Origin of the sequence: Brevibacillus halotolerans (genome assembly GCF_026891775.1) — a bacterium.
Classification (GTDB): domain Bacteria; phylum Bacillota; class Bacilli; order Brevibacillales; family Brevibacillaceae; genus Brevibacillus_B; species Brevibacillus_B halotolerans.
In genome coordinates, this window is the sequence record NZ_JAPTNK010000022.1 from 1 (window position 1) to 57,671 (window position 57,671).

56 protein-coding genes (1 of these 56 running past the window's edge) are annotated in these 57,671 nt (G+C 40.9%); 39 read left to right on the forward strand and 17 right to left on the reverse strand.

Features of this window, described 5'->3' with window-relative positions; genetic code table 11:
• Positions 1-437 precede the first annotated feature (437 nt).
• Both O0550_RS20920 and gyrA read right to left on the reverse strand, forming a co-directional pair.
• Positions 438-1,544, reverse strand: coding sequence for an HD-GYP domain-containing protein (locus O0550_RS20920; protein ID WP_096886271.1), 1,107 nt, complete (start codon positions 1,542-1,544; stop codon positions 438-440).
• A 164-nt stretch (positions 1,545-1,708) separates the two neighbouring features.
• On the reverse strand, positions 1,709-4,240 hold the full coding sequence (gene gyrA / locus O0550_RS20925; RefSeq protein WP_258427184.1) for a DNA gyrase subunit A: 2,532 nt from the start codon (positions 4,238-4,240) through the stop codon (positions 1,709-1,711).
• Between the two features lie 221 nt (positions 4,241-4,461).
• Here gyrA and O0550_RS20930 point away from each other — a divergent pair, with 221 nt between their 5' ends.
• Positions 4,462-5,187 carry an N-acetylmuramoyl-L-alanine amidase family protein gene (locus O0550_RS20930; protein ID WP_003333962.1) on the forward strand — a complete coding sequence of 242 codons (726 nt, stop codon included), beginning with the start codon at positions 4,462-4,464 and terminating at the stop codon, positions 5,185-5,187.
• 112 nt (positions 5,188-5,299) lie between these two features.
• On the opposite strand, the gene O0550_RS20935 is transcribed toward O0550_RS20930, so the two are convergent.
• Complete coding sequence (locus O0550_RS20935) at positions 5,300-6,250, reverse strand: L-lactate dehydrogenase (RefSeq protein ID WP_003333963.1); 951 nt, start codon at positions 6,248-6,250, stop codon at positions 5,300-5,302.
• Between the two features lie 218 nt (positions 6,251-6,468).
• Here O0550_RS20935 and bioA point away from each other — a divergent pair, with 218 nt between their 5' ends.
• From bioA to bioC, 6 genes are read left to right on the forward strand one after another with little or no spacing between them, the layout of a single operon-like run.
• Entirely contained in the window at positions 6,469-7,830 is a 1,362-nt protein-coding gene (gene bioA / locus O0550_RS20940) for an adenosylmethionine--8-amino-7-oxononanoate transaminase (protein ID WP_258427185.1), read from the forward strand.
• A complete protein-coding gene (gene bioD, locus O0550_RS20945) occupies positions 7,827-8,537 on the forward strand; it encodes a dethiobiotin synthase (RefSeq protein ID WP_258427186.1) in 711 nt (236 codons plus the stop codon). The genes bioA and bioD overlap by 4 nt, the downstream gene beginning before the upstream one ends.
• A gap of 50 nt (positions 8,538-8,587) precedes the next feature.
• Complete coding sequence (gene bioB, locus O0550_RS20950; RefSeq protein WP_022585999.1) at positions 8,588-9,613, forward strand: biotin synthase BioB; 1,026 nt, start codon at positions 8,588-8,590, stop codon at positions 9,611-9,613.
• A complete protein-coding gene (bioF, locus tag O0550_RS20955) occupies positions 9,606-10,796 on the forward strand; it encodes an 8-amino-7-oxononanoate synthase (protein WP_258427203.1) in 1,191 nt (396 codons plus the stop codon). Before bioB ends, bioF begins: the two co-directional genes overlap by 8 nt.
• Positions 10,793-11,524, forward strand: a complete 732-nt coding sequence (locus O0550_RS20960) for an alpha/beta fold hydrolase (protein ID WP_258427187.1) — start codon at positions 10,793-10,795, stop codon at positions 11,522-11,524. Before bioF ends, O0550_RS20960 begins: the two co-directional genes overlap by 4 nt.
• On the forward strand, positions 11,514-12,335 hold the full coding sequence (gene bioC, locus O0550_RS20965; RefSeq protein WP_258427188.1) for a malonyl-ACP O-methyltransferase BioC: 822 nt from the start codon (positions 11,514-11,516) through the stop codon (positions 12,333-12,335). Before O0550_RS20960 ends, bioC begins: the two co-directional genes overlap by 11 nt.
• A 96-nt stretch (positions 12,336-12,431) precedes the next feature.
• Here bioC and O0550_RS20970 read toward each other — a convergent pair whose 3' ends face one another.
• From O0550_RS20970 to fabF, 5 genes are all read right to left on the reverse strand, one after another.
• Positions 12,432-14,348: an ABC transporter permease gene (locus O0550_RS20970; RefSeq protein WP_068792306.1), complete on the reverse strand. Its 1,917-nt coding sequence runs from the start codon at positions 14,346-14,348 to the stop codon at positions 12,432-12,434.
• On the reverse strand, positions 14,335-15,102 hold the full coding sequence (locus tag O0550_RS20975) for an ABC transporter ATP-binding protein (RefSeq protein WP_003333972.1): 768 nt from the start codon (positions 15,100-15,102) through the stop codon (positions 14,335-14,337). The genes O0550_RS20970 and O0550_RS20975 overlap by 14 nt, the downstream gene beginning before the upstream one ends.
• Before the next feature lie 23 nt (positions 15,103-15,125).
• Positions 15,126-15,650 (reverse strand): transglycosylase SLT domain-containing protein, encoded by a 525-nt coding sequence (locus tag O0550_RS20980; protein ID WP_258427189.1) that lies wholly within the window; start codon positions 15,648-15,650, stop codon positions 15,126-15,128.
• Between the two features lie 350 nt (positions 15,651-16,000).
• Entirely contained in the window at positions 16,001-16,990 is a 990-nt protein-coding gene (gene trpS, locus O0550_RS20985) for a tryptophan--tRNA ligase (protein ID WP_258427190.1), read from the reverse strand.
• Positions 16,991-17,167: 177 nt separating this feature from the next.
• Positions 17,168-18,415 carry a beta-ketoacyl-ACP synthase II gene (gene fabF, locus O0550_RS20990; RefSeq protein ID WP_096886293.1) on the reverse strand — a complete coding sequence of 416 codons (1,248 nt, stop codon included), beginning with the start codon at positions 18,413-18,415 and terminating at the stop codon, positions 17,168-17,170.
• 147 nt (positions 18,416-18,562) lie between these two features.
• On the opposite strand from fabF, the gene O0550_RS20995 reads away from it, so the two are divergent.
• Positions 18,563-19,405 (forward strand): helix-turn-helix transcriptional regulator, encoded by an 843-nt coding sequence (locus O0550_RS20995; protein WP_003333976.1) that lies wholly within the window; start codon positions 18,563-18,565, stop codon positions 19,403-19,405.
• Between the two features lie 207 nt (positions 19,406-19,612).
• On the opposite strand, the gene gyrB is transcribed toward O0550_RS20995, so the two are convergent.
• The 6 genes from gyrB to dnaA all read right to left on the reverse strand — a co-directional run bounded on the left by gyrB (position 19,613) and on the right by dnaA (position 25,957).
• Positions 19,613-21,535: a DNA topoisomerase (ATP-hydrolyzing) subunit B gene (gyrB, locus tag O0550_RS21000; RefSeq protein ID WP_022586007.1), complete on the reverse strand. Its 1,923-nt coding sequence runs from the start codon at positions 21,533-21,535 to the stop codon at positions 19,613-19,615.
• Positions 21,535-21,828 carry an extracellular matrix regulator RemB gene (remB, locus tag O0550_RS21005; protein ID WP_004432976.1) on the reverse strand — a complete coding sequence of 98 codons (294 nt, stop codon included), beginning with the start codon at positions 21,826-21,828 and terminating at the stop codon, positions 21,535-21,537. Before remB ends, gyrB begins: the two co-directional genes overlap by 1 nt.
• 10 nt (positions 21,829-21,838) lie before the next feature.
• Entirely contained in the window at positions 21,839-22,957 is a 1,119-nt protein-coding gene (gene recF, locus O0550_RS21010) for a DNA replication/repair protein RecF (RefSeq protein WP_003333980.1), read from the reverse strand.
• Between the two features lie 14 nt (positions 22,958-22,971).
• The gene (gene yaaA / locus O0550_RS21015) at positions 22,972-23,190 is read right to left on the reverse strand and encodes a S4 domain-containing protein YaaA (RefSeq protein ID WP_003333982.1); all 219 of its coding nucleotides are present in this window, start codon (positions 23,188-23,190) and stop codon (positions 22,972-22,974) included.
• Between the two features lie 29 nt (positions 23,191-23,219).
• On the reverse strand, positions 23,220-24,359 hold the full coding sequence (dnaN, locus tag O0550_RS21020; protein ID WP_003333983.1) for a DNA polymerase III subunit beta: 1,140 nt from the start codon (positions 24,357-24,359) through the stop codon (positions 23,220-23,222).
• Positions 24,360-24,595: 236 nt separating this feature from the next.
• Positions 24,596-25,957, reverse strand: coding sequence for a chromosomal replication initiator protein DnaA (dnaA, locus tag O0550_RS21025; RefSeq protein WP_003333984.1), 1,362 nt, complete (start codon positions 25,955-25,957; stop codon positions 24,596-24,598).
• Between the two features lie 586 nt (positions 25,958-26,543).
• Here dnaA and rpmH point away from each other — a divergent pair.
• The 12 genes from rpmH to O0550_RS21085 all read left to right on the forward strand — a co-directional run bounded on the left by rpmH (position 26,544) and on the right by O0550_RS21085 (position 37,513).
• Positions 26,544-26,678 carry a 50S ribosomal protein L34 gene (gene rpmH / locus O0550_RS21030; RefSeq protein ID WP_003333985.1) on the forward strand — a complete coding sequence of 45 codons (135 nt, stop codon included), beginning with the start codon at positions 26,544-26,546 and terminating at the stop codon, positions 26,676-26,678.
• A 184-nt stretch (positions 26,679-26,862) separates the two neighbouring features.
• Positions 26,863-27,231: a ribonuclease P protein component gene (gene rnpA, locus O0550_RS21035; protein ID WP_003333986.1), complete on the forward strand. Its 369-nt coding sequence runs from the start codon at positions 26,863-26,865 to the stop codon at positions 27,229-27,231.
• Between the two features lie 6 nt (positions 27,232-27,237).
• Complete coding sequence (yidD, locus tag O0550_RS21040; RefSeq protein ID WP_004432969.1) at positions 27,238-27,459, forward strand: membrane protein insertion efficiency factor YidD; 222 nt, start codon at positions 27,238-27,240, stop codon at positions 27,457-27,459.
• Between the two features lie 34 nt (positions 27,460-27,493).
• The gene (gene yidC / locus O0550_RS21045; protein WP_258427191.1) at positions 27,494-28,261 is read left to right on the forward strand and encodes a membrane protein insertase YidC; all 768 of its coding nucleotides are present in this window, start codon (positions 27,494-27,496) and stop codon (positions 28,259-28,261) included.
• Entirely contained in the window at positions 28,258-28,899 is a 642-nt protein-coding gene (gene jag, locus O0550_RS21050; protein ID WP_003333988.1) for an RNA-binding cell elongation regulator Jag/EloR, read from the forward strand. Before yidC ends, jag begins: the two co-directional genes overlap by 4 nt.
• A 152-nt stretch (positions 28,900-29,051) precedes the next feature.
• The gene (mnmE, locus tag O0550_RS21055; protein ID WP_162988303.1) at positions 29,052-30,428 is read left to right on the forward strand and encodes a tRNA uridine-5-carboxymethylaminomethyl(34) synthesis GTPase MnmE; all 1,377 of its coding nucleotides are present in this window, start codon (positions 29,052-29,054) and stop codon (positions 30,426-30,428) included.
• An 11-nt stretch (positions 30,429-30,439) separates the two neighbouring features.
• The gene (gene mnmG, locus O0550_RS21060; RefSeq protein WP_096886295.1) at positions 30,440-32,341 is read left to right on the forward strand and encodes a tRNA uridine-5-carboxymethylaminomethyl(34) synthesis enzyme MnmG; all 1,902 of its coding nucleotides are present in this window, start codon (positions 30,440-30,442) and stop codon (positions 32,339-32,341) included.
• Between the two features lie 11 nt (positions 32,342-32,352).
• The gene (rsmG, locus tag O0550_RS21065; RefSeq protein WP_003333992.1) at positions 32,353-33,069 is read left to right on the forward strand and encodes a 16S rRNA (guanine(527)-N(7))-methyltransferase RsmG; all 717 of its coding nucleotides are present in this window, start codon (positions 32,353-32,355) and stop codon (positions 33,067-33,069) included.
• A 636-nt stretch (positions 33,070-33,705) separates the two neighbouring features.
• On the forward strand, positions 33,706-34,560 hold the full coding sequence (gene noc / locus O0550_RS21070) for a nucleoid occlusion protein (RefSeq protein ID WP_003333994.1): 855 nt from the start codon (positions 33,706-33,708) through the stop codon (positions 34,558-34,560).
• A 178-nt stretch (positions 34,561-34,738) separates the two neighbouring features.
• On the forward strand, positions 34,739-35,497 hold the full coding sequence (locus O0550_RS21075) for a ParA family protein (protein WP_003344627.1): 759 nt from the start codon (positions 34,739-34,741) through the stop codon (positions 35,495-35,497).
• On the forward strand, positions 35,494-36,339 hold the full coding sequence (locus tag O0550_RS21080; protein WP_003344625.1) for a ParB/RepB/Spo0J family partition protein: 846 nt from the start codon (positions 35,494-35,496) through the stop codon (positions 36,337-36,339). The genes O0550_RS21075 and O0550_RS21080 overlap by 4 nt, the downstream gene beginning before the upstream one ends.
• A 13-nt stretch (positions 36,340-36,352) precedes the next feature.
• Positions 36,353-37,513, forward strand: coding sequence for an aminotransferase class V-fold PLP-dependent enzyme (locus O0550_RS21085; protein ID WP_258427192.1), 1,161 nt, complete (start codon positions 36,353-36,355; stop codon positions 37,511-37,513).
• 58 nt (positions 37,514-37,571) lie between these two features.
• On the opposite strand, the gene yyaC is transcribed toward O0550_RS21085, so the two are convergent.
• Positions 37,572-38,195 carry a spore protease YyaC gene (yyaC, locus tag O0550_RS21090; RefSeq protein WP_258427193.1) on the reverse strand — a complete coding sequence of 208 codons (624 nt, stop codon included), beginning with the start codon at positions 38,193-38,195 and terminating at the stop codon, positions 37,572-37,574.
• 205 nt (positions 38,196-38,400) lie between these two features.
• Here yyaC and O0550_RS21095 point away from each other — a divergent pair, with 205 nt between their 5' ends.
• The 4 genes from O0550_RS21095 to pepF all read left to right on the forward strand — a co-directional run bounded on the left by O0550_RS21095 (position 38,401) and on the right by pepF (position 42,083).
• Positions 38,401-38,652, forward strand: coding sequence for a putative Se/S carrier protein (locus tag O0550_RS21095; RefSeq protein WP_258427194.1), 252 nt, complete (start codon positions 38,401-38,403; stop codon positions 38,650-38,652).
• Between the two features lie 21 nt (positions 38,653-38,673).
• The gene (locus O0550_RS21100; protein ID WP_258427195.1) at positions 38,674-39,588 is read left to right on the forward strand and encodes a mechanosensitive ion channel family protein; all 915 of its coding nucleotides are present in this window, start codon (positions 38,674-38,676) and stop codon (positions 39,586-39,588) included.
• Positions 39,589-39,592: 4 nt separating this feature from the next.
• On the forward strand, positions 39,593-39,808 hold the full coding sequence (locus tag O0550_RS21105) for a DUF951 domain-containing protein (RefSeq protein WP_003334001.1): 216 nt from the start codon (positions 39,593-39,595) through the stop codon (positions 39,806-39,808).
• Positions 39,809-40,151: 343 nt separating this feature from the next.
• On the forward strand, positions 40,152-42,083 hold the full coding sequence (gene pepF, locus O0550_RS21110) for an oligoendopeptidase F (RefSeq protein WP_258427196.1): 1,932 nt from the start codon (positions 40,152-40,154) through the stop codon (positions 42,081-42,083).
• A gap of 277 nt (positions 42,084-42,360) precedes the next feature.
• On the opposite strand, the gene O0550_RS21115 is transcribed toward pepF, so the two are convergent.
• Positions 42,361-42,576, reverse strand: coding sequence for a hypothetical protein (locus O0550_RS21115; RefSeq protein ID WP_035318993.1), 216 nt, complete (start codon positions 42,574-42,576; stop codon positions 42,361-42,363).
• 123 nt (positions 42,577-42,699) lie between these two features.
• Here O0550_RS21115 and O0550_RS21120 point away from each other — a divergent pair, with 123 nt between their 5' ends.
• From O0550_RS21120 to O0550_RS21170, 12 genes are all read left to right on the forward strand, one after another.
• Complete coding sequence (locus O0550_RS21120; protein WP_035318991.1) at positions 42,700-43,410, forward strand: hypothetical protein; 711 nt, start codon at positions 42,700-42,702, stop codon at positions 43,408-43,410.
• Between the two features lie 15 nt (positions 43,411-43,425).
• Positions 43,426-43,560: a putative holin-like toxin gene (locus O0550_RS24755; protein WP_396125774.1), complete on the forward strand. Its 135-nt coding sequence runs from the start codon at positions 43,426-43,428 to the stop codon at positions 43,558-43,560.
• A 495-nt stretch (positions 43,561-44,055) separates the two neighbouring features.
• The gene (ychF, locus tag O0550_RS21125; protein ID WP_003344608.1) at positions 44,056-45,156 is read left to right on the forward strand and encodes a redox-regulated ATPase YchF; all 1,101 of its coding nucleotides are present in this window, start codon (positions 44,056-44,058) and stop codon (positions 45,154-45,156) included.
• A gap of 137 nt (positions 45,157-45,293) precedes the next feature.
• Positions 45,294-45,581: a 30S ribosomal protein S6 gene (gene rpsF, locus O0550_RS21130; RefSeq protein WP_003334007.1), complete on the forward strand. Its 288-nt coding sequence runs from the start codon at positions 45,294-45,296 to the stop codon at positions 45,579-45,581.
• Positions 45,582-45,605: 24 nt separating this feature from the next.
• Positions 45,606-46,073 (forward strand): single-stranded DNA-binding protein, encoded by a 468-nt coding sequence (ssb, locus tag O0550_RS21135; protein ID WP_003334008.1) that lies wholly within the window; start codon positions 45,606-45,608, stop codon positions 46,071-46,073.
• A 52-nt stretch (positions 46,074-46,125) separates the two neighbouring features.
• Positions 46,126-46,356, forward strand: a complete 231-nt coding sequence (rpsR, locus tag O0550_RS21140) for a 30S ribosomal protein S18 (RefSeq protein ID WP_003334009.1) — start codon at positions 46,126-46,128, stop codon at positions 46,354-46,356.
• A gap of 75 nt (positions 46,357-46,431) precedes the next feature.
• A complete protein-coding gene (locus O0550_RS21145) occupies positions 46,432-47,412 on the forward strand; it encodes a DUF2232 domain-containing protein (RefSeq protein WP_003344607.1) in 981 nt (326 codons plus the stop codon).
• A gap of 15 nt (positions 47,413-47,427) precedes the next feature.
• Positions 47,428-49,365, forward strand: a complete 1,938-nt coding sequence (locus O0550_RS21150) for a DHH family phosphoesterase (RefSeq protein ID WP_258427197.1) — start codon at positions 47,428-47,430, stop codon at positions 49,363-49,365.
• 15 nt (positions 49,366-49,380) lie between these two features.
• On the forward strand, positions 49,381-49,824 hold the full coding sequence (rplI, locus tag O0550_RS21155; protein ID WP_003334013.1) for a 50S ribosomal protein L9: 444 nt from the start codon (positions 49,381-49,383) through the stop codon (positions 49,822-49,824).
• Positions 49,825-49,852: 28 nt separating this feature from the next.
• Entirely contained in the window at positions 49,853-51,199 is a 1,347-nt protein-coding gene (dnaB, locus tag O0550_RS21160; protein WP_003334014.1) for a replicative DNA helicase, read from the forward strand.
• 309 nt (positions 51,200-51,508) lie between these two features.
• Positions 51,509-52,795, forward strand: a complete 1,287-nt coding sequence (locus O0550_RS21165; RefSeq protein ID WP_003334015.1) for an adenylosuccinate synthase — start codon at positions 51,509-51,511, stop codon at positions 52,793-52,795.
• Between the two features lie 180 nt (positions 52,796-52,975).
• Positions 52,976-53,185, forward strand: coding sequence for a hypothetical protein (locus tag O0550_RS21170; protein WP_003334016.1), 210 nt, complete (start codon positions 52,976-52,978; stop codon positions 53,183-53,185).
• A 197-nt stretch (positions 53,186-53,382) separates the two neighbouring features.
• On the opposite strand, the gene O0550_RS21175 is transcribed toward O0550_RS21170, so the two are convergent.
• Positions 53,383-53,754, reverse strand: coding sequence for a hypothetical protein (locus O0550_RS21175; RefSeq protein ID WP_181749573.1), 372 nt, complete (start codon positions 53,752-53,754; stop codon positions 53,383-53,385).
• Between the two features lie 368 nt (positions 53,755-54,122).
• Between O0550_RS21175 and O0550_RS21180 the strand changes: the two genes are divergently transcribed.
• From O0550_RS21180 to walK, 3 genes are all read left to right on the forward strand, one after another.
• Positions 54,123-55,616, forward strand: coding sequence for a peptidoglycan DD-metalloendopeptidase family protein (locus tag O0550_RS21180; protein ID WP_003344600.1), 1,494 nt, complete (start codon positions 54,123-54,125; stop codon positions 55,614-55,616).
• Between the two features lie 168 nt (positions 55,617-55,784).
• Entirely contained in the window at positions 55,785-56,495 is a 711-nt protein-coding gene (gene yycF / locus O0550_RS21185) for a response regulator YycF (RefSeq protein ID WP_163246030.1), read from the forward strand.
• Positions 56,488-57,671: the 5' portion of a cell wall metabolism sensor histidine kinase WalK gene (gene walK / locus O0550_RS21190; protein ID WP_003344596.1), read on the forward strand. The gene runs 649 nt beyond the window's last position; 1,184 of the gene's 1,833 nt are visible here — the first part of the coding sequence; its start codon is at positions 56,488-56,490; the stop codon falls past the right edge of the window. The genes yycF and walK overlap by 8 nt, the downstream gene beginning before the upstream one ends.

The following is a 57,671-nucleotide window of genomic DNA, read 5'->3' on the forward strand; positions in this document are numbered from 1 at the left end:
ACGCCGCCAGCGTTCGTCCTGAGCCAGGATCAAACTCTCCATTAAAGTAGTTCTTGATCAAAGCTTCAAAACTTGCTTGGCTAGTGTTTCTATCAAACATTTTACTGTTCAGTTTTCAAAGATCATAATCAGCTTCATTATTATAACATTCTCTTCTTTGTTTGTCAAGAAGTTTTTTTGTTAAGTTTTTTAGAAGCAACTTTTTAATCATATCAGCTTTAACTTTTCTTGTCAACAACCTTTTAAAGATAATTTCCTTAAGCAGTTGTTTTCTTTACTCAGTAACCGCTGTCTCAACCTTATGGACTTAGTCTAACACACAGTCACAATAAAAATCAATAGTTTTTTTAAATAAAATTAAATTTTTTTCAGTCTCAAATAAAAAAGATACTTATAACCTAATCGTTATAAATATCTTGGCTTCATAAAAGATGATCTTAAACCAGCGCTTTTACAATCCAAACATTTCTCTTGTCAGCTAGATTAATGATGTTTTGATTGATTTCTACCATCGGTCGGGTTGGATAGTTTTGATTTATAAATACCACTTTTCCAACTGTTCCATCACTTAATTCTACTTTACTTCCTATAGAGAACTGTGTAATTCCATTAACAAATACACGAACTACCTTTGGATCTAACTTACCGAAACTATCCTGCAACAATTGCTCTACTACTAGAAATGGAGAAGTTGCCTTTTGATGTAAACGGTCAGAGCACATCGCATGATACATATCAGCCACAGCTATTATTTTACTATAGGTATGTATTTTATCACCTTTTATACCAAATGGGTACCCACTTCCATCTTCTCGTTCATGATGCTGTAGTGCTGCTAATCCAACACCCTGTGTGAGGCCCTTTGCTGATTTAATTAACTCATAGCCATAAACAGTATGTTTTTTCATCTCTTCAAATTCACTAGAAGTTAACTTGTCTGGCTTCCACAAAATTTTAGGGTCAATTTTTGTTTTTCCTATATCCATAAGCATTCCTGCTAAAGCTACCTGCATCCATTCTTTTTCCGGAAGCTTCATCCACTTTGCCATAATATAGCTAAGTAGCCCCACAACTACACAGTGCTCATACAAATAGTTATTTGGATTATCCGCTTTTTTCAGGATAAATAGAAGATTAGATTGCTCCTCTACTTCTTTAATAAGTGAAGTCATAACATTCCGAACCTCTAATACAGGAATGCTTTGTCCCCCTTGTACATGTTGGAAAAGGTTTTTAAAAGAAGAGACTGCCTTCTCTAAATGCTCCATTATTCCCGGCTCTGATTGTCGCTTTCTTATTGGTTTACTTGCTCCTTTTCCTTCTGCGGATACCTGTTTTTTCCCATCGGCAAATCCTTCTGTAATAACAGTTCCATCTACTGCAGCTTCAACAGAAACCTCTTCAATCATAAAAGCATCCAAAATTTCTATTTCTCTATCCTCTACAACGGTTCCTTTTGTAAAAAGCAATCCTCCTAACGGTGTATAAACATCTTCCGTTAAGCGAGATCCTACCGGTATGTGTTTAATCTGACAAACAGGCATATCGATCCCCCTATATATCACTAAGAAATTAGACCTATATCTTTAGAATTATCTTCTATTATAAAAGCGATGCACATAAAAGGATAGGGGAAACTTGATTATATTTCCAAAGGAATTTATGTAAAAAGGTGATCCCATCATGGAATCACCCTTTTCCTTATTACTTATTCTTCAGATGTATCATCAGCTACATCGGCATCTGCTTCTGTAGCCTCGTTAACGTTGTCCGTCTCAAGCTCTGCGGCTTCTGTACAAAGATTATTCTCAGAGTCCTCCTCGGAAGCTTCTACCGTTGCAATTGAAACAACTTCCTCTTCATCACCTAGACGAATTAATTTTACACCCTGCGTATAGCGTCCCATAACGGAAATCCCTTTAATCTCCATGCGAATAATGATGCCAGTTATTGTGACAATCATTAAGTCTTCATCGGCCTGCACAACTTTTAAGCCAACAACCTGGCCGCTTCGCTCTGTAACATTATGGGTTTTGATTCCTTTACCTCCACGTGTCTGAATACGATATTCAGATACAGGTGTGCGTTTACCGTAGCCTTTTGCAGTTACAATCAATACCTCAGCATCTTCACGGATGACATCCATGCCAATTACTACGTCGTTAGAATCTAGGGTTATCCCCTTAACGCCTGTAGCAGTACGTCCCATGGTTCGTACGTCGCCTTCATTAAAACGAACGGACATTCCTTGTTTTGTACCCATGATGATTTGTTGGTTGCCATCTGTCAAACGAACATTAATCAGCTCATCATCTTCCCGTAGATTTACAGCAAAGAGACCGCCGCGTCGAATATTCTCGAACGATTTTAAGTCCGTCTTCTTAACAATCCCCTGTTTAGTGGCAAAGAAGATAAACTGATCTTCTCTAAATTCCTTCACTGGAATTACAGCACTGACTGTCTCACCCTTTTCAATTTGAATCAAATTGATAATTGGTGTGCCTTTAGCTGTACGACTCAGATCAGGAATTTCGAATCCTCTTAAGCGATACACTTTTCCCTTACTTGTAAAGAACAAGAGCGTATCGTGGGAGTTCGTGATGCAAAGATGCTCGACGAAATCGTCGTCTTTGGTTCCAATTCCTTGAATACCACGACCTCCGCGCTTCTGGCTGCGATAGGTGGTTACTGGCAAACGTTTCACGTAACCGCTATGAGTTAAGGAAATAACAACTTCCTCTTCTGGAATAAGATCTGCATCCTCAATCATATCTTCGCCAATCGTGATTGCCGTGCGACGGTCATCTCCGAATTTCTCTTTGATGGCATTCATCTCTTCACGAATGATCGAGTAGATTTTATTATCATCAGCAAGAATGGATTTTAATTCAGCAATCTTAATTAAAAGCTCTTGATATTCCGCTTCAATTTTTTCGCGTTCCAGACCAGTAAGGCGTTGGAGACGCATGTCCAAAATCGCTTGAGCCTGTTCATGACTCAACCCAAATCGCTCGATCAAAGCATTGCGCGCTTCTTCTGCCATGCGAGATGCACGAATGAGACTGATGATCTCGTCAATATGATCAAGTGCAATGCGTAATCCTTCTAAGATATGCGCACGCGCTTCAGCCTGACGCAATTCATATTCAGTACGTCTACGAACAATGACGCGTTGATGCTCCAAGTAATGGTAGATCATTTCGCGTAAATTCAATGTTTTGGGACGTGAATTAACAAGCGCCAGCATATTGACCCCAAAGGTTGATTGCATTTGGGTATGCTTAAACAAATTATTTAACACTACTTTTGGAACAATATCTCGACGAAGTTCAATGACAATACGCATTCCTTTGCGGTCAGATTCATCACGCAAATCAGTTATGCCATCAATCTTTTTCTCACGTACTAATTCTGCAATTTTTTCAACAAGTCTAGCTTTGTTCACCTGATACGGAATTTCCGTTACAATAATGCGGGCTTTCCCATTATTCTCTTCAATATTGGTTTTGGCACGCATAATAATGGAACCGCGTCCTGTTTCATAAGCACGTCGAATACCAGAGTAGCCTAAAATTTCACCAGCTGTTGGGAAATCCGGCCCCTTAATGATTTTCATCAGTTCTGCAACAGTAATCTCAGGATTATCAATCATGGCACTAACACCATCAATGACCTCCCTCAGATTATGCGGTGGTATATTAGTCGCCATCCCAACCGCGATACCTGCTGAACCATTTACTAACAAATTCGGAAAACGAGAAGGGAGAACGGTAGGTTCTTCCTCATGTCCATCGTAGTTTGGTATAAAGTCTACTGTATCTTTATCAATATCCCGAAGCATTTCTAAAGCAATTTTTGAAAAACGGGACTCAGTATAACGCATAGCTGCCGCCCGATCGCCGTCCACAGAACCAAAGTTCCCTTGGCCTTCAACGAGCATATATCTCATATTGAAATCTTGTGCCAACCGAACCATGGTCTCATAAATTGCCGTGTCACCATGAGGATGATACTTAGCCATTACTTGACCGACAACGTTTGCGGATTTACGGAAAGCCTTATCAGGAGTAAGCCCCATATCATGCATGGCATATAAGATACGGCGATGAACTGGCTTTAGTCCGTCCCTTACATCAGGTAAAGCGCGACTAACGATGACACTCATCGCGTAATCAATGAACGAGTCACGCATCTCTTGGCTAATGTCAATTTTTGGAAACCGAGATGTTTGTTCTGCCATTTTAGGTTACCCTCCAACTCGAAATTACAACGCTTTATTATAACATATAAGTGCGATTTACGTCCAAACGGCTAGAGTGAAAAGGCGATTTATTATATAAATCCCTCTGTTTCCCTCTGAAAGTTCTTCATGAGTTTTTGCAGGTAGGGGGATACTTTTACATATCAAAATTTCTCACACGATACGTACATCTTGTTCCATAACCTAAGGAGGAGAAGTGTATGCGGTGGTTGAAGGTAGCCTTGGTAGGCTTGCTGTTGATGGGCCTTCTCCCTACTGATGCCAGAGCAATTAGCTCCGAGCATATACCAATAGAAATCATTATTGATGCGGGACACGGCGGCATAGATGGAGGAACCTCTTATCAAGGAATTTTAGAAAAGGATATTAATTTGCAAATTGCCAAGCTATTGTATAAAGAATTATTGATAAAAGGTTATCAGGTTTTGCTAAATCGCACAGGTGATTATGCTCTTAGCGATGAGAATAAATGGCTGCGTTCTCCCTCGCGTCATATTCGTGATTTAGCTCAGAGACGACATTTAGCTAAGGAAATTCATCCACAAATGCTAGTTAGCCTCCACGTTAATTGGTCAAATAGTAAATCTAGCCGAGGCCCGTTAGTCCTTTATCAAAAAAATAATCAAAGCTATATTCTCGCTGATATCATCCAGCACCACTTGGATCACTTGTATAAAACCAAAGGTGAGCCATTGCCTGGCAAGACCTATTATCTACTTAAGCAATCTATATGTCCGACAGTTATTGTAGAGATGGGCTATCTAAGTAACTCGCGTGATCGCCGTTTTCTAGTAAATGAAAAAACGCAAAAACAAATTGCTAGATCCATTCAAGAGGCTATTTCTGAATATATGCTTATTATGAACCAAATTCAAGACCAGGAAACCTGGGATGTGATCGAAGAACCCAGAAAAAAACATAAATGAGCAAAAAAACAGGGGAACAGAAAGTGCTACTCCGCTAATCAGTAGCCTTCCCGTTTCCCCTACATTTGTTAGCCTATGAAGTTTCTTTTTCCTACGTTTTTCCTTGATATTGCTACGTAAAGGAGATCGTAGACAATGCCTGCTTCAATACGTCCGCAGAATGCTTTAGTTTAGCCTTTTCTTCCTCATTTAACGTGATCTCAACAACCTCACGTACACCGCTGCGATTTACTACAGCCGGAACACCTAAATATGTATCATGCAAACCAAACTCCCCCTGTAAAAGAGTGGAGATGGTCAAAATCGAATTTTGATTATATAAAATCGCTTTGGTTAAACGAGCCAAGCTCATTCCAATTCCGTAGTATGTCGCACCTTTTTTCTCGATAATGTGATAAGCCGCATCACGGACATTAATAAAAATCTGGTCTAATTCCTCTTTGTTAGGCCCTACCCCTTGCTTTAAGCATTCTGTAATCGTCTTGCCTCCAATACTGGCCTGGCTCCAAACAGGCAATTCCGTATCTCCGTGCTCTCCCATGATATAAGCATGGACACTGCGGGAATCCACCTCAAAAGCTCTGCTAAGCAAGTAACGAAAACGTGCTGTATCAAGCAAGGTGCCAGAGCCGATTACTTTTTCATGAGGTAACCCTGAAATTTTCCACGTTGCATAGGTCAGAACATCTACTGGGTTACTAGCTACGACAAAAATACCCTGAAATCCACTCTCCATGATGCTCGTTACGATCTTATTAAAAATCCTAACATTCTTTTCAATCAAATCTAAACGTGTCTCGCCAGGCAATTGATTTGCCCCTGCTGTAATGACCACAAGATCAGCATCCTTACAATCTGAGTAGTCACCTGCCCAAATCTTCATTGGAGAAGTAAACGGTAGACCATGACTTAAATCCATGGCATCGCCTTCTGCTTTGTCCTTATTAACGTCAATAATAACTAACTCGTTAACAATACCCTGATTCAATAACGCATAAGCATAGCTGGACCCAACAAATCCAGAACCGATTAGCGCCACCCGTGAAACCTTACGTGTTAGCATACATTTCCCTCCCACTACACAATAGAAATATTTTCTCTATTCTATCCTTACTTTATTCATTCTCATTTTTCATCTTCTAGCTATTCTGTTATATTTGTCAAATTTTAATGTGCATCCTTACTCATTTACAGGAAAAAAAAGCTATGATATATTTCTAACTATATTTGTAAACCAAATCATAATTTTAGTTTACAAAAAAAGAAGAAAGGAGATCCTACATGATTTCAACACCCAGCTATGCTGAATTAGCCAGTAAAAATAAAAAATACCTGTGGCATCCCTTTACTCAAATGAAAGACTACTGTGAGAATGATCCTTTAATCATCGAGCGAGGAGAGGGCGTTACATTAATCGATGTGAACAACAAAAAATACTACGATGGGTTTTCCTCTGTCTGGCTCAATGTCCACGGGCACTGCGTACCTGAATTAAATCAAGCAATAACCAAACAATTAGAACTCATCGCCCATTCAACCTTACTGGGTATGGCCAATGTACCAGCGATTCAATTAGCAGAAAAACTAGTCGAGATCACCCCAGAGGGGCTTACGAAGGTTTTCTATTCAGACTGTGGGGCTACAGGTGTAGAAATTGCTCTAAAAATGGCCTTTCAATATTGGCAAAATAAAGGGATCAGCGGAAAAAACCGCTTTATTACGATGAATCAGGCATACCATGGCGATACAATTGGTGCCGTTAGTGTAGGTGCAATCCCCCTTTATCATCAGGTGTACAAACCACTGTTATTCTCTCCCTACACCATTCCTTACCCAAATACATACAGGGAAGAAAAAGATGGAGCGGCACTGGAGCAAACACTTCAAGCTTTGGAGAAGCTGCTACAAGAAAAATCGAGTGAAATCGCTGCGATTATTGTTGAGCCAATTGTGCAGGGCGCTAGTGGCATGATTGTCATGCCAGAAGGTTGTCTAAAAAAGATCGCTGAGCTAGCTTCTGCACACCAGGTTCTTTTTATTGCTGATGAGGTGGCTACTGGTTTTGGGCGCACAGGTAAGATGTTCGCTTGTGAACACGAGGAGGTTACGCCTGACATCATGGTCATTGCTAAAGGGATTACCGGCGGATATCTCCCCTTGGCGGCCACTCTTACAACAGATGAAATCTATCGGGGTTTTTATGCGAATTACGAGGAACAAAAAACATTTTTCCATGGACATTCCTATACCGGGAATCCGCTAGGCTGTGCTGTTGCTCTTGCCAATTTAGAGCTATTTAAATCAAAAGGACTGGTAGACAAAGTAGCGGCTGATGCACAGTGGCTCAAACAAAAATGGCCTGCATTTTTAGAGAGAAAGCATGTAGGCGACATTCGCCAGAAAGGTCTGATGATTGGTATAGAGCTGGTGGTAGATAAACAGAAGCGAACTCCTTATCACTGGAATGACAGAATTGGGGTAAAAGTAAGCCAACGCTGTAGAGAACTAGGCTTATTAACACGTCCACTCGGAAATGTACTTGTATTTATGCCTCCCCTCTCAAGTACACGCGATGAACTAACTGAAATGATTCAAATTTTATATCAAGCGATTGTCGAAGTTACAGAGGGTAGAGAAGCATGAGACATACCAACGGCATTTTTATTGCGGGAACTGATACAGAGGTAGGTAAAACCATTATTACAGCTAGTTTAGCCGCAACACTTCTTCAGAAAAATTTGGACATTGGAGTATGGAAGCCTGTGCAATCAGGAGCGCGTGCAATTGACATAGAAAGTGACGCCTCACGCATAAAAGCTCTGGCTGGCTTAGAGGATGCTCCACATGAAATTGCTCCGCTGTCCTTTGTAGAACCAGTTACACCACACCTAGCGGCAATTCGAGAAGGTACCATCTTAACACTCCCTGGCATTATACAGGCTGGCGAGCTTCTGTTTGCTAAACATAAAAATCTGCTGGTAGAAGGTGCTGGTGGGTTATTAGCTCCCTTGACAGACACAAAGCTAGGGATTGATCTCATTAAACAGCTTGGTTTCTCTGTTCTACTGGTTGCGCGTGGGGGCTTAGGAACGATTAATCATACTCTTCTCTCCATAGAAGCCCTGCGCACAAGAGCAATTCCTATCTTAGGCGTCATTCTAAATCAAACAGAAGCCGCACTCTCTCTGACAGCAATCAGAAAAAATGCTGACTACATTGAGGATTTTGGTAAAGTTCCCGTTCTGGGGCTGTTTCCCTATCTTGCGGAGCCAATCACTAAAAATCAACTTATCGAAGTGATAGAAAAGCATATTCAGCTAACACCCATTCTACGCGAATTTCAAGATTAGTTCCTACTTTTGAAAATGATGAAGTAATACTCTTGAGGGGGATTTGTGCTATGAGTACATCAGCTATTGGCTCTACATATGATTGGTCTATTTTGGCTCAAAAATCTATAGCTGGCGAGCTTCTCACCAAGGAAGAAGCTCTAAGCGTTTTACAAGCGACCGATGATGAATTATTGCCTATCCTGCAAGCCGCCTATCAGGTACGCTATCGCTTTTTTGCCAAACGAGTGAAGTTAAACATGATCATGAATGCGAAAAGCGGGCATTGTCGGGAGGATTGCGGATATTGCTCTCAATCAAGTCGTTCGTCAGCACCTATTGAAAAATACACAATATTAGACAAAGAAACTCTGTTAAAAGGGGCACAGGAAGCGATCACGCGAAAAGCGGGAACTTATTGTATCGTGGCCTCTGGTCGTGGACCAACCGAGAGAGAATTACAACAAGTAATCGATGCAGTAACAGAGATTAAACAAACCTCATCATTAAAAATTTGTGCCTGTTTAGGATTGTTAACATCAGAACAAGCGAGTCGTTTAGCGGCCGCTGGGGTAGATCGCTACAACCACAACATCAATACAAGCAAAGAGAATTATGCTGCCATCACTACTACTCATACCTACGATCAACGGACTGAAACAATCGAACATGCAAAAACAGCCGGAATGTCTCCTTGCTCAGGAGTCATCATTGGGATGGGAGAAACACTGGAGGAAATTGTAGAGATGGCTTACACTCTGCGGGCAATCAATGCCGATTCTATTCCCATTAATTTTTTAAATCCGATATTGGGAACTCCATTAGCTCATATGGAACGAAATACACCACGTTTTTGTCTGAAAGTAATCGCCTTGTTCCGTTTTATTTGTCCGACCAAAGAAGTTCGGATCGCGGGTGGGCGGGAGCTAAACCTTGGACACCTACAGCCTCTAGCATTATACGCCGCTAATTCTGTATTTGTTGGTGATTATTTAACCACTGCTGGACAATCGATACATGCCGACCATCAAATGATAGCAGACATGGGCTTTGAAATTGAAGAAAATGCATTTGCTAACGACCACGTACATGAATAAATATCCCCAGTTGCGGCATGAATTAGAGGAGTTGCATCGCATGGGGCTTACACGCAGTCTTCGTCAAACCGAATATGTGGCTCAAAGCCAAGGAACATGGATTGTAGCAAACGGTCAAAAATTACTGAACCTCTCCTCTAACAATTACTTAGGAATATCATATGATCCCAGGATACTACATTCATGGGAAATGACATCGCAATCCTTTGGAGCAGGAGGCACTTCATCCCGTTTGGTCGTTGGTAACTTTTCATGTTATGACCATACGGAGAAAATGATCAGCCGTTGGAAGGAACGGGAGGCAACCCTGTTATTTGCAAATGGCTACATGGCTAATTTGGGCTGTATCACTGCACTGCTAGATCGTCATGGAGCTGTTTATAGCGATCGTCTTAACCATGCCAGCATAGTAGATGGTACGATTTTAAGCCGGGCCGACCACTATCGTTACCGTCATAACGATTATGAGCACCTACAGTATCTTCTGCAAAAACATAAGGGAAACCACCGACGAAATGTAATTGTTACTGATACCGTCTTTTCGATGGATGGCGATAAGGCTGATGTAGAAGAGCTGGTAAGAATCAAACATGATCATGATGTATTTTTAATGGTGGATGAAGCACATGCAGGCGGTGTTTACGGGGAATCAGGTGCTGGTTTATGTCATCAATACGGCGTTCATCAAGAGGTAGATATCCTGATGGGAACATGCAGTAAAGCTCTTGGTTTATATGGGGCATATGTATGTGCTGATCAAGTAGTAATTGATTACCTGGTCCATACCTGCCGTCCGCTCATTTATTCAACCTCGCTACCACCTGCTCTAGTCTCAGCCATTGGCCAATCTGTTGCCATTGTTCAACAAGAGGATTGGCGCAGAAAGGAGCTTTACCGAAAGAGCAAACAATTCCGCATGAAGCTACAACAGGCTGGTTTACATGTCCCTGCTGGAGATTCTCCCATTGTACCTCTGCTGCTTGGCGAGAATCAGACAGCCATTCAATTTAGCAAGCGTTTAGAGCAAGAGGGAATTTTAGCTGTAGCCATACGTCCTCCAACTGTTCCCGAAAATTCAGCTCGCATCCGTTTTTCCCTAATGGCAACGCACTCAGATGAAGATTTAGCTTGGGCAACGCGCAAAATCATTCGGACAGCAATAGAACTTGGAGTGATTACATGAGAACCAATGAAACGATTCTTTGGGTACCAGGTTGGGGAATGCCGTCTTTCATCTGGGATAACTGGCAACAAAGCTTACCTGAGTATCATCATGTTTCTGTCGACTTCTCTCAATCGGACTCTCCCTCTGCTTTTTATCAAAAGGTGGAAGAAGCCTATTTTGAAAATCAGCGAAAACGCTCTTCTCCTGTCTCAGTTGTTGGCTGGTCATTAGGCGGAATGTTAGCACAGCATCTAGCTACTACCTTCCCTGTCCAAAGTCTTGTCCTCATAAATACCACAGCGCGTTTTGTCCGTCATCAAACAGAGAACCAGCTAGGCTGGCCAGCGACTTCTCTTGTTCGTATGAAACGATTGGTTAGAAAAAATCGACATGAGGTGCTAGAACGCTTTTATCAAAGCATGTTTCCCTCATCAGAGAAAAGGCTTGCCCTTGAAAAAAGCCCTATTTTGCTTCAGCAATGTAATTGGACAGAAGAAGCTTTGGTAGCCGGGCTTGAAATTTTACTCTCAGCAGACTGCCGTCCACTTTTAGCTGACATACATTGTCCTTGTCTACTCTTCCATTCCTTGCATGACCCGGTTATTCCCTATGCAGCCGGGCTGGAACTAGCAGAGTCTTTACCAAATGCTACAACTCTTTCCCCTGACTACCAAGGTCATTATCCATTTGTAGCAGATTCTTCTTATCTAAGTAACGAAATAAGGAGGTTTCTTCGTGCCAAATAAACTGCACATCCAACAGCGATTTAATCGAAAAGCCAGCTCCTATAACCAGCATGCAATTGTGCAAAAGCAGATGGCCGATCAACTCCTTCAATCGTTTCAAAGTGAATTTTCCTTCTCCCAAGCACTTGAAATTGGTTGTGGAACAGGGTATCTCACTCAGAAAATGCTGGCTCACTCCCCCTCGATACGAAGCTATACTGCTCTCGATCTGGCAGATAAAATGCTAAGGCAAACAGAGCAAGCCATTCGAGAAAGCCAGCAATTCATGATTCCAACAGCTCCTCAATTCATATGTGCTGATATTGAAGAATGGGCTAAGACTGCACCTGAATCAAGCCATGACCTGATTCTATCGAATGCTTGCTTTCAATGGCTCCACTATCCACAGAAAACCCTCTCTTTCTTGCACAGAATTTTGCAGCCTGAGGGACATCTGTTATTCTCAACATTCGGTCCTCTTACTTTTCATGAGCTACACGAATCCTATGCTGCAACGTATGCTAATCTGGGAGAAAAAGCTCGCCGGCATATTCTTCGTTTTGAAAGTTGTTCCGCATGGACTTCTTTTTTAAAGAACGCTGGTTTTCAAAATATAAAGGTACACGCTTATTCCATTACACTTTATTACTCCACCGTTCTTGATTTTTTACGCTCTATTAAAGAAATAGGAGCCACTGTTTCTTCCCCTACGCATGGCTTAGGAGATAGACGATTTCTATTACCGATGATGAATTATTACAAAGATACGTTTCAAAAGGATCAGGGGATACCGGCTACCTATGAGATTTTCTTATTTACGGCTCAAAAATAATACGCAACACTATCATATCCGGCTTACAAGTAAAAAAGCAGAACCTCAGGATCATCCCCCTGAAGTTCTGCTTTTCGCATGAAAAATAGCTTATTGTTACGAATTATTGTGATCCAAGACAATTTTACTGTAGGAACGAACAGTCATAAAGTAGTATCCAACATAGATAACCAGATACACTCCCATACTCACCAATACAGGCGTCAAGATGTTCATTTTAAACATTGCCGACATCGTATTAAGTGCAAACAAGCTATGACTAATTCCCAAGAGAAGCGGCCCTCCAAAAATGAAAGCTATCTGTTTACTAATGGCCTCTTTGCTCTCACGTTTCGTAGCACCAATCTTGTGTAGAATTGTATAGTATTTCTTATCGTTATGAGCTTCTGTAAGTTGTTTGAAATAAATGATTGAGCCTGTCGCAAGCATGAAGACTAACCCAATGAATCCACCAATAAAAACCATAACCCCTGTTGTTTCCATCAGAGCTTGGTATTGGGTATAAAAATCCTTTAGCTTCTCACCCTCCGGCATCACTTTATGCAGGTTTGCAGACAACTCACTTGCTTTATACTGATTTTCAACATTTATGTTTTTAATCACGTAAGGCTTTCCAAACTCCTGAGCCGCTTGATAGTCAGCGTCAGATACTACAAAGGTCGTTTTCCCTAAATTGCTTACTGCCACTTTCTTAGCATCTACTAAGGTCAAGGTTTTTACTTGATCTCCTAGCTTGTAAGACACCTGCTTGTTAAGGATATCGCTTTGAAACATTTTGTCGTAAAAACCGTCCATTATTACCATTTCACCGGGTTTAACCTCTACAGACTCCCGATTCATAGCTTTAGCCAATTCATTATATTTCGATTGACCTAATAAATACATTCCCTCGGAGGTGAAATATTGTAGGGAGAAGCCTGCCTTCTTCTCATCCTGTGTCTTTACAACGATATAAGGTACTTCTGTTTCCAATTGGATAGGGTTCTTATCCTTAGCATTTGCGAAGGCTTTTTCTACTTCGTTATTCCACTCCTTACCATCCTTATGATAGGAATAACTATAGGGATTACCCTGTGCCGTTACATCATTGACATTGAAATAGAAGGTCGCTGCCGTTCCAACTGCACAGATCGTAATCGTACTTACCACAGTAATAGTAGCAAGCGCAGTGGCATTTCCTTTAATGCGATATAGCAATTGACCTTTACTTACCATGCTTAATCCATTGTAGAAGGACCGCTTATTTTTACGTGCCCGTTTAAAGTAAAAGATCATGAAGTAATGGAACAAGATATAAGTTCCTAGCACAGTACCACCAATAATATAAAAGGCTACAAAAACATCAAAGTAATTCATGAAGGTCGCCGCTAGGAAATAGGCAGAACCAATCAGAAATACAGAGAAGAGTGCTAGAATAACTGAACCCTTTGGAACGGTTTCTCCTTCCTGTTCAGCACGGAATAGCTCAATTAATTTAAAACGGTAAATTAATATATAGCCCTGTAGCGATGTAAAGAGAATCAGAACAAAAAACACGGTAGCTGTTTGCTTGATTGCTTCTAACGGAATTTCGAAGTTTACCTGCATATCAATATTCATGAGATAAACGAGTAAGGACAAGAAAGCTTTCGATAAAAAACCACCCAGAATAATTCCTACGATTAAAGCTCCAACTCCTAGGAAGAGGTTCTCAAAAAAGAGCATCATTCCAACTTGTCTTTTTCTAACCCCAAGTAACGAATAAAGACCAACTTCCTTTTTCCGTTTGCGAGTAAAAAAGCTATTTGAATACACCATAAATATAGCTACAAACAATAAGAGCAAACCACTAGAAAATTCGAATGCTTTTTTTACATATGGATCTCCACCGCTTACTTCAGCAATTTGCGTATTAAATTGCAAGGACATAAACGTATAGTAAATAACAATACTAAAGATCATGGAGACGAAATAGATCAGATAGCTTTTCATGTTTCGTCTCATATTGCGTAAAACGAGATTAAATAGCGTCACTCATATCACCCCCAAGCTCAGCCAGCACATCCATAATGCGTTGGAAGAACTCTTTTCGAGTTTGTGTACCCTTTTTTAATTCCATTGAAATTTTTCCGTCTGTAATAAACAAAATGCGTTCACAGTAGCTTCCTGCATTTGCATCATGAGTAACCATTAAAATTGTCGCTTGTTCCTCTTGATTTAATGTCTGTAAGCATTGCAACAGGTCAGCCGAGGATTTGGAATCAAGAGCTCCGGTAGGTTCGTCTCCAAAAATCAAACTTGGATTCGTGACAATCGCCCGAGAAGCTGCACAACGCTGTTTTTGTCCCCCGGAAATTTGGTATGGATACTGCTCTAAAATGTGTTCAATTCCAAATCTTTTAGCAATATCCTCTACGCGTTTATCAATCTCCTTCGCCTTTACCTTTGTCAGGGCTAATGGTAGTGCTATATTCTCACGTACTGTTAACGAGTCTAGCAGATTGTAGTCTTGAAAAATAAAGCCTAGCTTCGTGCGACGGAACATTGCCAACTTGTCTTCCTTCATTTTGACAACATCACTTCCATCAATCAGGATTTCCCCAGATGTAGGCGAATCAATCGTAGAAATAATATTAAGCAGCGTAGTTTTACCTGCGCCTGATGGTCCCATGATTCCAACAAATTCACCCTGCTGTACATCGAAACTAACATGGTCTAATGCTGTATAGCTATTTGTCTTTCCTCCGTATATTTTGGAAGCATTCTTTACTTGCAACACTTTTTGCATGTCATATCGTCCCTTTCCAATGATTATGTGAATAGTCGTTGGTATTGCTCATACTTTTTCTGAATCGCTTCATATGCTGTTTGAAATGTTCTATCTTGCTTAAACTGGCCATCTTTGTTTCGTAATAAAAAAGCACGAATAATCTCTTTCTGTGTTTTACCTGCCTTTTCCCAATGGCTTATCATAAAAGCCCCAATATGGATCGCATGCTCAGGGTTGGCTAGCATATCTGGTGTGAATCCTTTCCAATCCATAATCTCAGCGAATACCTGAGCCGTAGTATCTTTCAAAAGGATCAATCCATTTAACTTGTTTGGCTGGTATTCTTTATTTTTAAAATTTGTTTCATAAGAGATTAAAGCAGCTAGTAATGCTGGATCAATGCCATATTGTTTGGAATAGGCTAGTATCTCTTTTTCATAAGGAACATTGTATTTCACAGTCTGATACTTATAAAAGCTAGCACCTGAACCAATGATTGCAGCAAGTACAACAAAAAAAACAACGGATATAAGACCTATCCTTCTCTTTCTGTGTTCTTGTCTCATTATGTCTCACCCTCGCTTCCTTTCATAAGCTCATAGGTGAATGCGAATGATTGCTTCGCGATCATAGGTTTATTTTATAAATCACTTGATTTCATTCCCATCGGTTTAGCTTTCATCAATCTTACATTTTTGTAAGAGATCAATCCGATTCGGACTCGCATAGGCAAAATCGAATGTCGTCGAGGACTAGGATAAATTGCGATTTTTATTGCTTTTTTTCATTTTAATTAAATTGTTTCACGTGAAACTTACTTTATCTCCTTCAAGCTTTCACGAAATGTCATACTTCGACAAACATGAAAAAGAGCCATTCTCAATTAAGAGTAATGGCTCTTCTCCTGTATTTTCAGTTATATACGCAATAATCCCATCGCATCTTTTACACGATTGCACGTCTGTTCTGCAATCACACTGGCTTTTTCAGCACCAGCTCGCAGAATTTTGTCCAGCTCTGCTACGTCGTTATACTCATTAAAACGTTGTTGAATCTTACTAAGCTGCTCAGTTACAACCTCTACTAGGTCTTTTTTCAATGTACCGTATCCTTGCCCCTGATAACGTTCTACTAGCGATTCAATCGATTCATCAGCAAACATACTATAGATTGTTAGCAAATTCGAGATACCAGGCTTATTCGTTTCATCAAAAGCAATGGAATTCTCGGTATCGGTTACTGCTCGCATAATCTTTTTCTTAAATACCTCTGGGGTTTCCAAAATCGCAATGCGACTCGCTTCACTCTCTGCTGATTTGGACATTTTTTTCGTTGGTTCGTCGAGAGCCATGATACGTGCCCCAAATTCTTGGATGTTTGGCTCTGGAATGACAAAGGTATCGCCATATTTATTATTAAATCGTTCTGCAATATCACGAGTTAACTCAATATGTTGCTTTTGGTCGTTCCCTACAGGTACGTGGGTCGTATCATACAATAAGATGTCAGCAGCCATTAAGACTGGATACGTAAACAGACCAACATTGACGTTCGCTTTTCCTTCTGCTTTATCCTTAAATTGTGTCATACGATTTAGTTCGCCCATGTAGCTAGCGCATTGCAATAACCAGCCAAGCTCAGCGTGTTCTTTTACATGTGATTGAATAAATACAGTAGCTTGCTTAGGATCAACACCGCATGCTAGATAGATTTGAGCAATTTCACGTGTACGTCTGCGCAGCTCTTCTGGATCTTGAGCAACGGTAATCGCATGCATATCTACCACGCAATAAAAGGCTTCTGCATCTGGCTCATGCTGTAATTCTACAAATTGCTTAATTGCACCTAAATAGTTACCTATTGTTAGGTTACCAGATGGTTGCACTCCTGAAAAAAAACGTTTCAATGTATCCACCTCTCTACTTTCGACAGAAATAAATCTTATCCTGATTTTATTTTCGTTTTTCTTTACATAAATTATAGCATGAGAGGGTTTTCTTCCGATAGTTGCGTCTTGGTTTAACACCAAATAGCATCATTTCAATAATAGATACTACTTATTCTTTCAAGCCAAGATAATAGGCTAGGACTCGTTAGAATCCCAAGCTCGAAGGACAATAACTGCATTATGTCCACCAAATCCAAAGGAATTGGACATTCCTATTCTCATTTCTGCCTTGCGAGCTTTATTAGGAATATAGTCTAAGTCACAAATAGGGTCTTGGTTATCCTGGTTAATGGTAGGTGGGATAATTCCTTCTTGCAGAGTCTTTACCAAGGCGATAGCCTCAACAGCACTGGCTGCCCCTAGCATGTGTCCGGTCATGGATTTATTTGCTGTCACAGGAATTTGATATGCTTTTTCTCCAAAAAGCCGTTTGATTGCCGCTGTTTCTGATCGATCCCCAACCTCGGTACTGGTAGCGTGTGCGCTAATCACATCGACCTGCTCCGGTTGTACTCCAGCCTCTTGTAAAGCTAGCTTCATAGCCTGATAAGCACCTTTTCCTTCTGGATGAGTAGCTACAATATGATACGCGTCCGAGCTTGCTCCATAGCCCAGCACCTCAGCATAAATGCGAGCCTTTCTTTTTTTCGCATGCGCTAAGGATTCAAGAATCAGGATACCTGCCCCTTCAGCCATAACAAACCCATCACGATCAGCATCAAATGGCCTGCTTGCCAATTCTGGCTGATCATTTCGGGTAGATAGTGCCGTTGCATTTCCAAAACTAGCGACAGCTAATTCTGTAATCGCCGCTTCTGTCCCTCCGGCAAAAACTACATCAGCGCCACCAGATTTGATCAGGCGCATCGCTTCGCCAATTGCTGTATTTCCGATTGAACAAGCTGTTACAGGAGACATACTTGGCCCCATCGCTCCATATGTAATGCTAATCATAGAGGACGCCATATTGGCAATCATCATAGGAACTAATAATGGACTCACACGGTCTGGGCCTCTCTCCTTTCGTATTTGCTCTTGTCCCATCATGGTTTGAATGCCACCAATGCCAGATCCAACATATACGCCTAAACGCTCTAAATCAATTTCATCAAGTACAAGGCCAGAATCTATTAGGGCCTGCTCAGCAGCTACCAAAGCAAACTGACTGAAGCGATCCATGCGCCGTGCCTCTTTACGTCCAAAAATGGAATCTGCATCAAAGTCCTTAACTACCCCAGCAAACTTGGTTTTATACTTGCTAGTATCAAATGTATCTATATATGAAATTCCGGATGTACCTTGTACTAAATTACTCCAAAAGCTCTCTACTTGATTTCCCATTGGTGATACAACACCCATACCAGTAATTACTACTCTTTCCATAGGCACTCTCCTTTACTTGCATATTTGGAAATGTTTCAGTTTCTTCTTACTTTCTATCTTGGCAAAGCCTCTATCCTATTACAAGTTGTTATTTATCCTAGTATAATTAGTACCAGTATAAACAAAACAGTAAGGAGGGTTCATAGAATGAATAAAAATGCCCGACTTCAAGCACTTTCTACCTTTTTAAAAAATCAAAGAGCAAAGATTTCTCCCGAGTCAGTTGGCCTCGTCGCAGGTGTCCGCAGAAGAACGCCAGGGTTACGCAGAGAAGAAGTAGCCCAGCTAGCTGGCGTTAGCACCACCTGGTACACCTGGCTGGAGCAAGGACGTGACATCACCGTTTCCAAATCTGTGGTCGATGCTATCGCTACTGCCTTACAGCTAACAGTGGATGAGCAGAAATACCTACATTCGTTAGCACTTGGAGCTGGACCCGTTATCTCAAAAAATACGGGGGAAATAACGGAAATTCCGCCTTCTTTGCAAAAAATTTTACAAGAGCTACGTTTTTGCCCCACGATCGTCTCGAACAGCAGAAGTCATATTTTGGGCTGGAATGCAGCAGCTTCCCATGTATTTTTGGATTTTAACCAGATTCCCTACGAGGAGCGTAACCTACTAGGCCTGATATTTACCAGAAAGGAATTGCAACGGTTAGCTGTTAATTGGGAGCATTTTGCTAGTGGCTTTTTAGCTATCTTCCGGGCCTCTTATGGGCAATATGTCGAGGATGAATGGTATAGTCAATTCGTAGAAAAAATGAAAACCGTCCATCCTGATTTTCAGCGGTTGTGGGAACAGAGCGAGGTCAGCTCTGCCCCGGAGGTTTACATTGAATTTAGACATGCTAAAGCGGGAAAGATGTTATTCCATCTTACCTCCTTGCAGGTTCAGGGCAGTGGGGACTTACGCTGTAGTATTTACACCCCTGTGCCACAGTCTACGACGGAAGCTAAGTTAAGGAAACTGATGGAGGAAGTGCTATAAAGTCGTATCAAATAATGAGAACACCATGCTTAAGGGTAAATAATCGGGAAAAGGGGAAGCTTAACCAATAAGTACAAAAGCAAATAGAGATGGATCAAATTCCTTTTTCCTGCAAAAAAAGCTTGCCCCGTAAAGGACAAGCTTTTTGTCTTCTTATTGAATGAATTTGAATTCTGGTGCTTCACTCCGAGATAGTCGGAGCCCACCTTAAATATCCAAATTGCGTACGTTACGAGAGTAGCTTTCAATAAAGTCACGACGCGGCTCTACTTCATCACCCATTAGAGTTTGGAAGACCATATCTGCATCAATAGCATCTTCTAGGTCTACCTGTAGCAAAGTACGAACGGAAGGGTCCATTGTTGTTTCCCACAATTGCTCTGCATTCATTTCCCCTAGCCCTTTGTAACGCTGAATGTTAGGCTTAGGAGTCTCTTTTAGCTGGCTTAAGATTTGGTCGCGTTGACGATCATTAAAGGCATACTGAATCGTTTTTCCTTGCTTAATACTAAAGAGCGGCGGCTGTGCAATATACACAAATCCAGCTTCAATTAGTTGACGCATATAGCGATAGAAGAAGGTTAACAAGAGCGTACGGATGTGAGCACCATCGACGTCGGCATCTGTCATGATGACGATTTTATGATAACGCGCTTTGCTGATATCAAAATCCTCACCAATACCGGTTCCAAGTGCAGTGATGATCGTCCGAATCTCGTTGTTACCTAAAATTTTATCTAGTCGGGATTTCTCTACGTTCAATACTTTACCACGCAACGGTAAGATCGCCTGGAAATGACGATCGCGTCCCATTTTGGCAGAACCACCCGCAGAGTCACCCTCTACAATAAACAATTCGCTCTCGGCTGCATCCTTGGAGGAACAGTCCGCTAGCTTACCCGGCAGGGCACTTACTTCCAAGGCATTTTTACGGCGAGTCAGCTCACGTGCCTTACGAGCCGCTTCACGCGCTCTAGCAGCCATCAGGGACTTCTCTACAACCTTTTTGGCTACAGCAGGGTTCTGTTCCATAAATTCCTGGAATCGCTCAACAAAGACCGATTCTGTGATGCTACGAGCTTCAGAGTTCCCTAGCTTGGTTTTGGTTTGTCCTTCAAACTGCGGTTCAGGAATCTTAACGGAAATAATCGCTGTAATTCCCTCACGTACATCATCACCAGACAAGTTTTGATCTTTTTCCTTCAAGAAATTAAATTTACGGCTGTAATCATTAATTACACGAGTTAAGCCTGCTTTAAAACCAGCCTCGTGTGTTCCACCCTCATGCGTATTAATATTATTGGCGAAAGAATAGATATTGCTTACATAGCTATCATTGTATTGAATGGCTACCTCTACCTGCAATCCATCTTTTTCGCCTTCACAGTAGATCACTTCATCATGCAGGCTTTCACGGTTTTTATTCAGAAACTCCACGTAAGATTTAATTCCACCCTCGTAATAAAAATCATCCCGGCGTTCTTGACCCTCACGTTGATCCTCTAACGTAATCCGCAAGCCTTTATTTAGGAAAGCTAATTCACGTATCCGCTTTTGAAGCAATTCATATTCATATACGGTTGTTTCCGTAAAGATAGTTGGATCTGGTTTAAAGGTAATGGTGGTACCAGTTGTATCTGTTTCACCAGTGATTTTCAGTTCTTCCTCCGGCGCACCAACATGAAAGCGCATGGAATAAATGTTTCCGTTTTGTTTAACAGTAACAGTCATCCATTCTGAAAGAGCATTAACAACAGAGCTACCTACCCCGTGCAATCCCCCAGAAACCTTATATCCGCCACCGCCGAATTTACCTCCGGCATGTAGAACGGTAAGAACTGTTTCTACTGTGGATTTCCCCGTTTTTTCATGAATCCCTGTAGGAATACCACGCCCATTATCAATAACGGTGATCGTATTATCTTTATGAATCAATACGTTAATTTCCGTACAATAACCTGCCAGTGATTCGTCGATAGAGTTGTCTACGATCTCCCATACCAAGTGATGTAGACCTCGACTGCTAGTAGAGCCAATGTACATACCTGGGCGTTTACGTACCGCTTCTAACCCTTCCAGTACCTGTATCTGACTGGCATCATAGTTTTGATCTTTAGTTGTTACATCCACTACTCAGTCAACTCCTTACTATCAGTTTGTACAGAGGGAAACAGCTCACTGTGCTGTATAAACTGCGCACGTTTTTTCAAGGTAAGCGAAGAAATGGGCGAACAGTAAATAGCACGATCCGTAATTACGTAGGATTTAATCTCTTCCGACTGCTGATCAATCATGCGTTTTTCTTTCTTCTGATCTCCCATAAATGTGAGGGATATCTTCGAGTGCTTGACCGTTTGATGATCGATGATAGAGATAACCTCCTTCATACTAACAACCGTATCTCCTCCCACGTGCAGAAACATACACTTCACCTTACCCTTCTTTGGAAATGGACCCCTCTTGCACATTAAAGCGAGTTGCTTGCTGTAAGACCTGATGCTTTAATCCTTCCACACCTGTTGTCGTTACAAACGTTTGAATTTTATCTTGTATCGTTTCAAGTAATAATGTTTGTCTATGCTCATCCAGTTCTGACAAGACGTCATCAAGCAACAGAATCGGATATTCCCCAACTTCTTGCTTAATCAGCTCAATTTCGGCTAATTTCAAAGATAAAGCCGTTGTTCGCTGCTGCCCTTGTGAGCCAAATGATTGTACATCCATCTCGTTTACCAAAAGAGAGAAATCATCACGATGAGGTCCGATTAGTGTACTACCTCTCATCTTTTCCCGTTCAAATATCTCTTCATAAGCAGCCAGTAGCGCTTGAAGAGCTTCTTCCTCTTTCATCTCTTTGGTAACAGGAGAACTATTCACATAATGCAAACTCAGCTTCTCTTTACCATCTGTAATTCCAGCATGGATTTCTTGAGCCCATTGCTCTAATTTAGTGATAAACTCAAAACGCTTCCTTAGTAATTTTACAGTTAAATCAGCTAATTGTGTATTCCAAATTGCCATAAGGTCAATCTGACTACTCTTTTTCATGGCAAGGTCTTTCAATAGCTGATTTCTCTGTGCTAACACTTTATTGTAATTGCTCAAGTGGTAGATATATGTTGGAGAAACCTGACCAATTTCCATGTCTAGAAAGCGTCTGCGTTGGGCTGGAGCGCCCTTTACGATTGCTAAATCCTCTGGCGCAAATAACACAACATTTAAAGAACCGATATAATTACTCAGTTTTTTCTGCTCTAAACCATTAATTTTAGCCTTTTTACCTTTATTGGTCAACTGCATCTCTAAACGAACAGATCCGTAGCGTCGATTGACTTCACTACGGATCGCCGCATAATCTGCATTCCACTTAATCAGTTCTTTATCCTTGGAGGTTCGGTGGGATTTGGCAAGGGCAAGTACATAGATAGATTCTAATGCATTCGTCTTGCCCTGCGCATTATTCCCAACGAATAAATTAATCGGTCCTGTAAAATCCAGTGAAAGCTCTCTGTAATTTCGATAGTTAGTCAAAAACAGATTACGTAAGAACAAAGGGCTTACTCCTCTCAGCGTACAGCCACTTGATAAGAGCCGTACCCTTCAATAACCACTAGATCATCTGGATATAGCTTACGACCACGGCGGTTTTCTTTTTCTCCATTTACCATAATGGGTACCTCAGCTAAAAAAGGCTTAGCCATTCCACCCGTATCAATTACTGAACTTAGTTTTAAAAACTGTCCAAGCGTAATATATTCTGTAGAAATGTAAACTTTATCTGCCATGTGGGAAAACTCCTTTAGGTGGCTACCTCTTAATACGTACGAACTGGCAAGATTAGATGTAGACTCCAATCATGATCAGTAGGTCGAATAATAAATGGGCTCATTGCCCCAGTAAAGCTAGTTACAATCTCAGAGCTGTCAATGGAACGAAGTGCATCAATCATAAACTTTGCGTTGAAGGAGATTTTTAACTCCTCCCCAGTGCATTGTTTTGGCTGAATGGTTTCCGTTACTTTTCCGATCTCTGGTGCATTCGATGAAATTTCTACATTTCCATCTGGCAATGTTACCAATTTTACCACATTGGTTTTTCCTTCACGACTTAATAAGGAAGCACGCTCAATGGATTGTAAAAATTCTTTGGTTGATAAAACAATCTCCGTTTTACAGCCCTGTGGAATAATACGATTTGTATCTGGATAAGTTCCCTCCAACAGTCGGGAATAGAATAAGATATGATTTGATTTTACTAAAATTTGATTGTCGGCTACAACGATATCAACCAAATTCTGATCATCATCTATAATCTTTACCAATTCATTACAACTTTTACCCGGTACAACAATATTATAGAATCGTAGGGATTCAGAACACTCTACTTTTGCATTGCGAGAAGCAAAACGATGGCTATCTGTCGCTACAAATTTTAGTATTCCCTCTTCTAGTGTCCACATAATCCCTGTTAAGATGGGACGCATTTCAGAAGTGGCAACTGCAAAGGATGTTTGGCGAATCATTGTTTTTAATAAATCGCTTGGAATGCTAAAAACCTTATCCTCTTCTAATTGAGGTAATTGAGGATATTCATTAGCATCTAGACCATTGATTGTAAACTCGGCTTGACCTGAACGAATCAACGTAAGTAAACGATCATCTACACTAATATCAATTTCATTAGCTGGCAATTTACGTACAATTTCACTAAAAATACGTGATGGTAGCACAATACTGCCTGGTTCGTGTACAGTAACTCCCCAATTCTCTCCCTCTTCTAATGGAACATGCACCTCAATAGAAATATCTGAATCACTACCAGTTAATGTTAAGCCTTCTTCATTTGCTGTTAGCTTAATACCTGTCAAAATTGGAATCGTTGTTCTAGTTGATACAGCTTTAGCCACATGTGAAACAGCAGTTGATAGTTTGTCACGTTGGACTGTAATTTTCATTATACCTTACCCCCGTATACAAGGATTTGTTCTACAAAAGAATTATGCATATTCCCGTATGCCGTATGCATATATAGTAAGTGATCTTTTATATTAAAAAAATAATAGTAGTAGTAATAGGCGCTGTGGATTTGTGGATATCTGCAAAAAGCGCTGAAAAGTAAAGCCTATACACATGTGGATAAGTTGTGTATAGGCTTTTTAGGTTATTCACAAATGTACACAGGAATAATAGTTTAATGGCCAGCCTTCAATTTTTCAATAAGGTTTTGGATGGTGGCCTGCAATTGAGGATCAACTGCTAATGATTTCGAGATTTTTTCATGGGCATGGATAACCGTTGTATGATCTCGTCCGCCAAATTCGTCCCCGATCTTAGGGAGTGAGGCATCAGTAAGCTCACGAGATAGATACATGGCTATTTGTCTTGGAAAAGCAACGGATTTTGTGCGTTTTTTTGCTTTAAAATCCTCTAATTTTAACGTGTAAGCTTCACCAACTGCACGTTGAATATCAATAATTGTAATGATTTTTGGCTTAGAAGAAGGAATGATGTCCTTGAGGGCCTCTGCTGCCAATTGCGTATCAATATCGCGATTAATCAGAGAAGAATAAGCAACAACGCGAATCAAAGCACCTTCTAACTCACGAATGTTGCTATCAATCTGGTTGGCAATATAAATCATAACCTCATTCGGAATATCCAGATTCTCGGCTTTGGCCTTCTTACGCAGAATGGCAATTCGAGTCTCCAGATCAGGTGGTGAAATATCCGTAATCAAGCCCCATTCAAAACGGGAACGCAATCGATCCTCCAAAGTAGGAATTTCCTTTGGCGGTCGATCGGATGAAATGATGATTTGTTTGCTTTCTTCATGCAGGGCGTTAAAAGTATGGAAAAATTCTTCCTGCGTTGATTCTTTTCCAGCCAAGAATTGAATATCATCTATAAGCAAAACATCTACACTACGATATTTATTGCGGAATTCAACCGCTTTATTATCGCGAATAGAGTTAATAAACTCATTCGTAAATTTTTCAGATGATAAATAGACCACTTTCGCAGATGGATTATGCTGAACGACATAATGGCCAATCGCATGCATTAAGTGTGTTTTACCAAGACCTACACCACCATAAATAAACAGTGGATTGTAAGCTTTCGCAGGTGCTTCAGCTACGGCTAGTGAAGCTGCATGGGCAAAACGGTTCCCCGAACCAATTACAAATGTGTCGAATGTATACTTCGGATTTAAGATACTAGGCGGTTGATCATCGCCAGCTAGAGGTTGAGATACTAATTTTGCTTTCGCCATAGGTAACTCATCAGTAAGACCGAAGTCGGGATTTTGGGGAACGACAAACTTCACCTTCATATGGATTCCTGTCGTTTCATAAAGCGTTTCTATGATAAGTGGTGAATAGCGAGATTCGAGCCAATCACGAGCAAATTCATTTGGAGCGACTACAATCAAAGAGTCTTCCTCTAATGCAGTTGCCTTTGTCGCCTTCAACCAGGTGTCGAAGCTAGGCTTGCTTAATGTTTTCTCGATTTTAGCTAAAACTTTTCGCCATAATTCTATAATCGTTGCGTCCACCTAGTAAATCCCTCCTTTCAGCACTACACAGGCATTGTGGATAATTAAAAATGCTAAATCATATGTCATCACGGACTCCCGTACCTTTTGAGAAAAAAATAAGACAATTATCCGCATAGCTGTGAGTATCTTATTCACAATGCAGAATATCTGTCCACAACCTTATCCACATGCTGTGGAAAAGTAAAAATCTGATTTCACTTATCAACGGATCAAAACAAAAACATGATATCAAATAAAAGCCATGATATCAATGGTTTTTTAATAGTTATCCACAAACACAACAAATAGTAGCCGTATTTCATCAACACCCCTATATTTTGTGTGCAACCTGTTTATAAATTTGTAGAAAACTTTTCTGTGGATAAAAAAGATATACACAGGGGCGGGAAATAATCTTTTGTGGATAGTTATTTATAGTAGAAAACAGACGATGAAAAGAAAAAAGATAGATGTAGGAGGAAGAGAAGGTAAAAGTAGAGGGATTAATTTGGCAAAAGGGATTAGATAACGAGTAACTTGACTTTTTGATTATTTCTTTATATAATTCCAAAGAATGCTTGGAGGACGGAGGTGTAACTTCAATATGAGACCTACATTTAATCCTAACAACCGTAAACGTAAGAAAGATCACGGGTTCCGCAAACGTATGAGCACAAAAAATGGCCGTAAGGTTTTAGCTGCCCGTCGTCGTAAAGGTAGAAAGGTGCTTTCCGCTTAGGCCACATTTTAAAGTGGCCTTTTTCTATAGATAATACGTAAGAGTACTTCTATAGAAAAAGGTGAGAGAATATATGTGAGGAGCCAGCCCTGTCTGGCTTCTTCCTTTGTTTCTTGGTAATACTAGAAGCAGTGGAATGCGCCCTTTTTTTCCACTATAATGTTGATGGTAGGGGTGTCCACCAATGCATCGCTCGCATCGATTGCGAAAAAATGAAGAGTTTCAGAAGGTTTTTCAAAAGGGAAAATCAGCTGCTAACAAACAATTTGTTATTTATACATTAGAAAATCAGGGACAAGCCACTTTTCGAATCGGGATCTCTGCCAGTAAAAAAATTGGCAACGCTGTCACGCGTAATAAAGTTAAGCGACTTTTAAAAGAAGCGATTGCTGCGATTGAAGATCGAATCAAGCCTCATTTGGATATCATTGTAATTGTGAGACCAGGGGTAGAAGAGATGCCGCTTGCTTCCATACAGGGCTCTTTAATGCATGCTTTAAAAAGAGCAAAAGCAATAAAGGCGGTTGAGATACATAACGAAAAAAGAGGTTAGATGATAATGAAGAAATTTTTGATTGGGTTTATCCGCTTTTATCAGAAATTTATTTCACCATTAAAGCCTCCAACCTGTCGATTTGCGCCTACGTGTTCCTTTTATGCGATTGAAGCCATACGCCGTTTTGGTGTATGGAAGGGTGGGTGGTTAGCTATTGTGCGAATTGCTAAATGTCATCCCTTTCATCCAGGAGGAATTGATCCAGTACCAGAGAAACATAAATAATATAATTTTCCTTAACTAAAGGAGGAACATGTCTTTGAGTAGTCGTATTCGCTATGTCCTTCTGCTTGGATTCCTTATGGTAATTCTGGCAGGATGTGGGACTGATATTGCACATCCTCCGCCAATTGGTCCTGAATCAACTGGAATCTGGGATAAATTCTTCGTTTATCCGCTATCTTGGCTGATCAAGGAATCCGCACTTTTACTTGGCGGTAGCTTCGGGCTTGGAATTTTGGTTGCGACGATTTTAATTCGTACGTTGACATTGCCACTTAACGTGAAGCAAATTAAATCTTCCAAGGCAATGCAGGTTATTCAACCGGAACTTCAAAAAATCCGAGATAAGTACAAGAATGATCCACAAAGAGTACAGCAAGAGACCATGTTATTATTCCAAAAAAATAACATTAACCCACTGGCAGGATGTTTACCGTTATTGGTACAAATGCCTATTCTTATTGCTTTTTATAATGCGATTATTCGCACGAGCGAAATTCGAGAGCAATCGTTTTTATGGATGCAGCTAGGTGAAAAGGACCCGTTCTTTATCTTGCCAGTTTTAGCTGCTCTGACAACATTCCTGCAACAAAAAATGATGGGTTCTGCGATACAAAACAACCCTCAAATGCAAATGATGTTGTACATGATGCCTATCATGATTTTGGTAATTTCTATGACGTTACCTTCTGCCCTTGCTTTGTACTGGGTATACGGTAACATCTATATGATTATCCAAACGTATTTCTTATACAAAGATAACCGTACTACTCAGAAAAGTCCCAAGGGGGGAGCTTCCAAGTGAAAAAAGCGCTAGCTTCAGCCAAAACGATTGATGAAGCTGTTGAAAAGGCACTGCGAGAACTTGGAGTATCAAGAGACAGAGTAAATGTTCGCGTACTAGAAGAGCCAAGCAAAGGATTTCTTGGTTTGATAGGTACGAGAGATGCAAAAGTAGAAGTGGAAGTACAGTATGATCCGATTGAAGAGGGACGCGGATTTTTAGCTGATGTGTTAAAGCAAATGAACCTCAATGTGAAAATCGATTCCCAAAAGCAATCAGAAGGTACCGTTTTCCACATGATTGGTGAAGATCTGGGCATGGTGATTGGTCGACGTGGTCAGACATTGGATTCCTTGCAATATTTGGTTAACGTTGTAGCCAATAAACATGCAGAAAAGCACGTTCGCATTATTTTAGATGCAGAAAATTATCGAGCAAAGCGCAGAGAGGCACTAGAGAAATTAGCTTATCGTCTTGCTCAAAAAGCGATTCACACCAAACGAAACGTACGTTTGGAACCAATGACAGCGGCAGAACGAAAAGTGATTCACGCCTTTTTGCAAACACGTACTGATGTCATTACATTTAGTGAAGGTGAAGAACCGCATCGTTATATTGTGGTTGCACCGAAAACAAAGGAAAAAGAAGCCTCACGTTAGGCTTCTTTTTTTTTGTGCGTTTTACCTGATTTGATTTTGCTAATACTGTGGATAAGTCTCAATGGCAGGCGCTCTATTCATTGTGGAAAAAATATGATATGCTAAGGCGTTAGGAAAAGAATGCCTACTTCATAGTTTTGAGGTGAAATATAGTGAATATGGATACGATTGCAGGTGTGGCCACGCCCATGGGGGAAGGTGGAATTGCAGTCATTCGCGTGAGTGGCGATGATGCAATTTCGATTGTGGATAAAATCTATCGAGGTAAAAATAAGTTATCCACTGTGGATAGTCATACGATACATTATGGTGCGCTGGTAGATCCAGTTGCTAATGAGCAAGTAGAGGAAGTACTAGTTTCTGTTATGAAGGCACCACGTACTTTTACACGGGAGGATGTAGTGGAAATCAATTGCCATGGAGGTTTGATTTCTGTAGAGAAGGTCCTCGATCTGGTGCTGGAGCATGGAGCAAGATTGGCAGAACCGGGGGAATTTACGAAAAGAGCCTTTTTAAACGGCCGTATTGATTTATCACAAGCGGAAGCCGTTATTGACCTGATTCGGGCTAAAACGGATAAAGCTTTAAAGGTAGCCTTATCACAAGTAGAGGGAAAGCTGTCCAAGCTAATTAAGGGCTTGCGTCAGGAGTTAATAGAAGCAATGGCTCATATTGAGGTAACGCTTGATTATCCTGAGCATGATGTAGAAGAATTTACCCAGAATTTCCTCCTAGGTAAGTGTGAGGAGGTAAAACAACAAGTGGCTCGTTTACTACAAACGGCTAAACAAGGTAAAATCCTGCGCGAGGGATTATCTACTGCGATTATCGGAAGGCCTAACGTTGGAAAATCGTCATTATTAAATAGCTTTGTACAGGAAGATAAGGCGATTGTAACAGAGATTGCTGGGACGACTCGCGACGTTATCGAGGAATATGTAAATGTAAGAGGGGTTCCTCTTCGTCTAATTGATACAGCTGGAATTCGGGAGACAGATGACATTGTTGAAAAAATCGGGGTAGAAAAGTCTCGCCAAATTCTTCAACAAGTCGATTTAGTGCTGCTTATGGTAAACTATAATGAGTTTTTAAACGATGATGATCTCGCTATTTTTGAGGCTGCTAAAGGCTTGCAGGTCATCATTATCGTCAATAAAACTGATTTAGAGCAAAAGCTGGATATAGATAAGATAAAAGAGGCTTTTCCGAGTGCACCTTTAATTTTAACGTCCATCAAGGAAGAGAAGGGAATCGATCAGTTAGAGCAAGCTATCGCCCATCTATTCTTTACAGGTCGTGTCCAACAGGAAGACATGACATATGTCAGTAACGCCCGCCATATTAATTTGCTGCGTCAGGCCGAACAGGCTATGGCAGATGCTATTGACGGTGTTCATCAACAAATGCCGGTAGATATGGTGCAGATAGATATTAAAAAGGCGTGGGAGTTATTAGGAGAAGTAATCGGAGAGAGTGTTGGCGAGGACTTAATTGATCAGATTTTCTCCCAATTCTGTCTCGGTAAATAGGAGGTAGAAACATGAGCACAACATACAACGGCGGGGAGTTTGACGTAATTGTTATCGGAGCGGGTCATGCAGGGTGTGAATCTGCGTTGGCAGCTGCTCGCATGGGATGTCAAACCCTGCTTATCACGATCAATCTAGATGCTGTAGCCTATATGCCTTGTAACCCGTCAGTAGGTGGCCCTGCAAAAGGACACGTAGTTCGTGAAATTGACGCTTTAGGCGGCGAGATGGGTAAAAATACAGATAAAACCTATATCCAAATGCGGATGCTTAATACAGGAAAAGGCCCGGCTGTTCATGCGTTGCGTGCGCAAGCCGATAAGTTTGCATACCAGCATGAAATGAAGAAAACGATTGAAAATACGCCAAATCTCATTTTGCGTCAAGCGATGGTTGAGGAGCTAATTGTAAATAACGGCGTGTGCGAAGGGGTTATTACCAACACTGGAGCACAGTATAAAGCGAAGGCAGTCGTCGTTACCACAGGAACATACTTACGTGGAAAGATTATTATTGGTGATCTTCAGTATGAAAGTGGACCAAATAACATGCGTCCTTCCGTGCGTTTGGCTGAGCATTTAAAAGAATTGGGCTTTGAGCTTGTTCGTTTTAAAACCGGGACACCGCCTCGCGTGCATAAAAGCAGCGTTGATTTCTCTAAGATGGAAATTCAGCCAGGTGATGAGGAACCACGTGCATTTTCATACGAAACAACAGCTTCGATTCCTGATCAATTACCATGCTGGTTAACATATACGAATCTGGAAACTCATGAAGTGATTCAGGACAATCTGCATCGTGCTCCGATGTATTCTGGTGCAATTGAAGGAACCGGGCCACGTTATTGCCCTTCTATAGAGGATAAAGTAGTACGTTTCAATGACAAACCGCGTCATCAAATCTTCCTGGAGCCAGAGGGTCGTCATACAGAAGAGATGTACGTACAAGGTTTGTCAACCAGTCTGCCTGAGGATGTTCAGTTAAGCATGCTTCGTTCTATGGACGGTATGGAAAATGCTAAAATGATGCGTCCTGGTTATGCCATTGAGTATGATTCCATTGTGCCTACACAATTGTGGCCTTCATTGGAAACCAAATTGATAGAAGGTCTGTTTACAGCAGGACAGATTAATGGTACATCAGGCTATGAAGAGGCAGCAGGACAAGGTCTAATGGCAGGGATAAATGCAGCTCGTAAGGTACAGGGAAAACCTCCAGTGATCTTAGGTCGCGAGGAAGCATATATGGGTGTTCTTATTGATGATCTAGTTACCAAGGGGACGAATGAACCTTATCGTCTGTTAACCTCTCGTGCGGAATACCGTCTCTTGCTTCGTCATGATAATGCAGATATGCGTTTAACTGACATTGGTTACGAAATTGGTTTAATCAGTGAAGAACGCTACAACAAATTTCAACAAAAACGCGAGCTAGTAGCAAAGGAAAAGGAACGTTTGCATTCAACTCGGATTCGTCCAGAAAACGAATTGGCTCAGGAGGTACTTCGAGAAGCAGGTACTCCTGAACTGACAGAGGTGATTGATCTAGCTCAATTATTACGTCGTCCAGAGGTAACGTATGAGCATATCCACCGCATTTCTCCTGCTCCAGAAGAGTTAGATGTAGATGTTCGCGAGCAAGTAGAAATTCAAGTCAAATACGACGGATATATTCGTAAATCGTTAGCTCAAGTAGAAAAAATGAAAAAGGTGGAGGAAAAGCTCATACCGAAAAGGATCGATTATACCGTTATTTCCGGTATGTCGAAGGAAGCGCGTGAAAAGCTACAAAAAATTCGTCCACTAAACATTGGTCAAGCATCACGTATTTCCGGTGTAACGCCAGCTGATATCTCTGTATTGATGATTTATATGGAGCAATTTCATCGCATGCTAAACCAAGCCGCTGAATAGAGGAGACTGGAATGAGCAAACAGGATTTTTCTGCACGCCTACAAGAAAAAGGGATTGTGCTTACTTCCGAACAATTGGACCAGTTTGATCAATATTATCGTCTATTGGTCGAATGGAACGAAAAAATGAATTTAACGGGCATTACCGAAGAGGATGAGGTATATAATAAGCACTTTTATGACTCCATTTCTTTAGCGTTTTATGTTCCGTTGCAGGATATGAAGAAAATGGCCGATGTAGGAGGAGGTGCTGGTTTTCCAAGCATTCCGCTGAAGATTTGCTTCCCTCATTTACAGATGACCATCATTGATTCCTTGCAAAAACGTATGAATTTCCTAAGTCATGTGGGTACAGAACTAGGCCTGACGGATTTGTATCCTGTGCATGGAAGAGCAGAAGAGATTGGACAGGATAAAAAGTACCGTGAACAGTTCGATATCGTATCAGCCAGAGCAGTGGCACGATTGAATTTATTAGCAGAGTTTTGTCTGCCGTTGGTTAAGCAAAACGGCTTGTTCGCTTCCATGAAGGGCCCGGACGTTACGCTTGAACTAAATGAGGCGAAACGGGCTATTAAGCTACTTGGTGGTAAAACCCGTAAGGTAGAGAGCTTTGAGCTACCTGACGAAGCGGGGGAGAGAAATATCATCCTTATCAACAAAATAGAGACAACTCCCAAAACATATCCGCGTCGTCCAGGCATTCCGGCTAAAAAGCCATTGCTATAGTAGCTAGTTAAAGCATGTATATCACGGAGAAGTTGGTCCCAAGTGGGGCTAACTTCTTTTTATATGTGAGCATAGGAAGGATAAATGACTCCATTTTTCACATAAAAATAAAAGAAAACAGGAAAAGTTTTAGCCCAATTAGCCGTTATACAAAGAGAGATATTTCATCCAGATTTTGTTACCCCTCAATGTAAACCAAATTCCAGTGTCTGTAGAAGAGGGCGGAGAGGGTCGAACGGAAAAAGATGAAGTAGAAAAAGAAGAGAAAATATTTGTATTAAAGGTAACAAGCTGGAAGAGAAAAAGCCGTAATGAAGAGAAATAAGACATCGCCATGTTTCACGTGAAACACAAAGATTATCTGTTTCGTCGGCAGGACTTTAAGCTTATGATGAAGAATACTTTGAAGCATAGAGGTGCCGGTTCTATCCGACATCGTCCTGTGCGAAATGTATAGTAACAAAAGCCTTAAGCCAGAGAAGAGATGTTCATATTCTTCTCTCTTTGCTTGTAAAGCGATAAATGTTGGGGAAATGATAAACCTAAGGCACTATCATCGCTGAATTTTGGCCATCAATAAAGAATTGGCCACCAAGAGTTTTTCTAACAGTGTGTAAAGAAGTGGGGGATTTCAGAATGACAGTAAAAAATCAATTTTCACGTTTGTTTGGTCTCTCGGATAAAGCGGAAAACGAGGAGATTAAGCAAATCCCAGTTGATGAGATTGTCCCCAATCCTTATCAGCCTAGAACTGTGTTTGACGATGGGAAAATTGAAGAATTGTGCCAAACCATTAAGACACATGGTATTATTCAACCGATTGTGGTTCGTGTTCGTAATAACCAGTTTGAGATCATTGCGGGAGAGCGCAGATGGCGTGCATCAAAGAAAATCGGTATGGAACGGATACCCGCTATTGTAAAAGATTTTAATGATACACAGACAGCTTCTATTGCTTTAATCGAGAATTTACAACGTGAAGGATTAACGGCCATTGAAGAGGCCTATGCTTATCAAAAACTGATTGACCTTCATAATCTAACGCAGGAGAGCTTAGCGCAACGATTGGGCAAAGGGCAATCGACCATTGCTAATAAATTACGGCTTTTACACTTGCCTCAACAAATTCAGGAAGCTCTCATGGCAAGACGGATTACAGAGCGACACGCACGTGCTTTGATACCGTTAAAGGATGCAGAGCTACAGATTAAGCTATTAGAAGAGATTTCTTTGCGGGAGCTTAATGTGAAGCAAACGGAAACCAGAGTGAAGCAATTATTAGAAATGATGGACAATCCTAAGCCTGAGAAGGAAAAACGGGGAAGATTTAAGGCCTTTTCACGTGATTCGCGCATTGCTATCAATACTGTGCGTCAATCTATTGATATGGTGATTCAAACAGGTCTGCCTGTGGAAACCAATGAAGAGGATTACGATGAATATTATCAATTTACGATTCGTATCCCTAAAAATCAAAAACCTCAGTCATAAAGCGGCATGAGCCGCCTTTCTTTTTCTGTATGATTATGTATATATGGAATACGGGCATCATCTAAAATGTGTACTTTATCAACAAAATCGTTCTTACAAACAGCTAATTTTGCGCGAACAGCGTCAGGAATACGACAAGCTGCTCTCACAAGTAACATGTACAAATGAGGTGGAGATTTTGGGGAAAGTAATTGCAGTAGCCAATCAGAAAGGCGGCGTTGGTAAAACAACCACTGCTGTGAATCTAAGCGCTTGCTTGGCTAGTATAGGCAAAAAGGTTTTATTAGTGGATATCGATCCACAAGGGAATGCTACAAGTGGTGTTGGTATTAATAAAGCCGATGTACGTTATTGCGTATACGATGTACTAATTAATGACATCAGTCCAATTGAAACAACTCTGCCCACTGAGATTGAGGGGTTATCTATTATCCCTGCTACGATACAATTAGCAGGTGCAGAAATAGAGCTAGTACCTACCATTTCACGAGAAATTCGCTTAAAAAAGGCACTAGAGGTCGTGAAAGATAACTATGATTTTGTTATTATAGATTGCCCTCCGTCTTTAGGGATTCTTACAGTCAATTCGCTGACAGCCTCCGACTCGGTGATCATTCCCATTCAATGTGAATATTATGCGCTTGAGGGGCTTAGTCAGCTTTTAAATACAGTTCGATTAGTTCAAAAGCATTTAAATGCTAATCTAGCTATTGAAGGAGTATTGTTAACGATGCTAGATGCGCGTACGAATTTAGGCATTCAAGTAATTGATGAGGTAAAAAAATATTTCCAAGATAAAGTGTATCAAACAATTATTCCACGCAATGTGCGACTAAGTGAAGCACCATCGCATGGACAAGCAATTATCAGCTATGATCCACGTTCGAGAGGGGCCGAAGTTTATACTGAATTGGCTAAGGAAGTGGTCGGTATATGAGTAAACGCTTGGGAAAAGGGTTAGGCGCCTTAATAACCTCTAATTTGATTGAAGAGAGCGAGCAAGTTACAGACGTCGAAATCAGTGAGATCCGTCCCAATCCATACCAGCCTCGTAAAGAATTTGAACCAAAAGCTTTGCAGGAACTAGGGGAATCTATCAAGATTCATGGCATCATTCAGCCTTTAATCGTCCGAAAGAGTATTAAAGGATATGAGTTAGTGGCGGGAGAACGACGTCTGCGTGCTGCTAAATTGGCAGGTTTAAAGAAAGTCCCTGTCGTTATCAAAAGCTATACAGACCAACAGATTATGGAGCTTGCTCTCATTGAAAATTTGCAGCGGGAAAACTTAAATCCGATGGAAGAAGCCGAGGCATATTTTAAATTAATGGAGCATTGTTCCTATACCCAAGAGGAATTAGCACAAAAAGTAGGGAAAAGTCGTCCCCATGTAACCAATATCATGCGATTGTTACAGTTGCCTGATAAAATAAAAGAGCTAGTCGCTACATCTTCCTTATCCATGGGACATGCGAGAGCGTTGATTCCTGTAGAAGATGCAGAGTTACAATGGAAACTGGCTCGTGATGTGATTAAGTACGAGTGGACGGTACGCCAATTGGAGGAAACGGTGAAACAACTGCATGTTTCACGTGAAACCAAAAAGAAAAAGCCTACTACAAAGGAAAAGGTATACGTTCAATGGGAGCAACGTCTACAGAATCGTTTTGGAACGGGTGTTCAAATCAATAAAACGAATAAAAAGGGAAAGATAGAAATAGAATTTTACTCCGATGACGATCTGCAACGCATTCTTGATATTTTGCAAATAGAAGAGTAAAGGGGATTTTCCTATGTCAGTGACTTATTTGGATAATGCCGCATCTTCTTGGCCAAAGCCACCCCAGGTAAAAGAAGCAATGATAGAAGTAATAGACGATTACGCAGCCAATCCTGGTCGTGGAGGACATGCACTGGCGATGAAGGCCAGTAAAGCGTTGTTTCGGACGCGTGTACAACTTGCTAGGTTGTTCGGGATTGAGAATCCGAATAACCTCTTTTTTTACCAAAATGCAACTCAAGCACTCAATCAGGCGATAAAAGGCTTCCTACAGCCGGGGGATCATGTAGTAACCTCATCGATTGAACACAATTCTGTACGCAGGCCACTTGAATATTTGCGCGCGAAGCTTGGAATTGAAATTACATATGTCAGGCCGCGTGAAGATCAGTTCTTTTATGCTGAAGATTTTGCCCAAGCATTTCGGAAAGAGACCAAATTGCTTGTGGTTAGCCACGCTTCTAATCTAACAGGTATGATCTTACCGATTAAGGAGCTTGGAGAATTGTGTGAGCATCATAGGCTTACCTTCTTGGTGGATGCTTCGCAGACAGCAGGTGTTCTACCTATAGATGTTGCCGATATGAAGATTGATATGTTAGCTTTTCCTGGGCATAAGGGGCTATACGGACCACAAGGAACAGGATGCTTATTTGTCAGAGATGAGATTAATCTGGAGCCATTACTACATGGTGGGACCGGAAGCCAATCCGAGGCTATTGAGCAGCCAACGACCAGACCAGACCGCTATGAAAGCGGAACAGCTAATACGGTTGGTATTGCGGGGCTAGGTGCTGGTGTATCGTTCGTCCTGGAAACTGGGATTGAGAAAATTCATCAACAGGAATGGGCGTTAGCAAAAATGACCCTTGAGGAATTAATGAAGATAGACGGGGTAGAGGTATATGGACCAGACCTGTCAATCGAACGGGTTGGGCTGGCTGCGTTTAATATAATGGGAGCAGATGCTTCTGAGATTGCCTTCATTTTAGACCAACAATACCAAATCGCTGTGAGGGCTGGTTATCATTGCACTCCGCTTGGCCATGAGACAGTTGGTACTGAAAAAAGAGGCGCTGTGAGAGCCAGCTTTGGAGTATTTAACGACGAAAATGACGTGAGACGACTGATTTCGGCAATCAGGGAGATTTCCGAGGCATTTTATGTCGGATAAAAGAGGATGAAGATGAAAAAGGCAACCTTACTAGCGTGTGAGGTCGCCTTTTTTACTATCAACTACCGTCTCGTATAAACGGTATATCCTTATATGTGTAATCAAACGGGGAAAACAATTGAGCTGTTGCTTTATGAATAGCTGAGGCAATAATATCAGCCATACTGACTACAACATGTAGCCGAGTGTTTTGTAGGACGAAATACTCCATAAAGCCACCTACGTTGACAATTCCGGTGATATGGAAGTGTCCAACAGCGGGTAACTCTTTTTTTACTCCAGCTCCTGGTTTCACTGGACCATCAACGACGTTAATATATCCTACATGCTGGTATTGCCCTAGACAAGCATCAATGGCTACGATGAGAGCATTAGGATGCTTTTCTGTTATCAGTGCGATCTGATCTGCCAGATTAACAGCATGCACAGGTGATTCAAGTGTCCCATATACGAAAATATCGTCAAGAAAATATGTGTGTAGTCGAGAGCCAACCAAAGGACCTAAGGCATCACCGGTAGAGCGATCTGTTCCGATGCATAGGACTACTAGATCCTGATCTGCTGACTTTTGGAGGAAGCGTTCATAAAGATGCTCAGACAAGTGTCTCGTAGCTGACTCATGCGTGTGGTCAACCCTAAAGGGAGGATAAGAAACATCCCGATTCTCTTCACATCGTTTCATAGATACCTCCGCGAAATAAAAGTATTCCTAGTATATGGAGATTTAGGATGTTTTATACCTGAGGGGGGATTGAGATTAGAAATTGATTAAAAACTGCAAGAGAAAGTAGAAGAGAGAGTCGTCTCCGGGTAAAATAGATAATGCTTTACGAATAAGCTGGTGAGTAAGTGTGATAGAGGCTGGAGGAAAAGGAGAGGGCATAAAGATGGAAAATACCGTCTTGATCGCTTTTGATTCAACACAGCAAGCATTACGGGCAGAAATGTTATTAGAATATGAGGATATCGAAATCGATACCCGACCGACGCCTAAGGAAATTACGGCTGGATGTGCACTATCTATTGAATTTCCCAGCGAGTTATTTGAACGCGCACTGGCTATCATCACTTCACAGCACGTAGTCATACGTGGATTTTTTCATTATGAAAATGGAACTTACGTAGAGATAGGTTTGTAAAAAGAAAGGGGTTAAAGAGACTTGGAGGAAATACAACAGGACTTGAATGCTAACTTGACTGCATTTCAAAAGATGTGGAATCAGGTATATGGAGTACTATCAAATCCAGATTTTTGGGTGGATAAAGGGTTTGCTTTGATTGGGATTATTCTCATTATTGTGTTAGCCCGGATTTTAGTAACCATTATTGGAAAATCAGTTGATCGCATTTTTAGTAATCGAGAGAAAAGTATGATTCAATTTGACAGACGTCGAGTAGATACGATGCGCATACTGGTTAAAAATGTGGCTAGATACACAATCTATTTCGTTACTCTATTGGTGGTACTAAGACAGGTAGGACTAGATTTGCAGCCGGTATTAGTAAGTGCGGGTGTATTGAGTCTTGCTGTAGGTTTTGGAGCGCAGAGCTTAGTAAAAGATGTAATTACAGGATTTTTCATTATTTTTGAAGATCAATTTGCTGTAGGAGATATGGTAACGATCAATGGAGTGACAGGGACCGTCATGGTTATTGGTTTGCGTATCTCCAAAATTAAAAGCTGGACGGGAGAAGTGCATATCTTTCCGAATGGTACGATTAATCAAGTGACTAATTTCTCGGTTCAGAATTCAGTGGCTTTTGTTGATGTGTCTGTCGCTTATGAGGAAGATTTGACACATGTAGAAGAGGTTTTAAAGGAAGTCGTAGAGAAAATGGGGAAAGAAGAAGAGGATATTGTCAATCAACCACAGGTATTGGGTGTTCAAGCGTTGGGACAGTCAGAGGTCATTATTCGTGTGACAGCAGAGTGTAAGCCTAATACGCATTTTGGTATTATGCGTAAGATGAGAGCACGAATTAAACAAGAATTTGTTCGTAGAGGTATTGAAATCCCATACCCTAAAACTGTTATGATGGGAAAAGATAATAAAGTGATAAATCCAGGTGGGTGAATTCATGGAAAGAAAGCAATTTGATCTGGGGGATATTGTCCAGATGAAAAAACAGCATCCATGCGGCACAAATGCATGGAAGATTATTCGTATGGGGATGGACATTCGAATTAAATGTACGGGATGCGATCACAGTGTGATGATTCCGAGATTGGAATTTGAAAAGAAGATGAAAAAAGTATTGGTGCCAGCAGCGCCAAAAGAGTCCGCAGAAGAATAGTTGTAGAGATGCTGAATGCAAAAAAGATGCCTCGGTTATAGGGGCATCTTTTTGTGTATAGAAAAAACTTTCCACAAAAATAAATAAAAAAATGTGGATAACCCAAAAAGTGAAAACCCATATATAGCAAGGCTTTCACTTGTGTATAACTTTTTTTGAAAAAACTATCCACAAAGATATCCACAGGCTTATCCAGGATAGAATTGAATAATTTTGTGACAATTTATCACAATAAAAGAGATGAACACGATCCCATCCAATTTTCTTACATAAAAAATAACGAATCTAGCCTGTTTAGAAATGATGATGGAACTGTTACGTTAGTAGAAAGGAGCAAGTTGCTATGATTTTTCTCAAAGGAAAAAATCTGGTATGGGCAGTTGTTGCATGCACATTTTTTATCCACAGCAGCTTCATGTCTATTTCCTTTGCCTATCCACAAGTGGGTAACAAAGAGACACAACGAACATCATATCAAAATCGCAAAGAAATTCCAACCATTTTTACATGGAATTTATCAGATATTTATCCAAATGTATCAGCGTGGGAAAAAGATAAGCAGGAGACAAAGCGATTAGCCGACGCTTTTGCAACTCAACAGGGCAAATGGGGGAAATCAGCAAAGGCGCTTGCTCAAGGGATGGAAGCGTATAGTCAATTGATGCGGTTACTCGATAAGGTGAATGTGTATGCTACATTGAATTTTGATATACAAACGGCTAATCCAAGTGCTCAGGCAATTGTCAACCAAGCCGAAAAAATCCGAGTATATGTTAAGGAACGAACCTCTTGGGTAGGTCCAGAGCTTGTTTCTATTCCCGATCAAAAGATGAAACAGTTTTTACAGGCACCAGAATTAGCCCCTTATAAACCATTTATTCAAGAAACAATACGTGTAAAACAGCACATGCTTCCAAGAGAACAGGAGCAATTGTTGGCTTCCTTTTCTTCGTTGGGGGGAACGCCAGAAAATATTTATAAGATGATTTCCAAAGACATCCCACTGCCTCTGATAAAAGATGAAACAGGTAAGATGGTGCCGTTAACCAGAACAAACTATGCCACTTATTTGGAAAGCAAGGATCGGCAAGTAAGAAAAGCCGCCTATCAAGCCATGTATCGGACACTAGAGAAATATCAGGATACCTTGGCTCAGACGCTGGCAGGACAAATTAAAGCAAATAACCTATATGCATCAAGTAGAAAGTATAAGAATGCTTTGGAAGCTAGTCTTACACCAAATCAGGTGCCTGTAGAGGTATACGATCAACTCATTTCCACTGTGAATAAGAACATACCGCTCTTGGAGCGTTATCTTAAGCTACGTAAAGAGATGCTTTCATTACCAGAGCTTCATATGTATGACTTATATGTACCCCTTGTAGATCAAAAAAATGATTATATCCCCTATGAACAAGCAAAGGACTTGGTTATAAACGGGCTTGCACCACTTGGTGAGGAGTATGTATCTGTGATTAAAAAAGCGTTGGATAATCGATGGATAGATGTATATTCTACACCTGATAAAAGAACAGGGGCTTACCAATGGGGGGCTTACGATACCCATCCTTATGTTTTATTAAATTATCAAGGCTTAAAAGGAGATGTTTCAACTATTGTCCATGAATTGGGACATGCTATGCAATCGTATTACACAAACAAGGCACAGCCTTATATAACTTCGGGTTATCCGATTTTCACGGCCGAGGTTGCTTCCACTATGAATGAAAATCTGCTATTTACGAGCCAATATAAAAAGGCAAAGACAAATAAAGAGAAAATGGCATTACTCGTGCAAAACTTAGAAAATTTCCGTACCACCTTATTCCGTCAAACTCAATTTGCCGAATTTGAGAAAGCCATGTATGAAGCTGAACAACGCGGTGAAGCACTACAAGCGGACTCCCTTAAAAAAATGTATCTGGATATCAATAAAAAATATTATGGCAAGCAGGTAGTTATGGATCAGGAGATCGCCATGGAATGGGCCCGCGTCCCTCATTTTTTTTATAACTTTTATGTCTATCAATATGCTACAAGCTTTGCGGCATCCGTAGCTCTTGCGAAACAAGTAGAAGAGGGCGGGAAACCAGAAGCTGAACGTTTTATCAAGACGTTACTTTCATTGGGCAGCTCTAAGCCGCCGCTTACTGTTTTGAAGGAGGCGGGGGTAGATATGACCACAGCTAAACCAATAGAGGATGCGATGAAGGTATTTGAAGAGAGACTAGATGAATTGGAAGGATTGCTGAAGGAAGCTAAGAAGAAAACCTAGATAAGCTGGGTTTTCTTTTTTATTGCTTTGATAAGGAGTAGATGTATACGTAGGTTCGAGAGTTGGAATTGTAGGACTGGCAAATGTCTTGTAAAGGAAACATCTCGTAAAGAAAACGAAGCAAACTCCTAATAATAAAGGTTTTTTTCTATAAATAGCTTATAGGAAATAGACTATTAATCCAATTTGGGATGAATAAAAAAAAGACCGCCTACGATATCGTTATGGCGATCTTCGTTATAAAAAATTACGTCGATTTACAGTTCGTAGCACCTTATTACTTTGGCTCCTTTTTGATGAAAAAAGAGAGTAGAATTATCACCGCACTTATTGCTAACTCCCAATAGAAAAGCGTATAGAAAGAATCTAAAGGGTGATTGTAGTATGTTTTAGTAAATTTATATTTTTCTAATGCGAACCATTCACCCCAAACCATCGCCAAAAATAACTGAAAAAACGCTCCAAAAAGAAAAGCAACACCTATTTTAAACATAAAATCTTAATACCCCCTAAATTACGGAATATAATCAAAATACTACAAATGATATAGAATATCCAATAATTGTATGCTAATATAAAAATGCTTAAATTTTACAATAATGGAGGAATTAGTATTGTGAAAAAGCTAGTAAGTTTATCATTAGTGGCAGCATTATCAATTGGAATTTCAATGCCTTGGATGGGGAATAATGTCCAAGCCAATGAGTTACCGGCTACGTTGAGCGAAAGCAGCATTGTCCCAGACAAAATTGAATACATCACAAGTGAAAAAGGCGAAAGAGTACCTGTTATTTACATCGCTGATCCTGATAAGGCCCAAAAATTTATGGAACAGAATGGATTTAAAAAAGAATCCGCCATCAAGGATCAAACTGCTAAAGACAGTGAAAAAAAAAAAGGTATCCAGCCAGCTCTTTTTGATACTTATGAATATGTTGATTACGTTGGACCTATGAAATACGATTATAGAGTGGACTATACAGAAAATAGGACAAAAAAGGATTTTGAATGGGTACGTACAGTGGAGAGAGAGTCATACTCCAAAACTTCGATAAATGTGGGTGGGGGATTTGAAAAGGTTTTTAATGCTGAGGTAGGAAAAGAATGGGTTGAGGAAGCCAAATATAAAGATACATTCACCGTGAAAATTCCTCCCAAAAAACAAGGGGAAATTTGGACATGGAATAATGCTAGGGTGTATAAATTTAAAGAAATTGGAACGTTCAGTACAGTCAATTTCACCGCCACTCTAGTAACCAATTATTTTGGTAATAGTATCGTCGTTACAGACTTTAGAGATCCTCATGGCAAACCTCCTAGAAAATAAAAAGAGCACATAGCAATCACTCACGAAACTCCTTCTCTATTGTTCCAGTTTGGTAGCTTCCTTGTGAGCTTGCCGGGATTAGTCGTGACAAGAGTCACCGTTCCCCCGGCCCCAAAAAGTAAGACCGCCATTAAGCCTTCCAAAGGCTGACGATCTTACCCAATGCTAGTCAATCCCATTGAGAGATAGCCTATTGTATAGAATCGTAGGTGCGCCAGCATCTACGTTTTTTTATTTACTCCATACCTAAACCTTGTAGATATATATATATAATTTTTACGCAACAAAATGTATTGCATACAATAAAACCTTACAGTCAGGGAAGCGATATAAAATTGCAATAGGCATTAAGAAATGCAACAATGAGTTTATTGACAAGATAGGCGCTATATTTTGTATGAAATTTGATACTCTATATCCCAAAAGGAAAATCGGTATTATAACTGACTGTAAAATTAAGGCTGAACTTGGTTTAAAAACGACGACTTTTTATAAGATATGAAACAAATATGAAAAAGAAATTTTAGGTCAAGTTGTGGGAACCATTTCTATTAAAGATTGGGAACTGTGTGATTGTATTATAACCAGTAAGTCTTTATACTAAAGAGCATGTTCTATTTCGGAAAATAAGGAGTGTATATATACATGGGTTCGAGCGTTGGAATTGTAGGTCTTCCGAATGTTGGGAAATCTACCCTATTTAATGCAATTACGCAAGCGGGAGCAGAATCCGCAAACTATCCTTTCTGTACCATTGATCCTAACGTGGGTATCGTAGAAGTACCTGATCCACGTCTAAACAAATTAACAGAGATCGTTGTTCCAAACAAAGTTGTACCTACCGCTTTTGAATTCGTGGATATTGCTGGTTTGGTTAAAGGAGCGAGCAAAGGGGAAGGATTGGGGAACCAATTTTTGGCCCATATTCGTGAAGTAGATGCGATTGCACAGGTGGTACGTTGCTTTGAAGATCAGAACATTGTACACGTTGCAGGTAAAGTAGACCCTCTAAGCGATATCGAAACCATTAACCTGGAATTGGTATTTGCTGATTTAGATTCCGTTACTCGCCGTATTGATCGTATGGGGCGTAAAGCGAAATCAGGTGATAAAGAGGCAAAGGTAGAGCTTGAGGTATTAGAAAAACTAAAGGCCGCTTTTGAAGAAGGTCAAGCAGCACGTGGTGTTGAGCTAACAGAAGATGAGCTTAAAATCATTCGTGACCTGCACCTGTTAACCATTAAACCAATGCTGTATGTTTGTAATGTAGCGGAAGACGGCATCCACAATGCTGATGAGAATCCGCATGTGCAAGCAGTTCGCAAGCATGCTGAAGCTGAAGGCGCTGAGGTAGTTATTATCAGTGCAAAAGTAGAATCCGAAATTGCTGAATTAGAAGGCGAAGACAAGGAAATGTTCCTAGAAGAGCTAGGACTGCAAGAATCAGGTCTTGACCGCTTGATCCGAGCTGCTTATTCCTTGCTTGGTTTGATTACGTACTTCACGGCTGGGGTTCAAGAGGTGCGTGCATGGACAGTTCGTCGCGAAACCAAGGCTCCTCAGGCTGCTGGTGTTATTCATACAGACTTTGAGCGTGGATTTATTCGTGCCGAAGTGGTAGCTTATGATGATTTGGTAGCGGCGGGCAATGTGAATGCTGCTCGTGAAAAAGGGAAATACCGCTTGGAAGGTAAAGAATACGTGGTAAAAGATGGCGACGTTATTCATTTCCGTTTCAACGTGTAATCTCTTGATTTGTCCTTAATGGTTTGTTATAATGCTTAAATGCGAGTATGGAAATGGGTGCCTCTAGTAGGTTTCATTAGCACTCGCTCCTTGCCCTTTTTTAAAGGGCCGCTAGTCCAAAAGGAGGTGAAGAAGGTATGCGTCAATATGAAGTAATGTACGTATTGCGTCCAGACCTTGAAGAAGAGAAAGTGAAAGCGAATGTAGCTCGTTATAGCGAAATCGTTACTAACAATGGTGGAGAAATCACCAAGCTTCAAGAAATGGGTAAGCGTCGTCTTGCTTATGAAATCCAAAAGTTCAAGGATGGTTTCTACGTTTTGATGAACTTTAAAGCTAACGCTGAGGTTGTTTCTGAAACTGAGCGTTTGATGAAAATTAACGACGACGTTATTCGTTTCCTTTTCGTAAGAGAAGATCAGTAATCGTTGTCGCGGGGAGGGAGTCTTATGCTAAATCGTGTTATTCTAATTGGAAACTTAACCAAGGACCCTGAATTGCGTTATACGCCCAATGGTGTTGCGGTAACGACCTTTACCTTGGCGATAAATCGTCCTTATTCTGGAGCCGGTGGCGAAAAAGAAACGGACTTTATCAATATTGTAGCATGGCGTCAATTGGCTGATCTATGTGCAAACTATCTTCGTAAAGGTAGAAAAGCTGCTGTAGAAGGCCGTTTACAAACCAGAAGCTATGATAATAAAGAAGGTAAAAGAGTATACGTAACAGAAGTTGTTGCAGATAACGTGCAATTCCTAAGCTCACGTGAAGCGAGTGAAGGAAACACCGGCTATGACCCTGGTCCAAGCTATGGTGGCACGCGTCCGGCTTCCAAAGGTAATAACGATTCATTTAATGACCCCTTCGCCGATTCTGGAAAGCCGATTAACATCTCAGATGATGATCTGCCTTTCTAGTTAAGTTCTAGATCGTATGTAAACTATCATAACTTGAAAAGGAGGGACTCTCATGGCACGTAAAGGACGTCCTAATAAACGCCGTAAAGTTTGCTACTTTACTGTTAATAAGATTAAAAAGATCGATTATAAAGATATTGATCTTCTTAAGAAGTTCATCAGTGAGCGTGGTAAAATCTTACCTCGTCGTGTAACTGGTACTTCTGCTAAATATCAACGTAGATTGACAATCGCTATTAAACGCGCTCGTCAAGTAGCGTTGCTGCCATATACGGCTGAATAGAATCAATAAAGTCAAAGGGGGGCACAGAGCGTGGCCCCTCTTTTTCCATATTTATAAGAGGGGAGTCGCTCCTGTTTGCCTAATCGAACAAAACAACTAGCAGAAAGTGCTTTGTTACTGGGAATTGCAGGCGTGTTTCTCTTTGTAAGCCTTGCAACTCCTCTATCTGGCGTATTCTCTTTCTTGTTGCCTATTCCGTTCATTATTTTAGCCATGAGACGTACTGGCAAACAAATGATTATCATAGCAATAGCATATGCTGTACTTGGGCTGATCATTAGCTCGATTGCTGGTGTTATTTTTGCGATATCTGCCGTATTGCTGGGCTGGGTGATGGGCTTTGCGTATAGGAATACCAATCGGGCATTTCCAAGTATTTTTGCAGGTTCTATTGTTAAAGCGCTGTCTTATGTATTTTTAGTGTATGTATCATCGAAGCTGATGGGCATTGATATTGTTCAGCAATTCCATCAAGGAAAAGAATTAGTTTTAAATAATCCGCAGCTTTTGGAGTTAAGGCCTCCAGAGTTTACCGTAGAGGCATGGAAAAAATTTTTAATTGACATATTTGAGATGTTGACCATGCTGTTGCCGTTTATCATTATGTTTGGTAGCTTTGTATCTACCACGTTCATTCATTGGTTGGCACGGCTGATCAGTAAAAGACTGTCCATTCAAATTCCAGCTTTGCCACCTATACGACAATGGCAATTACCGAGATCACTTCTGTTTTTTTATGTGGTTACGTTGCTGTTTATGCTCTTCAATAGGAATACAATGGGTCAAACAACGACTGGTTCTTTGTTATTTAACTTGTTTTATGCACTGCAATTCCTGTTTTTTATTCAGGGAGTAGGGTTTGTTGCGTTCGTTGTTGATAAATATAAGAGCAAATGGCGTTTTCCATATGTCTTTGCTGGAGTATTTATTTTTCTCATCCTAGCTACTATACTTAATATAGGCGGGGTAGTATTATTGTTGACTACCGTATTAGGATTCGTGGGATTGCTTGATTTGGGCATACGATTACGTACTAGACTTGAGAGTAGAAAGTGAAGAGGAGCTGAGTAAATGCCCAAGTTCCTGTTTAAACGTTGGTATGGCTTACATATGGTTTTAGCTTTAAGTTTTAGCTTAGTGCTTGTCGCCATCTTAACGTTATATCACTGGATATATGGCGCGATAGGGATAGTGTGCATTATCGGTCTCATATTAGCCACGCTTCAAATTGAAAAGAGATTTCAGCAAGACTTAAAAATGTATATTGCCACTATTAATCATCGAGTTAAGAAGGCAAGTGAAGGCGTATTGCAGGAAATGCCGATTGGGATACTGCTGTTTAATGAGGATCGAGAGGTTGAGTGGACGAATCCTTATATGCAACAAATGACCAATATGGAGAATTTGATCGGAAAAGAACTAGCTGAACTATTTCCTGCCCTTGAATGGAAAGCAGAACAGAAAAAGCTTGATTTCACCTTTGGCGAGCGGATTTATGAGGTTTTAATTCGCCCCGAGGAACGTTTGCTGTATTTTACCGATGTAACCGAATATAAAGAGCTAGCTATTCGGTATCAGCAAGAAAAAACCATTGTGGGTATCATTCATCTCGATAACCTTGATGAACTGAGTCAGGTAATGGATGACCAAAGCCGTACATTACTTACGACTAGTGTATCTGGTGTGATACTCGAATGGGCACAGAAGCATGGGATTTTACTTCGTCGCATGAGTTCTGATAAGTTTTTAGCGGTTATGGATCGGGCTACCTTGGATCGGTTAGAAGAAACACGTTTTGATATCTTGGATGTCGTGCGAGAAATGACGGCTGACAACAAGATTCCTATTACGTTATCCATTGGGGTAGGTGCAGCAATGCCAAGCCTAGTGGAAGTGGGCAAAAATGCTCAGTCCAGTCTAGATATTGCTCTTGGACGCGGTGGTGACCAAGCAGCGGTGAAGATTGGAAATAAATTAACCTTCTATGGTGGCAAGTCGAATGCCGTTGAAAAACGGACGCGTGTTCGTGCGCGAGTTATTGCTCATGCGCTACGTGATTTAATCCACGAAGCTGAGCAAGTTATTGTCATGGGACATAAGAATGCCGATATGGATTCTATCGGTGCTTGTCTTGGTGTGATAAAAACCGTACAAATACACAACAAACCAGGCTTTATTGTGTTGGACGAGGTAAATCCAGCGATTGAACGACTTATGAAGGAAGTGAATCAATCCCCGCTAGCGGAAGCATTCATTTCACCAGATCAAGCCCTACAGATTGTATCTTCAAGAACTTTATTAGTGATTGTAGATACACATCGTCCGTCACTTGTGGTTGAATCCCGTCTGTTGCAAGAAACCAGCCGCATTGTGGTTATTGATCACCATCGCCGTTCTGAGGAATTTATTAATGATCCAGTTCTGTTATATTTGGAGCCATACGCTTCCTCTACAGCAGAGCTAGTTACGGAGCTTCTACAGTACCAGACTGATCGTGTTAGCCTAGATAGCGTGACTGCTACAGGGCTATTAGCCGGGATTGTAGTTGATACCAAAAGCTTTGCATTCCGTACAGGTTCACGTACCTTTGAGGCAGCCTCCTTCTTGCGGAGGAATGGTGCCGATACTGCAATGGTGCAGCGTTTCTTGAAAGAGGATATCCAACAGTTTGTCAAACGCGCACGCGTAGTTATGAATACAGAGGTGTATCGTGACAAGATGGCAATCGCTGTGGGTGATCCTAAGGAAACCTACACTCAGGTACAGGTAGCACAAGCAGCAGAGGCTCTATTAACACTTGAGGGAGTTCAGGCTTCGTTTGTCATTGCTATGCGAGCTGATGAAGTAGTTTTAATAAGTGCCCGTTCCTTAGGCGATATAAATGTACAGTCCATCATGGAAAAAATGGGTGGAGGCGGTCATTTAAATGGAGCCGCTACTCAGATGAAAGATATTGCCATACCTGACGCTGTACGATTGTTAAAAGATGTTATAGACACAGAATTGTAAAGGAGGACGTTTCAAATGAAAGTAATCTTTTTGAAGGATGTAAAAGGACAAGGAAAAAAAGGTGAAATCAAGGAATTGTCTGAGGGCTACGTACGCAATTTCTTACTTCCTAGAGGCTTAGTAAAAGAAGCAACAGAGGGAAACGTTAAGAATTTAGAGGCACAAAAAAAGAGTGAAGATAAAAGAAAAGAGCAAGAAAAATTAGAAGCCCAACAATTGGCTGAGAAAATGAATGAAATGACCGTTAAAATAAAAGGGAAAGCCGGTGAGGGCGGACGTCTTTTTGGTGCGATTTCCAGCAAGCAGGTAGTAGAAGCGTTGGAAGAGCAATTTAACGTAAAAGTAGATAAACGAAAATTAGATATGGAGCCTATTCGTTCTTTAGGTGTTACACAAGTAAAAACAAAGCTCCATCATGATGTTGTAGCAATTTTAAAAGTACATGTTGTAGAAGAGTAAAATTTGAACAGAAGTTGAGGGGTGTGAAGTGAGCGATTTATATTTGGACCGAGTGCCGCCGCAAAATATAGAGGCGGAAGAATCGGTGTTGGGTGCGATTTTCTTATCCAAAGAAGCGCTTATTACTGCGATGGAACTCCTTCGCCCAGAAGACTTCTATAAAACTTCTCACCAGCGTATCTTCAATACCATGCTTGCTCTTTATGAAAGAGGAGAGCCTGTTGACCTTGTAACCGTTACGGCAGATTTACAGGATCAAAAGGTCTTGGAAGAAACGGGTGGTGTTGTCTATTTAACATCCCTCGCTAGCTCTGTTCCTACAGCGGCGAATATTGAGTATTATGCCAAGATCGTAGAAGAGAAATCATTGCTTCGTCGATTAATTCGTACAGCAACTAAAATTGCTAATGATGGCTACTCACGTGAGGATGAAGTAGGCGAAATCATTGCGGATGCGGAAAAATATATCCTAGAGATCGCACAAAACCGCAATAGCGGAGGGTTTATTCCTATTCGTGATGCTTTGATGGAAACCTATGAGCGTATTGAATTTTTAAGCCAAAGAAAAGGCGATATAACAGGTATTCCATCTGGTTATCCTGATTTAGATAAAATGACGGCAGGTTTTCAACGATCTGATCTGATTATTTTAGCTGCTCGTCCTTCTGTAGGTAAAACAGCGTTTGCTTTGAACGTAGCGCAGAACGTTGCCGCGAGGGCGAATGAAACAGTAGCTATCTTTTCTCTTGAGATGTCAGCGTCTCAGCTTGTACAACGTATGATTTGTGCGGAAGGGAATCTAGATGCTTCCCGTATGCGCTCTGGTGGGTTGGAAGAGGATGATTGGCAAAAGCTAACGATGGCAATTGGTACTTTAGCGAAGGCCCCCGTCTATATTGATGATACACCAGGTATAACCGTACAGGATATTCGTGCAAAATGTCGACGTCTTCAAACTGAAAAAGGATTAGGTCTCATTCTAATTGACTACTTACAGTTAATTCAGGGACGAGGAAAAGGTGACAACCGACAGCAGGAGGTATCTGAGATCTCACGTACGTTAAAAGGGATAGCCCGTGAGTTAAATGTACCTATCATTGCTTTGTCACAGTTAAGCCGTTCTGTTGAGCAGCGACAAGATAAACGTCCAATGATGTCAGATATCCGTGAATCAGGTTCCATTGAGCAGGATGCTGATATTGTTGCTTTCCTATATCGTGATGATTACTACGATAAGGAAACTGAGGCCAAAAATATTATTGAGATTATCATTGCCAAGCAACGTAATGGTCCTACCGGGACCGTTGAGCTTGTTTTCTTAAAGGAATTTAATAAATTCGTCAGCTTAGATCATCGTTATCGGGATGTAGGCTAACAAAAACGAGCCATCTTCCATTTCAAGAAGATGGCTTTTTTTGTGTTATGACGGGCAGAAAATAATGCATTTCTTATTTTTACTAGGTACAGCAAGAGCTTATTTTCGCCTGTTTTTCTTTTTTTGACATATACTAAGAAAAATAGGTAAAAGGACAGGGAAGCCTGCATCTTATTGGCATAAAATGAATATGTATTTACGAACATATAGTAATAAGGATTATAAAATGTTCGTGATTTGGTTGACATCTGTTCGTTGCTTTAGTAAAATGAGTTTGTTTTTCTGATTATTAATCAGGAGGTGTGTTCATTGTCAACAGTCGTGGTTGTAGGAACCCAATGGGGCGATGAAGGAAAAGGAAAAATTACAGATTACTTAGCAGAAACAGCAGAGGTAGTAGCACGTTACCAGGGTGGTAACAATGCTGGTCATACAATTATTTTTGATGGGAATAAATATAAGCTCCATTTGATTCCATCCGGGATCTTTTATAAGGATAAAATCTGCGTAATTGGAAACGGCATGGTTATTGATCCTAAGGCATTGGTAGCAGAGCTAGAATATCTGCATGGTCATGGATTCACTACGAATAATTTAAAAATTAGCGATCGTGCTCATGTTATTCTGCCATACCATATTAAGCTGGATGGAGTAGAAGAAGAGAGCAGAGGCCAAAACAAAATCGGTACTACTCGTAAAGGTATCGGTCCTGCTTACATGGATAAAGCAGCGCGTATTGGTATTCGTATCGCTGATTTGATGGACAAAGAAGAGTTTAAGGAAAAGTTAGCTCGGAACCTAGTTGAGAAAAACCGCGTTCTTGAGAAGCTTTATAACGAAGAAGGTTTTAAACTAGAAGATATCTATGAAGAGTATCTGAAGTATGCTGAAATCATTCGTCCATACGTAACTGATACATCTGTCGTATTAAATGACGTTATTGATAATGGAAACCGTGTGCTATTTGAAGGTGCTCAAGGGGTACTGTTAGATATTGACCAAGGTACTTATCCATATGTAACATCATCTAACCCGATCGCTGGTGGGGTGACTATCGGTTCTGGTGTAGGACCATCCAAAATTCATCAAGTAATTGGCGTGGCGAAAGCATATACAACACGTGTAGGAGACGGTCCATTCCCTACAGAATTACACGATGCAACAGGAGATCACATCCGTGAGGTAGGCTTTGAATTCGGTACAACAACAGGAAGACCTCGCCGTATCGGCTGGTTTGATACTGTGGTGGTTCGTCATGCCCGTCGCGTGAGTGGTATCACTGGTTTAGCAATTACGAAGCTAGATACACTATCTGGCATCGACAAACTTCGAATTTGTACGGCTTATAAGTACAAAGGTGAGATTCTAAACGAATTCCCGGCAAGCTTAAAGGTACTGGCTGAATGTGAGCCAGTATATGAAGAGCTTGAGGGTTGGAGTGAAGATATCACGGGCATACGTGATTTAAATGATTTGCCTGCTACTGCTCGTCACTATATCGAGCGTATCACACAGCTAACAGGAGTACCTATGTCTATCTTCTCCGTTGGGCCTGACCGTGAACAGACAAATGTAGTAAGAGGCATTTACGTATAGGCTCTTGCCAAATGAAAAAAAAGCGGTTCTTATGCTTATCACTAGCATAGGAACCGCTTTTTTATGAACGGAAATAATGATTTTTCTACCTCTTCGTAAAAAAATTGTTTGGGACAGTCACCAGTACCCACCATCTGGGCATATCTTATCGTATACCAAATGAAAACGGGGTGCTTGATAATGGGATTCGATCAAAAAGCAATGACACTGGTTGGAAAAGATGTGGAAGTTAAAATGTTTAATGGTGTAATCATCAGCGGGACGATGACTCATGTAAGTAAGGGATATGTTTGCTTCGTACTTGGCAAAAGAGAGAATGATACAAACAAAAAGAAAGAAATTCGCAGACTATCCATACGTGACATCACCTCAATGGTAGCTATTAACTAAATTATGCACGATTATGTACATTAGAATGGCAGGGGTTATTGATTAAAAAAAAACGATAAGTCATGTAATACGTTTGATTTGACTGCTCCACAAAAAACAGGGGTAACAGGAAAAAGGACTGTTTTCTACGTCTATATGACTACATGTAGACGTTTCAAAACAGTCTCTTTTCCTTATTCCTAAGAGGTCCAGATAGGTTAAATCAGCCCGCCATGAGATTGGATAATCTGATTGGCCTTACTACTGATGGCATCATCCACTAGGCAGGTTAGCAGCAGGTTTGGCATAGCAGCCTCAGCACCTCGATCAGCCATCCCGCTAGCAGAAGGGTCAGAAGCTGCTAGCACACTAGCATCACGACCAGAAGGAAAGTCTCCGCTTAACGTCATACTTCCTAAATTGGGTATTTCCCCAGTAATGGGATTCATTATGCGGTCTACACCTTTTCCCGGATAGCTACTTACCTCATCAATCTTAACTGTGGAGCATCCTAGCTGCTGTAATTCGTTTGCTGCCTGTTGAGCGCTCTGAAGGGATGAAAATCCTGCTAAAATACTAATTTCTTTCATAGAAATTGCCTCCAGTCGTTGAGAAGTATGTACGAACTGACTTATTTTTTGATCAGTGACGACTGCCCTTGCTTTTACATGTCATGGGTATTATTTCCTACGAAAATCATCGTTCATATACAGGTAAATAGTACCTTGTTATTCTTTTACAATCTTGTGACTTTATTATTACTCGACACATTACTATTTATTCGACCGGATTTTACACTTGATGTCGATTGCTGTGATGTGATACAGTTTAATAAGTTGGCTTAATTAGGAAATTTGACAGGTATAATTTAACTCCAGACACAATGTGCTGGAACATTTTGTTTTTTCAACTTTTGCGCGAGTAATGTTGATGTTGGAAAGGCTTATAGGAGGTATTAATGATGCGACCGGCCGAATGGAAAGACTGGTTGGTTCAGCGTGTCAAGCCATTGCTTGATACATGTAATCAAAGTTCCAGACGAATTGCAGACCGTGCTTGGGCATATATCCTTAGCCATAAGAAACAATCTGTTACTGTAGCTGTGACACTTGTAATGGGTGCTACTAGCGTAACCTATGCGAATTATTACTACACTTCTAATATGACTCCCCTTTATCATGTCATGCTAAATGGTAAAGAGATGGGTGTGGTGGACAACCCTGAAGTAGTGAGGCAATGGACGGAAGAGCGCTTAAAGGAACAGGAACAGAAACATCATGCCCCGCTTACGCTAAGTGATAATATCACCTTTGCAGAAGAAAAGGTGTTTAAAGGGCAGGTAAACAATCAAGAAACACTTCAAACACTTGAAAAGGAAGCAAATCTTCAGGTTGAAGCCATCAAGGTAATGGTTGGGGACAAACTTGTGGGGTATGCGGCTAATCAAGAACAAGCGGATAAAGTTTTAGCTGATATCAAGGAACGATACAGTGGCGTTCCGACAAATAAAACGAAGAAACCAGAAGTTATGGCGGCTTCCCTATCGACTGACAAACAGATTAAGTCAGTTTCGTTCAAGGAAAAGATTTCTCTAGATACAGAAACTGTACCGGCTGATAAGATTATACCGGCTAACAAGCTAGAGGAAGTATTAGTTAAAGGTACGGCACAAGAAACAATACATTCTGTTAAGCCTGGTGATACAGTTAGCGGAATTGCTAAAAAATATGGAATTACCCAAAAAGAGATATTTAAAAACAATCCTGGTGTTACTGAGAATACGTTGCTTCAATTGGATCAAAAATTAAATGTTACCGAGATTCGCCCTTATGTGACGGTTCAAGTGGTGGAAAACGCGACTAAGGACGAAAATATTTTTTATCAAATTGAAACAAAATCGAATGCCAAAATGCCTAAAGGTGAAACGAAAGTAGTTCGCGAGGGTAAGAATGGTTTAAAACGTGTTCAGTACGAATATGTAAAAGAAAATGGTCAGCTTGTAGCAACAAAGATGATCGATGAAGATATGATTCAACAACCCGTTTCAAAAATTATTGAAAAAGGTACGAAGGTCATAGCGGACCGTGGTACCGGTCGTATTGCTTGGCCAGCTAGGGGCTATATTAGCAGTGGGTTTGGAACTCGCTGGGGACGTATGCATAAAGGTATTGATATTGCGGGATCAGGTACCGTGAAAGCAGCAGATAACGGTCGCGTTGTCCAAGCTGGCTGGAATGGAGACTATGGTATTTCCGTAACGATTAATCATGGGAATGGCACGCAAACCCTTTATGGACATTTGCGCAGTGCAAAGGTAAAAGTTGGACAAGTTGTCAGCAAAGGTGGAGCCATTGGTATTATGGGATCTACAGGTGACTCTACAGGTGTCCATCTTCATTTTGAAGTGCACAAAAACGGGCGTTTGTTAAACCCGCTTTCTGTGTTACGCTAACTATAGACAATTCAACAGACCAATTCTGACAGAGATGTCAGGGTGGTCTGTTTTCTTTTTCTCTACTAGTTATGTGAGGCTCTGTAGATTGCTTGAAAGGGAATTATTCGTTAAAGTGGAATGGATAGAGTACACGAATAGATTGAGTAGTCGAAAGGAGTGAATCCATTGGCGAAACTCCTCGTAGTGGATGATGAAAAACCAATTGCTGATATATTAAAATTCGCTTTAGAAAAAGAAGGCTATCAAGTGGTGTGCGCATACGATGGTGAGGAAGCTCTTCGGTTGGTACATCAAGAAAAGCCTGATTTGATTTTATTAGATATTATGTTGCCTGGCCGAGATGGGATGGATGTGTGTCGGATTGTCCGTCAGGAATACGAGATGCCGATCATCATGCTTACGGCTAAGGATTCGGAATTGGATAAGGTATTAGGCTTAGAATTAGGAGCCGATGATTATGTGACGAAACCATTTGGTACACGTGAGCTATTAGCCCGTGTCAAAGCCCATTTACGCAGGCAAAAACCAAAGCAAGGGGAACAGAACAAGCATTTTTTCCGTATTGGGGATTTAGAGATAGACTTGCATTCTTATACCGTAAAAAAACAAGGTGAGACTCTCGAATTAACCCATCGGGAATTTGAATTGCTTGTTTATTTGGCAAAGCATCAAGGACAGGTTATGGTACGAGAGCATTTGCTACAGGCGGTATGGGGCTATGATTATTTCGGTGATGTGCGAACAGTCGATGTCACCATTAGACGCCTTAGAGAAAAGATTGAGGATGACCCAAGTCAGCCTACTTATATCATTACACGACGTGGACTAGGCTACACCATGAAACAGACTTCTACGGGGGGATCACTTCATGGGTAAGCTGAAGCTGTTCAAAACAGTTCAGTGGAAGGTAGTCGTCATCTATATGCTGTTACTACTAATGGCCATGCAGGTCATTGGGGCCTATTTTACTCGTGAAATAGAAAAGTACTATACCAACAACTTTTCAGAAGGCTTAAACGGACAGGCTACCTTATTGTCTACTCTATTAGAGAAATATTTTAGTCAGACACGCAGTCCTGATGACCATAACGGACAGGATGTCAAAACCGATATAGATAATCTGATTCGCAACATGTCCTTTAAGGAGGCGCATGTACAGGTAGTCGATGCGAATGGAACGGTGATTAGTACCTCTGAAGATAATCCGGCGATTATCGGGCAACGTACTGCCCAGAAGGAAATTACGATCGCGCTTCTTGGAACGCGCAATGAATCAATGCGTATTGATCCTGTTACGGAGGGGCGAGTAAAAGTGCTAGCCGTCCCCATCAAAAAGGGGAATGTGGTATACGGAGCTGTGTACATGGTTGCCTCGATTGAGAGCCTGTATACGACCATTCGTCAAACCACTAATATTTTTGCTACAGGAACGTTTATCGCTTTAGTAGTAACGGCAGTGTTGGGATATTTATTAGCCCAAACCATCACCAAGCCAGTCAAAGAAATGACTCGGCAGGCCAAGGCGGTAGCGAACGGTGACTTTAACCGATCGGTGCGCATTTACAGCGATGATGAGATTGGTCAACTTGGCAGTACCTTTAACTATATGACAGCTCGTTTAAAAGAGGCGGTTTTACTAGAGGAGGAGGAGCGGGAAAAACTATCGCAAATCTTAGCAAATATGAGCGATGGTGTTATGGCGACTGATCGGGATGGCACGATCATTTTAATGAATCGATCAGCAGAAGAAATGCTTGAGGTAAAGGAAGCGGATGTGTTAGATCAAAAACGCAGTATCTATGATGTACTGCGCCTGCCGCCTGAGGAAGAGATGCCTTTGTTTCAGGAGGTGGAGCCTCTGCTCCTAGAGATGATGGTATCCAATCGTGAAGTGATTATGCTACGAGTCTTAATTACCCCACTCCAGCAGGATAGTGGCAAAAAGGGTGGAATTATTGCCGTGTTGCAGGATGTTACAGAGCAGGAACGTACAGAGCAACAACGCCGTAATTTTGTGGCTAATGTCTCACACGAACTACGTACTCCGCTGAC

What these genes read in the sequence shown, in the direction of transcription:
- O0550_RS20920 (WP_096886271.1), bottom strand. Translation starts at nt 1,544, where the DNA reads ATGCCTGTTTGTCAGATTAAACACATACCGGTAGGATCTCGCTTAACG.
- gyrA (WP_258427184.1), bottom strand. Translation starts at nt 4,240, where the DNA reads ATGGCAGAACAAACATCTCGGTTTCCAAAAATTGACATTAGCCAAGAG.
- O0550_RS20930 (WP_003333962.1), top strand. Translation starts at nt 4,462, where the DNA reads ATGCGGTGGTTGAAGGTAGCCTTGGTAGGCTTGCTGTTGATGGGCCTT.
- O0550_RS20935 (WP_003333963.1), bottom strand. Translation starts at nt 6,250, where the DNA reads ATGCTAACACGTAAGGTTTCACGGGTGGCGCTAATCGGTTCTGGATTT.
- bioA (WP_258427185.1), top strand. Translation starts at nt 6,469, where the DNA reads ATGATTTCAACACCCAGCTATGCTGAATTAGCCAGTAAAAATAAAAAA.
- bioD (WP_258427186.1), top strand. Translation starts at nt 7,827, where the DNA reads ATGAGACATACCAACGGCATTTTTATTGCGGGAACTGATACAGAGGTA.
- bioB (WP_022585999.1), top strand. Translation starts at nt 8,588, where the DNA reads ATGAGTACATCAGCTATTGGCTCTACATATGATTGGTCTATTTTGGCT.
- bioF (WP_258427203.1), top strand. Translation starts at nt 9,606, where the DNA reads ATGAATAAATATCCCCAGTTGCGGCATGAATTAGAGGAGTTGCATCGC.
- O0550_RS20960 (WP_258427187.1), top strand. Translation starts at nt 10,793, where the DNA reads ATGAGAACCAATGAAACGATTCTTTGGGTACCAGGTTGGGGAATGCCG.
- O0550_RS20975 (WP_003333972.1), bottom strand. Translation starts at nt 15,102, where the DNA reads ATGCAAAAAGTGTTGCAAGTAAAGAATGCTTCCAAAATATACGGAGGA.
- O0550_RS20980 (WP_258427189.1), bottom strand. Translation starts at nt 15,650, where the DNA reads ATGAGACAAGAACACAGAAAGAGAAGGATAGGTCTTATATCCGTTGTT.
- fabF (WP_096886293.1), bottom strand. Translation starts at nt 18,415, where the DNA reads ATGGAAAGAGTAGTAATTACTGGTATGGGTGTTGTATCACCAATGGGA.
- O0550_RS20995 (WP_003333976.1), top strand. Translation starts at nt 18,563, where the DNA reads ATGAATAAAAATGCCCGACTTCAAGCACTTTCTACCTTTTTAAAAAAT.
- remB (WP_004432976.1), bottom strand. Translation starts at nt 21,828, where the DNA reads ATGTTTCTGCACGTGGGAGGAGATACGGTTGTTAGTATGAAGGAGGTT.
- yaaA (WP_003333982.1), bottom strand. Translation starts at nt 23,190, where the DNA reads ATGGCAGATAAAGTTTACATTTCTACAGAATATATTACGCTTGGACAG.
- dnaN (WP_003333983.1), bottom strand. Translation starts at nt 24,359, where the DNA reads ATGAAAATTACAGTCCAACGTGACAAACTATCAACTGCTGTTTCACAT.
- rpmH (WP_003333985.1), top strand. Translation starts at nt 26,544, where the DNA reads ATGAGACCTACATTTAATCCTAACAACCGTAAACGTAAGAAAGATCAC.
- rnpA (WP_003333986.1), top strand. Translation starts at nt 26,863, where the DNA reads ATGCATCGCTCGCATCGATTGCGAAAAAATGAAGAGTTTCAGAAGGTT.
- yidD (WP_004432969.1), top strand. Translation starts at nt 27,238, where the DNA reads ATGAAGAAATTTTTGATTGGGTTTATCCGCTTTTATCAGAAATTTATT.
- mnmG (WP_096886295.1), top strand. Translation starts at nt 30,440, where the DNA reads ATGAGCACAACATACAACGGCGGGGAGTTTGACGTAATTGTTATCGGA.
- rsmG (WP_003333992.1), top strand. Translation starts at nt 32,353, where the DNA reads ATGAGCAAACAGGATTTTTCTGCACGCCTACAAGAAAAAGGGATTGTG.
- noc (WP_003333994.1), top strand. Translation starts at nt 33,706, where the DNA reads ATGACAGTAAAAAATCAATTTTCACGTTTGTTTGGTCTCTCGGATAAA.
- O0550_RS21080 (WP_003344625.1), top strand. Translation starts at nt 35,494, where the DNA reads ATGAGTAAACGCTTGGGAAAAGGGTTAGGCGCCTTAATAACCTCTAAT.
- O0550_RS21085 (WP_258427192.1), top strand. Translation starts at nt 36,353, where the DNA reads ATGTCAGTGACTTATTTGGATAATGCCGCATCTTCTTGGCCAAAGCCA.
- yyaC (WP_258427193.1), bottom strand. Translation starts at nt 38,195, where the DNA reads ATGAAACGATGTGAAGAGAATCGGGATGTTTCTTATCCTCCCTTTAGG.
- O0550_RS21095 (WP_258427194.1), top strand. Translation starts at nt 38,401, where the DNA reads ATGGAAAATACCGTCTTGATCGCTTTTGATTCAACACAGCAAGCATTA.
- O0550_RS21105 (WP_003334001.1), top strand. Translation starts at nt 39,593, where the DNA reads ATGGAAAGAAAGCAATTTGATCTGGGGGATATTGTCCAGATGAAAAAA.
- pepF (WP_258427196.1), top strand. Translation starts at nt 40,152, where the DNA reads ATGATTTTTCTCAAAGGAAAAAATCTGGTATGGGCAGTTGTTGCATGC.
- O0550_RS21115 (WP_035318993.1), bottom strand. Translation starts at nt 42,576, where the DNA reads ATGTTTAAAATAGGTGTTGCTTTTCTTTTTGGAGCGTTTTTTCAGTTA.
- ychF (WP_003344608.1), top strand. Translation starts at nt 44,056, where the DNA reads ATGGGTTCGAGCGTTGGAATTGTAGGTCTTCCGAATGTTGGGAAATCT.
- rpsF (WP_003334007.1), top strand. Translation starts at nt 45,294, where the DNA reads ATGCGTCAATATGAAGTAATGTACGTATTGCGTCCAGACCTTGAAGAA.
- ssb (WP_003334008.1), top strand. Translation starts at nt 45,606, where the DNA reads ATGCTAAATCGTGTTATTCTAATTGGAAACTTAACCAAGGACCCTGAA.
- rpsR (WP_003334009.1), top strand. Translation starts at nt 46,126, where the DNA reads ATGGCACGTAAAGGACGTCCTAATAAACGCCGTAAAGTTTGCTACTTT.
- O0550_RS21150 (WP_258427197.1), top strand. Translation starts at nt 47,428, where the DNA reads ATGCCCAAGTTCCTGTTTAAACGTTGGTATGGCTTACATATGGTTTTA.
- rplI (WP_003334013.1), top strand. Translation starts at nt 49,381, where the DNA reads ATGAAAGTAATCTTTTTGAAGGATGTAAAAGGACAAGGAAAAAAAGGT.
- O0550_RS21170 (WP_003334016.1), top strand. Translation starts at nt 52,976, where the DNA reads ATGGGATTCGATCAAAAAGCAATGACACTGGTTGGAAAAGATGTGGAA.
- O0550_RS21175 (WP_181749573.1), bottom strand. Translation starts at nt 53,754, where the DNA reads ATGAAAGAAATTAGTATTTTAGCAGGATTTTCATCCCTTCAGAGCGCT.
- O0550_RS21180 (WP_003344600.1), top strand. Translation starts at nt 54,123, where the DNA reads ATGATGCGACCGGCCGAATGGAAAGACTGGTTGGTTCAGCGTGTCAAG.